General features: G+C 64.6%; 55 protein-coding genes and 1 pseudogene (1 of these 56 cut by a window edge). 17 read left to right on the top strand and 39 right to left on the bottom strand.

Annotated features, from left to right (window positions below; all coding sequences use genetic code 11):
• From ACE103_RS13600 to ltnD, 5 genes are all read right to left on the bottom strand, one after another.
• Nucleotides 1-53 carry the beginning of a methyl-accepting chemotaxis protein gene (locus ACE103_RS13600; protein ID WP_375779838.1) on the bottom strand. 1,654 nt of this gene lie to the left of the window's left edge, so only the first 53 of its 1,707 coding nucleotides appear in the window; the start codon lies at nt 51-53; the stop codon falls past the left edge of the window.
• Nucleotides 54-250: 197 nt separating this feature from the next.
• Nucleotides 251-1,942, bottom strand: a complete 1,692-nt coding sequence (locus ACE103_RS13595; protein WP_375779837.1) for a methyl-accepting chemotaxis protein — start codon at nt 1,940-1,942, stop codon at nt 251-253.
• A gap of 178 nt (nt 1,943-2,120) precedes the next feature.
• Nucleotides 2,121-3,410 carry a 3-oxo-tetronate kinase gene (gene otnK, locus ACE103_RS13590; protein ID WP_375779836.1) on the bottom strand — a complete coding sequence of 430 codons (1,290 nt, stop codon included), beginning with the start codon at nt 3,408-3,410 and terminating at the stop codon, nt 2,121-2,123.
• On the bottom strand, nt 3,407-4,189 hold the full coding sequence (otnI, locus tag ACE103_RS13585; RefSeq protein ID WP_375779835.1) for a 2-oxo-tetronate isomerase: 783 nt from the start codon (nt 4,187-4,189) through the stop codon (nt 3,407-3,409). Before otnI ends, otnK begins: the two co-directional genes overlap by 4 nt.
• A gap of 12 nt (nt 4,190-4,201) precedes the next feature.
• Nucleotides 4,202-5,113 carry an L-threonate dehydrogenase gene (gene ltnD / locus ACE103_RS13580; RefSeq protein ID WP_375779834.1) on the bottom strand — a complete coding sequence of 304 codons (912 nt, stop codon included), beginning with the start codon at nt 5,111-5,113 and terminating at the stop codon, nt 4,202-4,204.
• Nucleotides 5,114-5,309: 196 nt separating this feature from the next.
• On the opposite strand from ltnD, the gene ACE103_RS13575 reads away from it, so the two are divergent.
• Nucleotides 5,310-5,984, top strand: a complete 675-nt coding sequence (locus ACE103_RS13575; RefSeq protein ID WP_375779833.1) for an aldolase — start codon at nt 5,310-5,312, stop codon at nt 5,982-5,984.
• Between the two features lie 146 nt (nt 5,985-6,130).
• Here the strand turns inward: ACE103_RS13575 and ACE103_RS13570 are convergent, their stop codons facing one another.
• The 6 genes from ACE103_RS13570 to ACE103_RS13545 form a co-directional block, all read right to left on the bottom strand.
• Complete coding sequence (locus ACE103_RS13570; RefSeq protein WP_092125049.1) at nt 6,131-6,835, bottom strand: ABC transporter ATP-binding protein; 705 nt, start codon at nt 6,833-6,835, stop codon at nt 6,131-6,133.
• Complete coding sequence (locus ACE103_RS13565; protein ID WP_375779832.1) at nt 6,819-7,550, bottom strand: ABC transporter ATP-binding protein; 732 nt, start codon at nt 7,548-7,550, stop codon at nt 6,819-6,821. The genes ACE103_RS13570 and ACE103_RS13565 overlap by 17 nt, the downstream gene beginning before the upstream one ends.
• The gene (locus tag ACE103_RS13560; protein ID WP_375779831.1) at nt 7,547-8,533 is read right to left on the bottom strand and encodes a branched-chain amino acid ABC transporter permease; all 987 of its coding nucleotides are present in this window, start codon (nt 8,531-8,533) and stop codon (nt 7,547-7,549) included. Before ACE103_RS13560 ends, ACE103_RS13565 begins: the two co-directional genes overlap by 4 nt.
• Entirely contained in the window at nt 8,533-9,366 is an 834-nt protein-coding gene (locus ACE103_RS13555) for a branched-chain amino acid ABC transporter permease (RefSeq protein WP_249788354.1), read from the bottom strand. The genes ACE103_RS13560 and ACE103_RS13555 overlap by 1 nt, the downstream gene beginning before the upstream one ends.
• Nucleotides 9,367-9,594: 228 nt before the next feature.
• Nucleotides 9,595-10,842 (bottom strand): ABC transporter substrate-binding protein, encoded by a 1,248-nt coding sequence (locus ACE103_RS13550; protein ID WP_375779830.1) that lies wholly within the window; start codon nt 10,840-10,842, stop codon nt 9,595-9,597.
• 86 nt (nt 10,843-10,928) lie between these two features.
• Nucleotides 10,929-11,747 (bottom strand): putative hydro-lyase, encoded by an 819-nt coding sequence (locus ACE103_RS13545; RefSeq protein ID WP_375779829.1) that lies wholly within the window; start codon nt 11,745-11,747, stop codon nt 10,929-10,931.
• 120 nt (nt 11,748-11,867) lie between these two features.
• Between ACE103_RS13545 and ACE103_RS13540 the strand changes: the two genes are divergently transcribed.
• The 3 genes from ACE103_RS13540 (at nt 11,868) to ACE103_RS13530 (ending at nt 15,102) form a co-directional block, all read left to right on the top strand.
• Nucleotides 11,868-12,785 (top strand): LysR family transcriptional regulator, encoded by a 918-nt coding sequence (locus ACE103_RS13540; protein ID WP_212311182.1) that lies wholly within the window; start codon nt 11,868-11,870, stop codon nt 12,783-12,785.
• Between the two features lie 124 nt (nt 12,786-12,909).
• Complete coding sequence (locus ACE103_RS13535) at nt 12,910-14,160, top strand: Zn-dependent hydrolase (RefSeq protein ID WP_375779828.1); 1,251 nt, start codon at nt 12,910-12,912, stop codon at nt 14,158-14,160.
• 30 nt (nt 14,161-14,190) lie between these two features.
• Nucleotides 14,191-15,102, top strand: coding sequence for an NAD(P)-dependent oxidoreductase (locus ACE103_RS13530; protein ID WP_375779827.1), 912 nt, complete (start codon nt 14,191-14,193; stop codon nt 15,100-15,102).
• A 166-nt stretch (nt 15,103-15,268) separates the two neighbouring features.
• Here the strand turns inward: ACE103_RS13530 and ACE103_RS13525 are convergent, their stop codons facing one another.
• Entirely contained in the window at nt 15,269-16,345 is a 1,077-nt protein-coding gene (locus tag ACE103_RS13525; protein WP_097670499.1) for a tartrate dehydrogenase, read from the bottom strand.
• Nucleotides 16,346-16,514: 169 nt separating this feature from the next.
• On the opposite strand from ACE103_RS13525, the gene ACE103_RS13520 reads away from it, so the two are divergent.
• Nucleotides 16,515-17,291 (top strand): SDR family oxidoreductase, encoded by a 777-nt coding sequence (locus ACE103_RS13520; RefSeq protein ID WP_375779826.1) that lies wholly within the window; start codon nt 16,515-16,517, stop codon nt 17,289-17,291.
• Nucleotides 17,292-17,388: 97 nt separating this feature from the next.
• Here the strand turns inward: ACE103_RS13520 and ACE103_RS13515 are convergent, their stop codons facing one another.
• A complete protein-coding gene (locus tag ACE103_RS13515) occupies nt 17,389-18,240 on the bottom strand; it encodes an alpha/beta hydrolase (RefSeq protein ID WP_375779825.1) in 852 nt (283 codons plus the stop codon).
• 88 nt (nt 18,241-18,328) lie between these two features.
• Between ACE103_RS13515 and ACE103_RS13510 the strand changes: the two genes are divergently transcribed.
• Nucleotides 18,329-19,753 carry an amidase gene (locus tag ACE103_RS13510; protein ID WP_375779824.1) on the top strand — a complete coding sequence of 475 codons (1,425 nt, stop codon included), beginning with the start codon at nt 18,329-18,331 and terminating at the stop codon, nt 19,751-19,753.
• A 208-nt stretch (nt 19,754-19,961) separates the two neighbouring features.
• On the opposite strand, the gene ACE103_RS13505 is transcribed toward ACE103_RS13510, so the two are convergent.
• Nucleotides 19,962-20,594: a TetR/AcrR family transcriptional regulator gene (locus ACE103_RS13505; RefSeq protein WP_375779823.1), complete on the bottom strand. Its 633-nt coding sequence runs from the start codon at nt 20,592-20,594 to the stop codon at nt 19,962-19,964.
• A gap of 348 nt (nt 20,595-20,942) precedes the next feature.
• Nucleotides 20,943-21,689 carry an SDR family NAD(P)-dependent oxidoreductase gene (locus ACE103_RS13500; protein ID WP_097670495.1) on the bottom strand — a complete coding sequence of 249 codons (747 nt, stop codon included), beginning with the start codon at nt 21,687-21,689 and terminating at the stop codon, nt 20,943-20,945.
• Nucleotides 21,690-21,804: 115 nt separating this feature from the next.
• Here ACE103_RS13500 and ACE103_RS13495 point away from each other — a divergent pair, with 115 nt between their 5' ends.
• Nucleotides 21,805-22,425: a TetR/AcrR family transcriptional regulator gene (locus tag ACE103_RS13495; RefSeq protein ID WP_375779822.1), complete on the top strand. Its 621-nt coding sequence runs from the start codon at nt 21,805-21,807 to the stop codon at nt 22,423-22,425.
• A gap of 60 nt (nt 22,426-22,485) precedes the next feature.
• Here ACE103_RS13495 and ACE103_RS13490 read toward each other — a convergent pair whose 3' ends face one another.
• A complete protein-coding gene (locus ACE103_RS13490) occupies nt 22,486-23,187 on the bottom strand; it encodes a haloacid dehalogenase type II (RefSeq protein WP_375779821.1) in 702 nt (233 codons plus the stop codon).
• Nucleotides 23,188-23,466: 279 nt separating this feature from the next.
• Between ACE103_RS13490 and ACE103_RS13485 the strand changes: the two genes are divergently transcribed.
• The 5 genes from ACE103_RS13485 (at nt 23,467) to ACE103_RS13465 (ending at nt 28,305) form a co-directional block, all read left to right on the top strand.
• Nucleotides 23,467-23,673: a ferredoxin gene (locus ACE103_RS13485; RefSeq protein ID WP_375779820.1), complete on the top strand. Its 207-nt coding sequence runs from the start codon at nt 23,467-23,469 to the stop codon at nt 23,671-23,673.
• 73 nt (nt 23,674-23,746) lie between these two features.
• Nucleotides 23,747-24,973, top strand: a complete 1,227-nt coding sequence (locus tag ACE103_RS13480) for a cytochrome P450 (protein ID WP_375779819.1) — start codon at nt 23,747-23,749, stop codon at nt 24,971-24,973.
• Nucleotides 24,974-25,058: 85 nt separating this feature from the next.
• Nucleotides 25,059-26,381: an MFS transporter gene (locus ACE103_RS13475; protein WP_375779818.1), complete on the top strand. Its 1,323-nt coding sequence runs from the start codon at nt 25,059-25,061 to the stop codon at nt 26,379-26,381.
• Between the two features lie 13 nt (nt 26,382-26,394).
• Nucleotides 26,395-27,057 (top strand): sulfite oxidase-like oxidoreductase, encoded by a 663-nt coding sequence (locus ACE103_RS13470; protein WP_375779817.1) that lies wholly within the window; start codon nt 26,395-26,397, stop codon nt 27,055-27,057.
• Nucleotides 27,058-27,084: 27 nt separating this feature from the next.
• Entirely contained in the window at nt 27,085-28,305 is a 1,221-nt protein-coding gene (locus tag ACE103_RS13465; RefSeq protein ID WP_375779816.1) for an alpha/beta fold hydrolase, read from the top strand.
• 131 nt (nt 28,306-28,436) lie between these two features.
• On the opposite strand, the gene ACE103_RS13460 is transcribed toward ACE103_RS13465, so the two are convergent.
• On the bottom strand, nt 28,437-29,894 hold the full coding sequence (locus ACE103_RS13460; RefSeq protein ID WP_375779815.1) for a PLP-dependent aminotransferase family protein: 1,458 nt from the start codon (nt 29,892-29,894) through the stop codon (nt 28,437-28,439).
• An 81-nt stretch (nt 29,895-29,975) separates the two neighbouring features.
• Between ACE103_RS13460 and ACE103_RS13455 the strand changes: the two genes are divergently transcribed.
• On the top strand, nt 29,976-30,884 hold the full coding sequence (locus tag ACE103_RS13455; RefSeq protein WP_375779814.1) for a DMT family transporter: 909 nt from the start codon (nt 29,976-29,978) through the stop codon (nt 30,882-30,884).
• A 145-nt stretch (nt 30,885-31,029) separates the two neighbouring features.
• On the opposite strand, the gene ACE103_RS13450 is transcribed toward ACE103_RS13455, so the two are convergent.
• From ACE103_RS13450 to ACE103_RS13440, 3 genes are read right to left on the bottom strand one after another with little or no spacing between them, the layout of a single operon-like run.
• Nucleotides 31,030-31,662, bottom strand: a complete 633-nt coding sequence (locus ACE103_RS13450) for a glutathione S-transferase family protein (RefSeq protein WP_375779813.1) — start codon at nt 31,660-31,662, stop codon at nt 31,030-31,032.
• 16 nt (nt 31,663-31,678) lie between these two features.
• The gene (locus tag ACE103_RS13445) at nt 31,679-32,425 is read right to left on the bottom strand and encodes an SDR family NAD(P)-dependent oxidoreductase (protein WP_375779812.1); all 747 of its coding nucleotides are present in this window, start codon (nt 32,423-32,425) and stop codon (nt 31,679-31,681) included.
• Nucleotides 32,426-32,461: 36 nt separating this feature from the next.
• Nucleotides 32,462-33,208, bottom strand: a complete 747-nt coding sequence (locus ACE103_RS13440; RefSeq protein ID WP_375779811.1) for an SDR family NAD(P)-dependent oxidoreductase — start codon at nt 33,206-33,208, stop codon at nt 32,462-32,464.
• A 177-nt stretch (nt 33,209-33,385) separates the two neighbouring features.
• On the opposite strand from ACE103_RS13440, the gene ACE103_RS13435 reads away from it, so the two are divergent.
• Both ACE103_RS13435 and ACE103_RS13430 read left to right on the top strand, forming a co-directional pair.
• Nucleotides 33,386-34,291: a LysR family transcriptional regulator gene (locus ACE103_RS13435; RefSeq protein ID WP_375779810.1), complete on the top strand. Its 906-nt coding sequence runs from the start codon at nt 33,386-33,388 to the stop codon at nt 34,289-34,291.
• A gap of 218 nt (nt 34,292-34,509) precedes the next feature.
• A complete protein-coding gene (locus ACE103_RS13430) occupies nt 34,510-35,142 on the top strand; it encodes a tyrosine-type recombinase/integrase (protein ID WP_375779809.1) in 633 nt (210 codons plus the stop codon).
• 212 nt (nt 35,143-35,354) lie between these two features.
• On the opposite strand, the gene ACE103_RS13425 is transcribed toward ACE103_RS13430, so the two are convergent.
• Nucleotides 35,355-36,143 carry a hypothetical protein gene (locus ACE103_RS13425; protein WP_375779808.1) on the bottom strand — a complete coding sequence of 263 codons (789 nt, stop codon included), beginning with the start codon at nt 36,141-36,143 and terminating at the stop codon, nt 35,355-35,357.
• A gap of 307 nt (nt 36,144-36,450) precedes the next feature.
• A pseudogene (locus ACE103_RS13420) lies at nt 36,451-36,579 on the bottom strand (YeeE/YedE family protein); the annotation flags it as partial.
• 119 nt (nt 36,580-36,698) lie between these two features.
• On the opposite strand from ACE103_RS13420, the gene ACE103_RS13415 reads away from it, so the two are divergent.
• Together ACE103_RS13415 and ACE103_RS13410 are read left to right on the top strand one after the other, a co-directional pair.
• Complete coding sequence (locus tag ACE103_RS13415) at nt 36,699-37,880, top strand: helix-turn-helix domain-containing protein (RefSeq protein WP_375779807.1); 1,182 nt, start codon at nt 36,699-36,701, stop codon at nt 37,878-37,880.
• Between the two features lie 42 nt (nt 37,881-37,922).
• A complete protein-coding gene (locus ACE103_RS13410; RefSeq protein ID WP_375779806.1) occupies nt 37,923-39,881 on the top strand; it encodes a serine hydrolase in 1,959 nt (652 codons plus the stop codon).
• 177 nt (nt 39,882-40,058) lie between these two features.
• Here ACE103_RS13410 and ACE103_RS13405 read toward each other — a convergent pair whose 3' ends face one another.
• The 17 genes from ACE103_RS13405 to ACE103_RS13325 all read right to left on the bottom strand — a co-directional run bounded on the left by ACE103_RS13405 (nt 40,059) and on the right by ACE103_RS13325 (nt 55,934).
• A complete protein-coding gene (locus ACE103_RS13405) occupies nt 40,059-41,114 on the bottom strand; it encodes a YeeE/YedE family protein (RefSeq protein WP_375779805.1) in 1,056 nt (351 codons plus the stop codon).
• 107 nt (nt 41,115-41,221) lie between these two features.
• A complete protein-coding gene (locus tag ACE103_RS13400) occupies nt 41,222-42,256 on the bottom strand; it encodes a zinc-binding alcohol dehydrogenase family protein (RefSeq protein ID WP_375779804.1) in 1,035 nt (344 codons plus the stop codon).
• Between the two features lie 91 nt (nt 42,257-42,347).
• Complete coding sequence (gene iaaH / locus ACE103_RS13395) at nt 42,348-43,778, bottom strand: indoleacetamide hydrolase (protein WP_375779803.1); 1,431 nt, start codon at nt 43,776-43,778, stop codon at nt 42,348-42,350.
• 36 nt (nt 43,779-43,814) lie between these two features.
• Nucleotides 43,815-45,140, bottom strand: a complete 1,326-nt coding sequence (gene paaK / locus ACE103_RS13390) for a phenylacetate--CoA ligase PaaK (RefSeq protein WP_375779802.1) — start codon at nt 45,138-45,140, stop codon at nt 43,815-43,817.
• A gap of 19 nt (nt 45,141-45,159) precedes the next feature.
• Nucleotides 45,160-45,615, bottom strand: coding sequence for a hydroxyphenylacetyl-CoA thioesterase PaaI (gene paaI / locus ACE103_RS13385; RefSeq protein ID WP_375779801.1), 456 nt, complete (start codon nt 45,613-45,615; stop codon nt 45,160-45,162).
• Nucleotides 45,616-45,803: 188 nt separating this feature from the next.
• A complete protein-coding gene (paaE, locus tag ACE103_RS13380) occupies nt 45,804-46,880 on the bottom strand; it encodes a 1,2-phenylacetyl-CoA epoxidase subunit PaaE (protein ID WP_375779800.1) in 1,077 nt (358 codons plus the stop codon).
• A 2-nt stretch (nt 46,881-46,882) separates the two neighbouring features.
• The gene (gene paaD / locus ACE103_RS13375; protein WP_375779799.1) at nt 46,883-47,386 is read right to left on the bottom strand and encodes a 1,2-phenylacetyl-CoA epoxidase subunit PaaD; all 504 of its coding nucleotides are present in this window, start codon (nt 47,384-47,386) and stop codon (nt 46,883-46,885) included.
• Nucleotides 47,380-48,156: a 1,2-phenylacetyl-CoA epoxidase subunit PaaC gene (paaC, locus tag ACE103_RS13370; protein WP_375779798.1), complete on the bottom strand. Its 777-nt coding sequence runs from the start codon at nt 48,154-48,156 to the stop codon at nt 47,380-47,382. The genes paaD and paaC overlap by 7 nt, the downstream gene beginning before the upstream one ends.
• 144 nt (nt 48,157-48,300) lie before the next feature.
• Nucleotides 48,301-48,588, bottom strand: coding sequence for a 1,2-phenylacetyl-CoA epoxidase subunit PaaB (gene paaB, locus ACE103_RS13365; RefSeq protein ID WP_223970694.1), 288 nt, complete (start codon nt 48,586-48,588; stop codon nt 48,301-48,303).
• Nucleotides 48,589-48,601: 13 nt separating this feature from the next.
• Nucleotides 48,602-49,594 carry a 1,2-phenylacetyl-CoA epoxidase subunit PaaA gene (paaA, locus tag ACE103_RS13360; protein ID WP_375779797.1) on the bottom strand — a complete coding sequence of 331 codons (993 nt, stop codon included), beginning with the start codon at nt 49,592-49,594 and terminating at the stop codon, nt 48,602-48,604.
• Nucleotides 49,595-49,670: 76 nt separating this feature from the next.
• Nucleotides 49,671-50,540: a phenylacetic acid degradation operon negative regulatory protein PaaX gene (gene paaX / locus ACE103_RS13355; protein WP_375779796.1), complete on the bottom strand. Its 870-nt coding sequence runs from the start codon at nt 50,538-50,540 to the stop codon at nt 49,671-49,673.
• A gap of 206 nt (nt 50,541-50,746) precedes the next feature.
• Nucleotides 50,747-51,517 carry an esterase/lipase family protein gene (locus ACE103_RS13350; RefSeq protein ID WP_375779795.1) on the bottom strand — a complete coding sequence of 257 codons (771 nt, stop codon included), beginning with the start codon at nt 51,515-51,517 and terminating at the stop codon, nt 50,747-50,749.
• Between the two features lie 204 nt (nt 51,518-51,721).
• A complete protein-coding gene (locus ACE103_RS13345) occupies nt 51,722-53,005 on the bottom strand; it encodes a DUF445 domain-containing protein (RefSeq protein ID WP_375779794.1) in 1,284 nt (427 codons plus the stop codon).
• Between the two features lie 215 nt (nt 53,006-53,220).
• Nucleotides 53,221-53,697: a phasin gene (locus ACE103_RS13340; RefSeq protein ID WP_223970684.1), complete on the bottom strand. Its 477-nt coding sequence runs from the start codon at nt 53,695-53,697 to the stop codon at nt 53,221-53,223.
• A 181-nt stretch (nt 53,698-53,878) separates the two neighbouring features.
• On the bottom strand, nt 53,879-54,475 hold the full coding sequence (locus ACE103_RS13335) for a GNAT family N-acetyltransferase (RefSeq protein ID WP_375779793.1): 597 nt from the start codon (nt 54,473-54,475) through the stop codon (nt 53,879-53,881).
• On the bottom strand, nt 54,472-55,554 hold the full coding sequence (locus ACE103_RS13330; RefSeq protein ID WP_375779792.1) for a PHA/PHB synthase family protein: 1,083 nt from the start codon (nt 55,552-55,554) through the stop codon (nt 54,472-54,474). Before ACE103_RS13330 ends, ACE103_RS13335 begins: the two co-directional genes overlap by 4 nt.
• Nucleotides 55,551-55,934, bottom strand: coding sequence for a hypothetical protein (locus ACE103_RS13325; protein ID WP_223970681.1), 384 nt, complete (start codon nt 55,932-55,934; stop codon nt 55,551-55,553). The genes ACE103_RS13330 and ACE103_RS13325 overlap by 4 nt, the downstream gene beginning before the upstream one ends.
• Between the last annotated feature and the right edge of the window lie 24 nt (nt 55,935-55,958).

Here is a 55,958-nt window from a genome sequence, read left to right as displayed (position 1 = left end):
CCCACAATCGCCAGTATCTTCGTGAGAATGCGGAATCTCGCCAGGAACATCATCCGGTGCCTTGTTTGGAATGGATTTCGCGATTCTTGCGGGTGGTCGCGTCGCGCTGTGACAGGTTACCGCGCGTGGACCTACGGTTCGTTAATCATGTCTTCCGTTGAATTACTGAGCGTGAAAGCGGCATCCACGCAAAGAAAAATGCCCGGCCTGCCGACCGGGCATTGTTCGATGGTCAGAGCTTCGGCCGGCGTCAGGCCGCGCGGACGGCGTCGAGGAACTTGCCGACCTCGAGCTTGAGGCGGTTGCTATCACCCGAGAGCGACTGTGCCGCCGACAGCACCTGGCTCGAAGCCGAGCCGGTTTCGTTGGCGCCATGCTGGACGTCGGTGATGTTGGCCGAGACCTGCTGAGTGCCCTGCGCCGCCTGCTGCACGTTGCGGGAAATCTCCTGCGTCGCCGCGCCCTGCTCTTCGACCGCGGCGGCAATGGTGGAGGAGATCTCCGACAGTCGCTCGATGGTCGACGAGATCTCCTTGATCGCGCCGACCGACTCCTGGGTCGCGGTCTGGATGCCGGCGATCTGCTGACCGATCTCGCCGGTCGCCTTCGCGGTCTGCTCAGCCAGCGCCTTCACCTCGGACGCCACGACCGCGAAGCCGCGGCCGGCTTCACCGGCGCGCGCCGCCTCGATGGTGGCGTTCAGCGCCAGCAGATTGGTCTGGCCGGCAATCGTGTTGATCAGTTCGACGACGTCTCCGATGCGCGCGGCCGCCTTCGACAGCTCGCTGACGCGATCGTTGGTGGTGCGCGCCTGGCCGACGGCGTCGCCGGCCATCCGCGCCGATTCCTGCACCTGGCGGCTGATCTCGGTCACCGACGACGACAGCTCTTCGGTCGCCGACGCCACCGACTGCACGTTGGTCGAGGCCTCCTCGGATGCAGCGGCAACCGAGGTAGTCAGTTCCTGCGAACGCCTTGCGGTCGACGACAGCGTGCTGGCCGAGGCTTCGAGCTGGGTCGAGGCCGACGACACGGTCTGCACGATCTCGCCGATCATCTGTTCGAAATTACGGGTGATGGCGTCGACCCGTCGGCCACGCTCGATCTTGGCTTCGGCATCAGCGGCGGCGGCCTCATCGGCCGCCTTCTTGGCGACCAGGGCTTCCTTGAACACCTGCAACGTATCAGCCATGGCGCCGATCTCGGTCTTCTCGCCCTGATGCGGCACTTCCGCGGTCAGGTCGCCGCGGCCAAGCGCCTGCATCGGATTCACGATCGAGGCAATACCGGCGGAGACGTCGCGGATCATCAGGAAGCTGACGCCGACGCCGACGATGATGGCGGCGCCGAGGATCATGGCAAGCAACATGACGGTCGACGCGTAGCTGTTCGCTGCGTCCTGCGCGGCCTTGTCTGCGCCGGCATTGTTGAGGTCGATGTCCTTGCGCAGGATCTCATCCGCCTCGAGGCCGATCTTGTTCACCGTCTTGGCGTTCAGCTCGTGCGCGTCGTGCGGGATCTTGCCGACATCCTTGCGCGACAGGGCCATCACCTCCTCGGTACCCTTCTTGTAACGGGTCCAGGTGTCCACCCATTGATTGTAGAGCGCGCGCTCCTCGGGGGAGGTGATCAACGGTTCATAGATCGCGCGGAACTTGGTGTTGGCCTCGACCACGGTCGCGAGGGTCTTCTCCTGCGCGAGTTTGTCCTCCAGCGTCTCGGACAGCATGTGCTCGCGGATCACGTTGCGGTACGTGATAACGCCGGCGCGCAGATCCCCGAGTGCACGCACGCTCGGCAGCCAGCTGGTCGTGATGTCGACGGTGTTGGCATTGATCGACCGCAGATTCATGACCGCCAGTAGGCCCATGCCCGTTATCGCAACAAGCAGGAATGCAACCACGGCAATGATCTTGGCGCGGATCGAGAATTTGGCGAACATCGTGGGGTCTCTTGGGTGCCGGGCTCGCGAGGCCCGTTCGTGCGGAAAGAAGACTGATGGCGCGGCGGTGCGCCGCACATATCAAAGCCAGCCCCCCTCCTTAAGTAGGGTTAATTTGGTTCCCCGTTGAACTACGGAGTTACCCGTCACCGCCGTGACATGACGCGCGAGAAGCGCGTCAAGGCATCAATGCCAGCGCGTCCGAGAAGAACTCCGGCCCGCCGAAATTGCCTGATTTCAGGGCGAGCACCATCTCGCCTTTTCCAGCGCCGACCGCGCGCAGAACCGGCACGCCCGCAGCGATTTCCGCCCCGACCAGGAATCCCGGGATACAAAGGCGATCGACCACGGCGCCCGACGTTTCACCACCGGCGACCACCAGTCTGTGCACACCCGACCGCACCAGACCCTCGGCGATGTCGGCCATCGCCTGCTCGATCGCATGTCCGGCCGCATCACGGCCATGACGGGATTGCAGAGCTGCCACCTCCTCAGGAGTCGAACTGCTGGCGATCAGGACTGGACCCATGCCGAGCCGCTCTTTGGCCCAGGCGAGCGCGCGCTGCGCCTCGTCCGTGCCGGCAATCACCCGCTCGGGGTCGAGGTGCAGGACCGGCATCACTTTCTCGGCGCTGGCGATCTGACGCAGCGTCGCCTGCGAACAACTGCCGGCGAGGCAGGCGGCCGGCCCGCCGATCGCGGCGCTGGTCACGGCATTCGCAGCTGCCGATTTGGCCTTTCCAGCGGCGACCAGCGCCCGCGCCAGGCCAAGCCCGATGCCGGAGGCGCCGACCGAGAGACCGTGATCCAGCGCCACCTGGCCGATGGTTTCGAGGTCGCGATCGAACACCGCGTCGACGACAGCAGCGCCGATGCCGCTGCGCGCGAGCTCGGCGAGCTTGGCCCGAACCGCCTCGGTGCCGCGGCTCAGCGTCGCCAGATCGACCAGGCCGACCTTGGTCTTGCTCTGGCGCGCCAGCACGCGGACCAGATTGGAATCATGCATCGGGTTGAGCGGATGGTCCTTCAGCGGGCTCTCGTTCAGCGGCACCGAGCCGACGAACAGATTGCCCTGGTACACGGTACGGCCGGTTTCCGGGAAGGCCGGCGTCACCAACACGATGGCGTCTTTCGAATCGGCGCGCAGCGCGTCCATCACCGGACCGATATTGCCGGCATCGGTGGAATCGAAGGTCGAGCAGATCTTGAACAGGATATGCCCGGCGCCGCGGTCGCGCAGCCAGGCCTCCGCGGCGCGCGAACGCGTCACCGCAAGTCCGGCCTCGATCGAGCGGCTCTTCAGCGACACCACGACGGCGTCGACCTCCGGCAGCGCGAGATCGTCGGCGGGCACGCCGATGGTCTGCACCGTGCGCAGGCCGGCGCGGGTCAGCGTGTTGGCGAGGTCGGAGGCGCCGGTATAGTCGTCGGCGACGCAACCGAGAGACAGGTTTCCGGCTCGCGTCACGGCTTCACTCCGGCATAGGGCTTGAACCAGGCGAGACCGTCGGTGGTCTTGCCGCGCGGATTGTATTCGCAGCCGACGAAGCCGCCATAGCCGAGCCGGTCGAGCTCACCGAACAGGAACGGATAGTTCAGCTCCTCGCCGTCGGGCTCGTTGCGCGAGGGGATCGAGGCGATCTGGATGTGGCCGATCACAGGCATCATCTCGCGCAGCCGCATCGTGACATCGCCATGGATGATCTGGCAGTGGTAGATGTCGAATTGGAGCTTCAGGTTCGCGATATCAAGCTCGTTGATCAGGTCGCGCGCGAAGATGAAGTCGTTGAGGAAATAGCCGGGCACGTTGCGCGGATTGATCGGCTCGATCACGACGTCGAGGCCATGCGGCGCGAAGAACTCGGCGGCATAGGCGACCGATTTGCGAAACGCCGCAACCGCTTTGGCATCGCTGCGGTCGGCGATCCCGGCCATCAGATGCACGCGCTTGACGCCGGTCGCCTGCGCATAAGGCAGCGCGGTCTTCAGGCTCGCTTGCAAGTCGGCGAAGCGATCCGGCAGCGCCGCAAATCCCTTCTCGCCGGCGTTCCAGTCGCCTGGCGGCAGGTTGAACAGCGCCTGCGCCAACCCCGCAGCCTTGAGCCGCTTGCCGACCTCGTCGGCCGGATGGTCGTACGGAAACAGGAACTCGACCGCGGTGAAGCCCGCTTTCGCCGCCGCGTCGAAGCGGTCGAGGAACGGGACTTCGTTGAACATCATGGTGAGGTTGGCGGCAAAGCGGGGCATTGCAGAGTCCTCTTATTTTGCGCCGGGAAGCTTGGTACCGGTGACCTGGGCATACATCCGCGCCACCGACGCATCGTCGTCGCGGCCCATGCCGGCGGCCGATGTCATCAGGAACATCTGCAGCGCTGCGGCCGAGACCGGTACCGGGAAGCGCGCATTGCGCGCCATGTCCTGGATGATGCCGAGGTCCTTGACGAAAATCTCCACCGCGCTGCGCGGCGCATAGTCGCCATCGAGCACATGCGGCATGCGGTTCTCGAACATCCAGGAATTGCCGGCGGAGGCCGTGATCACCTCATAGACCTTCCGGATGTCGAGGCCCTGCCTGGCGGCGAAGGCGATCGCCTCCGAGGCGGCCGCGATATGCACGCCAGCCAGCAGCTGGTTGATCATCTTGAACGCGGCGCCCTGCCCTGCGGCATCGCCGAGCTCGTAGAGCTTTGCCGCCATCGCATCCAGCGCCGGCCGCGCCTTTGCGAACGCCGCCGCGCTGCCGGAGGCGAGGATCGTCAATTCACCCTGCGCCGCGCGCTGCGCGCCGCCGGAGATCGGCGCATCAAGATAATGCCGGCCGGTCGCCTCGAGCTGCTTGGCCAGCCGCCGCGCGATATCGGGGTCCATGGTCGCCGAGGAAATGAAGACCGCGTCCTTCGCCAGGGTCTCGGCGGCGCCGTCCTTGCCGAACAGGATGGCCTCGGTCTGCGCCGCATTGACGACGACGCTGACGGCGATGTCGGCATCCCTGGCCGCCTCGGCCGGTGTTTTAGCGCCCTTACCGCCGTCGCCCACGAAGCGCGCGACGGCATCGGCCGACACGTCGCAGCCGGTCACGACAAATCCGGCGCGCCTGAGCGAGGTCGCCATGCCGTACCCCATCGAGCCCAGCCCGATGACGGCGACGTGCGGTGTTGCGGAACTGGACATGCGGCGATCCTCGAACATTTTTAGTTGTTTGAGCATTTTCGAAAAACCGGCTTGGTTTTCGCTAGCGCGGCCCGCCTTTCGCTGGCGCGGCCTGCCGGGTCCGGATCATGCTCGTTGCTGCTTGCCTAACACGGCTTGGCCGTGCTGCCAAAGCATGAGACAAAGTGGAAAGCGGATTGCGGCGAGGCGAAACCGGGTGAGCGAAACAAAGCTTCGTGAGGACATCTGCCGCTTCGGCCGCTCGCTGTTCGAGCGCGGGCTGACGCCAGGCTCCTCGGGTAATATCAGCGTCCGGCTCGACGACGGCGGCTGGCTGGTGACGCCGACCAACGCCTCGCTCGGTTTCCTCGATCCGGCGAAAATGTCGCGGCTCGACGCCGATGGCCGTCTCATCTCCGGCGACGCCCCGACCAAGGAAGTGCCGCTGCACACCGCGCTCTACCAGACGCGCACCAGCGCCGGCGCGGTGGTGCATCTGCACTCGACCCATTCGGTCGCGCTTTCGATGCTGCCCGAGATCGACCCGCGCGCCGCGCTGCCGGCGATGACGGCCTATTATGTCATGAAATGCGGCCAGACCGCGCTGGTGCCCTATTATCGCCCCGGCGACCCCGCCGTTGCCGACGCGATCAGGGGGCTGGCCGGGAAATATTCATCGGTCCTGCTCGCCAATCACGGCCCCGTCGTTTCCGGCGACACGCTGGAGGCGGCGGTGTTCGCGACCGAGGAGCTTGAGGAAACCGCCAAGCTCTATCTGCTGCTGCGCGGGCTGAATCCGCGCTATCTCTCGCCCGAACAGGTGGCGGATTTGACGAAAGTGTTCGGGCTGACGCTGCCGGAGCATCTGCCACACACACCGCCGTCATCCTGAGGTGCGAGCCCTTGCGAGCCTCGAAGGATGGGCCACTCGCTCGCGGCCATCCTTCGAGGCTCGCTCCGCTCGCACCTCCAGCGACAAAGGCTTCGCCTTTGCGCGGGGATGACGGCAGTGCGTGCGGAGACGTCATAGCGGTCGGGCTACAGCCCCAGATACGCCTTGCGCACGTCGGGATTGCCGGTGATCTCGGCCGCGGTGCCCTGCATCAGCACGCGGCCGGTCTGCAGGATGTAGGCACGGTCGGCGATCTCCAGGCATTCGGCCATGCGCTGCTCGACGATCAGGACCGTCATGCCGGCGTCGCGGATGCGCTTCACGGCCTGGAAGATCTCGTCGACCAGCTTCGGCATAATGCCTTGCGACGGCTCGTCGAGCATCAGAAGCCGCGGCCGCGTCATCAGCGCGCGGCCGATCGCGAGCATCTGTTGCTCGCCGCCGGACAAGGTCTCCGCGCGCTGCTCCAGCCGCTCGCCGAGCCGCGGGAACAGATTGAACACCAGATCGAGCGGCGCATCGCGGTCGGACTGGCTGCGATAGAGATAGCTGCCGAGCCGCAGATTGTCGCGCACCGAGAGTCGCGGAAACAGCCGGCGGTTCTCCGGCACGAAGGCGATGCCGCCGGCGGTGATGACGTGCTGCGGCTGGCCGTCGATGCGCTTGCCGTCGAAGGTGACGGTGCCGGCGCGCGGACGCTCGGCGCCGGCGATCGATTTCAACAGCGTCGACTTGCCGGCGCCATTGGCGCCGGCGACGCAGACGATCTCGCCCTTGGTGACGTCGATCGACACCGAGGAGATCGCAACTAGGCCCTGATAGGCGGTGGTGACTTCACGCACCGACAGCATGACGATCCCCGAGATAGGCAGAAATGACTTCCGGATTGCGGACGACTTCCGTTGGCTTGCCCTCGACCAGCACCTTGCCGAGATTGAGCACGATGGCACGGTCGACCAGCGGCATCACGATTTCCATCACATGCTCGACCATCAGCACGGTGACGCCGGTGGCGCGGACCTTGCGCACCAGCTCGACACCGGTCTGTGCCTCGACCGGCGTCAACCCGGTGAGGACTTCGTCGAGCAGCAGCAGCTTCGGTTCGGTGGCGAGCGCACGGGCGACTTCGAGCCGGCGCTTCTCCGACGGGACGAGGTCGGCGGCAAGCTTGCCGGCGCGCGCCGCAAGGCCGCAAAACTCAAGGACCTCGTAGGCCTTCTGTCGCGCGATCCGCATCTTGGTGTTGCGGATCAGCGCGCCGACGATGACGTTGTCGATCACGGTCATGGTCTCGAAGCTCTTGACCACCTGGAAGGTGCGTCCGACACCGCGCTGGCAGCGCTCGGCGGCCGGCAGCTTGGTCACGTCCTCGCCGTCGAAGATGATCGAGCCTTGGGTGGGCGGCAGCACGCCCGCGATCAGATTGAACAGCGTCGATTTTCCGGCGCCGTTCGGGCCGATCAGGCCGACGATCTCGCCGCGGCCGACCGAGATCGAGACGTCGCTGTTGGCGACGAGGCCGCCGAAGCGCTGCCAGACGCCGCGAGTCTCCAGGAGTGCCGTCATCGCGCGGCCTCCTTGCGCCCGGAGAGCATGCTGAACACGCTGACGAGCCCCTTCGGCAGTGCCAGCGAGATCGCGACGATCAGCGCGCCATAGACGATCAGGTCGACGCCGCGGCCGGAACCGCCGACGAAGGACCGCGTCAGTTCGGTGAGCGGGATCAGGATCACGGCGCCGAGCACCGGCCCCCACAGCGTGCCGATGCCCCCGAGCACTGCGGGCAGCGCCATCAACAGCGAGAACTGGAAGCCCATCACGCTTTCGGGGTCGATATAGGAGACGAACTGAGCGTAGAAGCTGCCGCCGACGGCAACGAGGAAGGCGGAGACCGCCGCCGCGCCCATCTTGGAATTGAACACGACGACGCCGAGGCTCTCGGCAGCATCCGGATTATCCTTCACCGCGCGCCACCAATAGCCCCATTTGGAATCTTCCAGCCACCAGGTGACGAGCCAGGCGATGCAGGCCAGCGCCAGCGCGAAATAGAAGTACGGCAGCTTCGAGCGGGTGAACTGGAATTTCAGCCAGCTGTCGCCGCGCACCGGGATATCGATGCCGAGTGCGGCACCCGCCCAATCCCAGTTCTGGATCAAGAGCAGCGCGATCTCCGCGATCACGATGGTCGCGATCACGAAATAATGCCCGCGCAGGCGGAAGCAGGGATAGCCGAGCGCCATCGCGATCACCGCGGAGATCGCCCCGCCCGCCAGCATGCCGAACCACGGCAGCACACCGAACTTGGTGAACAAGAGTGCGGTGGTGTAGGCGCCGAGCCCGAAATACAGCGCGTGCCCGAGCGAGATCTGTCCGCAATAGCCGGACAGGATGTTCCAGCTCTGCGACAGCGCGGCATACATCAGGGTCAGGACCATGATGTTCTGGACGTAGACGTCCTTGACGAACAGCGGCACCAGCGCGGCGATCACCGCAAGGCAGGCCGCCACGATCAGGTCACGCCTGCGGGGTTGGGCGAAGTGGGTGTCCATCACATCGATCCGAACAGGCCACGCGGGCGGATGAAGACGACCAGGAGATAGACGGCATAGATGCCGACCGATTTCAGCGACGGCGGCAGGATCAGCGCGGTGGTCGCCTCGACCAGACCGACGATGATGCCGCCGGCAAAGGCGCCGAACACGCTGCCGAAGCCGCCGAGCGCCACGGTGACGTAGGCGATCAGCGCAAACGACGCGCCGACGTCGGGATAGATGTAGAAGAAGATCGCCATGATGGCGCCGGCAAGTCCGACCAGCGCTGCACCAAGGCCCCAGCCGAGCGCGAACACCCGGTTCTTGTCGATGCCGACCAGCGCCACCGCGCCGGCGTCCTCGCGTGTCGCCTCGAGCGCGCGGCCGAAATCGGTGCGATTGATGAAGAAGTAGAGCGCGACAAAGGCCGCGATCGACAGCATCGCGCCGATCAGCTGCGGCTCCGGCAGATAGATGCCGCCAATCGAGATCGTCTTGCCGCCGACCCAGGAGTTGGTGACGCTGCGGTAGTCCGGCGTGAAGAAGAACTGGGCAAGGCCCCGCATCACAATCGCAAGGCCGAAGGTGGAGAAGATCTGCACCATGCCGGCATTGGCCTTGGCGCGCATCGCGAAGCGGACCACCAGCAGGTAGACCACCGCGCCGAACACGAACAATGCCGCGGCGACCAAAGGCGCCGCAAGCAAGGGATCGATCGCGAAGAACGCGAACAGGAAGAAGGTCACGTACATCGCGATCATCAGGAACTCGCCGTGCGCGAAGTTCACGACGTCCATCAATCCGAAGATCAATGCGAGGCCAGCGGCGATCAGTCCATAGAGCAGCCCCATCAGGAGGCCGCTCGCCAAACTCTGGATAATGGTCTCGGCTGTCACAGTGAGTGCTCCGTGCCTTCGGGGTGACGGCGCATGCCGCGCGTCATTGCGAGCAAAGCGAAGCAATCCATCGTGCCGCAAGCAGATAGAATGGATTGCTTCGTCGCTGCGCTCCTCGCAATGACGAACGTCTTCAGTCCCGGAATAATCACCGCCGTCTGCCCCCCTCTAGCGTCCGACCGATCAGCTGTTCATCGGCCAGATCGCCTCGGAGACGGCGGCCTGTTCCGGGAAGATCGTCACGAAGTTCTTCGCGGTGTATTGCAGCAGTACCGGATCGGCGAAATTGTTCTGCCCCATCTCGTCGAACTTGACGCGCCGCCACGGCATGATGGTGACGTCGCCGGGCATGTCGGTGGCGACCAGCGCTTCGCGGATCTTCTCGCCGTCGGTCGACTTGGCACGGTTGACGGCATCGGCCATCACGATCAGGCCCATGAACTGGCGCGAGGTGTAATCGTTGAAGTCCTTGCCCGACTTGGCGCGGTACATCTCGTTGATGAGACCGACCATCGGCCGCTTCTGTGCCAGATCGAGCGAGAAGCTGCCGCGCGAGATCACGCCCTCGAGCTTGTCGCCGACCGCGTCATAGGTCGCCTTCTCCGAGAAGCCGGCGTCCTGCGCCATGATGTTCTTCGGCTTGTAGCCGAGCTCGGCCATGGTCTTGACCAAGAGGATCGAGTCGGTGGTGTAGCTCGACGGCATCAGCACGTCGGCGTTCGCCGCCTTGAGCTGCTGCACCTCGGCGGTCAGCGACGGCGAGTTGGCGCGGTACTTGATGTCGGCCACGATCTTGTAGCCACGCTCGCCGGCGAGCTTGGTCTGGGCGTTCGCCGAATCGGTGCCGAAGATGGTGTCCTCGTGGAACAGCGCCAGGGACTCGATCTTCTGGCCCTTCTTCTTCATCGCATCGAAGAAGTCGAACATCGCGGCCGAGAACATCTCGTCATGCGGCGAGGCGCGGAAATAATACTTCAGGCCGCGGCGATGCAGGCTCGGCGAGGAGTTGTCGGCCGAGATGAACGGGACGCCGTAGCGCTCGCAGGTCTGGCTGACGGTGACGGCAACCGCGCTCTGATAGGTGCCGACGACAGCGCAGACCTTCTCCTGGGTGATCAGGCGCTCGGTCTCGGCGCGGCCCTTCTGCGGATCGGCCTGATGGTCGGCGAACACCAGGCGGACCTTGGCGCCGCCGAGGCCGGACAAGCCCTCGCCCTTGGCGAGCGGCAGCGCGAAATCATAGTTCTTGTTGATGATCTCGGCCGCAGTGTTGAAGGCATGCTGCGCGTCGACGCCGATCGCGGCGCTGGAGCCGGACAGCGGATAGATCACGCCGATTGCCACTTCACTCGTTTGCGCGCGCGCGGCCATCGGACCGAGCGCAGCGGCGGCAGTGGCACCCAGCAACACGTTACGGCGAGAGATCGTCATCGAAATTCCCCTTGGTCAGCTTGTTATTATCGATGTGACGCTTGTAGCGCGCAGTAAAGCCTCAATGAATTGCACGAATTGCCTATTCAGAGCACAGCCAGCTGCTTGTTCCTGAGATCGGTCACCAGCATCAGGCCCGGCGAATGCGTGATCGCGAAAGGCAGCTTCGCACTTGCGATCACCGATTGCGGCGTCACGCCACAGGCCCAGAACACCGGGATCTCGTCATCGGCCACCGGCACCGGATCGCCATAGTCGGGCTTGGCGATGTCCTTGATGCCGATTGCATGCGGATGGCCGAGATGGACCGGTGCGCCGTGCACCGACGGGAAACGCGAGGTGATCTGCACCGCGCGGATCGCATCCGCCGGCTTGAACGGGCGCATCGACACCACCATCGGTCCCGCGAACGGCCCCGACGGCTGGCAGGCGATGTTGGTCCGGTACATTGGCACACGCAGGTTGCGTTCGATGTGACGGATCGGCAGCCCGTCCTCCAGCAGCGCCTCCTCGAACGAATAGGAGCAGCCGAGCACGAAGGTGACGAGATCGTCGCGCCAGTATTTGGTGATGTCGGTCGGCTCGTCCGCCACCTCGCCGTCGCGCCAGACCCGGTAGCGCGGCACGTCGGTGCGGATGTCGAGGTCGAGGCCGAGCGCGGGGATCCGGGGATCGCCCACATCCGACATGCCGATGATCGGGCACGGTTTCGGATTGAGCTGGCAGAAGCGATGGAAGGCGCCGGCGAGCTTCTCCGGCAGGATCGCCAGATTGCCCTGGACGAAACCGTTGGCGAGACCGGCCGTGGTGGCCGATGCCATGCCGTTGCGGCTGGCGCGCCGCGCTTCGACGCTCGCCAGCACCGGCTCCCTCTGAGATCGCTGCACTGCCGCAAAAACAGTCATGGGATTCTCCTGCCCATAATCTCGACAAGGACAAACCAACACCAAGCGTGATATAATGTCTAATCGTCCTTTCTAATCAAAATCGATAAATAGGATTTATCGATCGGGGATATGCTTCCAATGACGGACTTCCGCTCGATCGAAACCTTCCTCTGGGTCGTCAAGCTCGGCAGCTTCCGCGGCGCCGCCCAGCGGCTCAACACCACCCAGCCGGCGATCTCCCAGCGCATCGCCCAGTTGGAGCGCGAGATGGGCGTCAAGCTGTTGAACCGGGATCACCGGGTGGCCTCGCCGACGCCGAGCGGACGGCTGATGATGACCTACGCCGAAAAGCTGATCGGCCTGCGTTCGGAGATGATGGCGGAGGTCGGCGACCGCTCGGCGATGCGCGGCGCGCTGCGGCTCGGTGTCGCGGAGACCATCGTGCACACCTGGCTGCCGCGGCTGGTCAAGAGCGTCAACGAGATCTACCCGAACCTGTCGCTGGAGATCGAGGTCGACATCACGCCGAACCTGACCCCGCGACTGCTGGCGCAGGAGATCGAGCTCGCCTTCGTGCTCGGACCGGTCTCGGCATCCGGCGCGCACAATCATGTGCTGTGCGATTACCCGATCGGTTTCCTGGCGAGCCCGTCGCTCGGCCTCGGCCCCGGCCCGGTGGCGCGGCGGGATCTGGCGCGGTTTCCGATCATCACGTTTCCGCGCAAGACCCAGCCCTATGAGACCGTGCGCGCGCTGTTCAATGCCCCCGATCTGCCGCCGATCCGGCTGCATGCCTCGACCTCGCTCGCGACCGTGATCCACATGGCCAATGAAGGCCTTGGCATTGCCGTCATTCCATCGGCGATCGTCGAGAACGAGCTCGCCGACGGCCGCTTGCAATTGCTCGATACCGACCTCAAGCTGCCGCCCCTCACCTTCACCGCGAGCTGGCTCGCCTCCCCCGATGCGGTCGCCATCGAGCGTGTCGCCCATCTCGCCAGGCAGATCGCGCAGGCGAGCGTGGCGGTTGACGCGATGGAAGCGGCGCGCCATTGAACGAGTGCCGGATAATCAAATGTCATTCCGGAATGGTCCGAAGGACCAGACCCGGAATCTCGAGATTCCGGGTTCGATGCTGGCGCATCGCCCCGGAATGACCGAATAAAAATGGACTGACGACATGAGCCGAGCCGCCACCAACCTGCAGATCGATTCCGCCCGCCTCTGGGGCACCATCCACGAAACCGCGCAGTTCGGCGCAACGCCAAAGGGCGGCGTGCGGCGGCTGACCCTCGGCGCCGAAGACAAGCAGGTGCGCGACTGGTTCCGCAAGGCCTGCGAGAGCGCCGGCCTCGAGGTGCAGGTCGACGCGCTCGGCTCGATGTTCGGGTTGCGCAAAGGGCGGGATATGTCGAAGCCGCCGATCGGCGTCGGCTCGCATCTCGACACCCAGCCGACCGGCGGCAAATATGACGGCATCCTCGGCACGCTGGCCGGGCTCGAACTGGTGCGCACGCTCAACGATGCCGGGATCGAGACCGAGCTGCCGATCTGCATCTGCAACTGGACCAACGAAGAAGGCTCGCGCTTTGCGCCGGCGATGATGGCCTCGGCCGCCTATGTCGGCGATTTCACCACCGACGACATTCTGTCGCGCAAGGATGCCGAGGGCGTCACGGTGGCGCAGGCGCTGGACTCGATCGGTTATCGCGGCAATGCCCCGGTCGGGCGGCAGAAGTTCACCAGCTTCGTCGAGTTGCACATCGAGCAGGGCCCGATCCTGGAGGCCGAAGGCAAGACCATCGGCGTGGTCGATTCCGGCCAGGGCGTGCTGTGGTACGACGGCAAGATCGTGGGCTTCGAGAGCCATGCCGGCTCGACCCCGATGCCGCTGCGCCGCGATGCGCTGGCGACGCTGTCGGAGATCGTGCTGGCGATGGAAAGCATCGCAAAGAAACATGGCCCGAAGGCGGTCGGCACCATCGGCGAGGCGGTGATCGCAAGCCCCTCGCGCAACGTCATCCCCGGCGAGATCGCCTTCACGGTGGATTGCCGCAGCGCCGATGCTGCGATCATGGACGCGCTGGATCGCGATCTCCGGGCTGCGGTCACCGAGATCGCAGCAAAGCGCAAGGTCGAGGTTCAGCTTGATCTCGTCTGGCGCAAGGCGCCGACACATTTCGACCCGAAGCTGGTCGACGCCGTGGAGAACGCGGCCCAGCAGCTCGGCTATTCGCACCGCCGCATCACCTCCGGCGCCGGCCACGACGCCTGCAACCTCAACACGGTGATGCCGGCGGCGATGGTGTTCGTGCCCTGCAAGGACGGCATCAGCCATAACGAGCTGGAAGACGCCACGCAGACCGATTGCGCCGCCGGCGCCAACGTCCTGATGCATACGGTGCTGGCGCTCGCCGGCGTCGCATCCTGATCATCCCTTCTTCCTTCAATGGAGGCTTTCGTGCGCGCAGTGTTTGTCGACGCCAATGAATCGCTCGCTGTCATCACGGAGCGGCTGGAAAAGCCCGGCGATCCCAAGATGCGGATCAACCGCAACCCGGACATCAAGTCCGAGGACTATCCGGCGGTGCTCGACGGCGCCGAGATCGCGGTCGTCGATCACACCGCGCTGCCGACCGACATCGCGAAAAAGTGCGCCGGCCTGAAGCACGTCGTGTTCCTCGGCACCGGCGCGCGCAGCTATATGAATCCGGAAGAGCTCGCGGAGCTCGGCATCTCCGTGCATCTGATCAAGGGTTATGGCGACACCGCGGTTGCGGAATCCGCGATCGCGCTGATGTGGTCGTCGGCGCGGGTGATCGCGCAGATGGACCGCGAGATGCGCGCCGGCAACTGGCTGCGCGAGGACGGCATGCAGCTCACCGGCAAGACGCTCGGCCTGGTCGGCTTCGGCGGCATCGCCGCCGAGGTCGCCCGCATCGCGCTCGGCAGCGGCATGAAGGTGATCGCCTGGAACCGGTCGCCGAAGAGCCATCCGGGCGTCGAATTCACCGAGCTCGACACCGTGCTGGCAAACAGCGACGTGGTCTCGCTCCATCTGCTCTTGAACGACGAGACCCGCGGGATGATCACGCGCGAGAAGATCGCCAAGATGAAGAAGGGCGTGGTGCTGATCAACACCGCCCGCGGCGCCATCGTCGATGAGCAGGCGATGATCGATGCGCTCAACTCCGGCCACATCCGCCACGCCGGCCTCGACGTCTACAACATCGAGCCGCTGCCGAAGGATCACCCGCTGACGAAGATCCCGAACGTGACGCTGTCGGCGCATTCCGCGTTCCGCACGCCCGAAGCGAGCGAGAACCTGATCCATGCGGCATGGGAGCATTGCCGCAGGATCGTGAAGCAATAATTATCGGCGTCGTCCTGGACAAGCGAGCGTAGCGAGCGCAATCCAGGACCCATTACCGCCGGCCTGTGTCATCGCGCAGGGCGGTGGTCAGACCTATCAAGCCAACAAGCACTCGGGGTAATGGGTCCTGGCTTTCGCCAGGACGACCCGTGGTTGACAACGCAGCCTACTCCACCATCTCCGCCACGGCCTTGCCGCACGCCGTGGTGTCGGCGTTGCCGCCGAGATCACGCGTGCGCAGCGTGCGTTCGCCGAGCGTGCGCTCGATCGCGCCGACGATCGCGGCTGCCGCCTGCTTCTCGCCGAGATGCTCCAGCATCATCGCGCCCGACCAGATCATGCCGATCGGGTTGGCGATGCCCTGCCCCGCGATATCAGGCGCCGAGCCGTGCACCGGCTCGAACACTGACGGGAAATTGCCTTCCGGATTGATGTTGCCCGACGGCGCGATGCCGATCGTGCCAGTGCAGGCCGGACCGAGGTCGGAGAGAATGTCCCCGAACAGATTGGAGCCGACCACGACGTCGAACCAGTCCGGATGCAGCACGAAGTTCGCGGTGAGAATGTCGATGTGGTATTTGTCCCACTTCACGCCGGGATACTTCTTGGCCATCGCCTCCACGCGCTCGTCCCAATAGGGCATGGTGATGGAGATGCCGTTCGACTTGGTCGCCGAAGTCAGATGCTTCTTCGGCCGCGACTGCGCCAGATCGAACGCGAATTTCAGGATGCGGTCGACGCCGATGCGGGTCATCACGGTCTGCTGCGTGACGAATTCGCGGTCGGTATCCGGGAACATGCGGCCGCCGACCGAGGAATATTCGCCTTCGGTGTTCTCGCGCACCACCCAGAAGTCGATATCGCCGGGCTTGCGGTTTGCCAGCGGCGACGGCACGCCGGGCATCAACCGCACCGGGCGCAGGTTGACGTACTGGTCGAATTCACGGCGGAACTTGATCAGCGAACCCCACAGCGAAATGTGATCCGGGATCTTGGCCGGCCAGCCGACCGCGCCGAAATAGATCGCGTCATGCTTACCGATCTGGTCCTTCCAGTCGGCCGGCATCATCTCGCCGTGCTTCTCGTAATAGTCGTAGGAGGCGAAGTCGAAATGGTCGAACTTCACGTCGACGCCGTGTTTCTTCGCCGCCGCCTCGATGACGCGCAGGCCCTCCGGCATCACTTCCTTGCCGATGCCGTCACCGGGAATGACTGCAATCCGATACTGCTTTTTGCTGCTCATCGAGAACACCCTTGTGATTTGCCCGGCCGGCAATGCCGCCTATCCTGATGGTCCTGCAATGGACCAAACTTCGCGCGAGCGCAACGCTGCAGTGCAGTGTTGACCGCGGCGCGACCCTGCCCCACCAATTTCGCTGACATCCATTCCTCATACCAAAGCGAGACATCCCATGGATCTGCATCTGCGCGGCAAACGTGTCCTGATCACCGGCGCCTCCAAGGGCATTGGCGCGGCCGCCGCCGAAGCCTTTGCCGAGGAAGGTGCCAATTTGCTGCTCGCCGCCCGCAACGGCGAGCAATTGAAGGCACTGGCCGAGCGGCTGCGCTCCGCGCACCAGATCGATGCCGCGATCAGCGTCGTCGACCTGCGCAAATCCGAAGATCTTGCGCGATTGGCCAAGGAGGCCGCCGACATCGACATCCTCGTCAATAACGCCGGCGACATCCCCGGCGGCTCGATCGACAAGATCGACGAGGCGACCTGGCGGCACGCCTGGGAGCTCAAGGTGTTCGGCTATGTCAATCTGACGCGCGCGGTCTACGCCCAGATGAAGGCGCGCGGCGGCGGCGTGATCGTCAACGACATCGGCGCAGCCGGCGAGAAGTTCGACGCCAATTACATCTGCGGCAGCGCCGGCAATGCGGCGCTGATGTCGTTCACCCGCGCACTCGGCGGCAAGAGCCTCGCCGACAACATCCGCGTCGTCGGCATCAACCCCGGCCCGGTCGGCACCGACCGCCACGTCACGCTGCTCAAGACCCGCGCCAAGAGCCAGTTCGGCGACGAGAACCGCTACAAGGAGTTCCAGAAGGGCCTCCCGCTCGGCCGCCCCGCGCACGCGCGCGAGATCGGCGACCTTATGGCGTTCCTTGCGTCAGATCGCGCCGGCTATACGTCGGGCGTGATCTACACGGTCGATGGCGGGCTGACGTCGGGGTGGGGTTAGTTCCCACCACGTCATTGCGAGCGAAGCGAAGCAATCCATGCGTCGGCATATGCGGAGCGATGGATTGCTTCGTCGCTTCGCTCCTCGCAATGACGGCCTAGTCGGCCGTCCGTTCGAACAACTGCCGGATCAGCGTGGTGACGCGCCCCTGCGGCGCCAGCATCTGGTTCATGATCGAGAAATGATCGGCTCCCGCGATCTCCTCATAGGTCACCGGCAAGCCGTAACGGGCGCGATGGCCGGCGAAATCGGCGGTCTGCTTGCGCAGCAGCGGCAGTTCGGCGCTGCCGACCACGAGCGACAGCGGCTTTGCCGTGCCGCCTTCCTGCATCGTGGGCGAATTGCGCCGTGAAGAGGCTTCGTCGAGCCTCAGCTTCTCGTTGAGGTAGGAATGCCTGATCGGCTCGAGGTCATAGATGCCGGAGATCGCCATGCCGGCCCGGACATGGGCGTTCGACAACGCCATTGACGTCAGATGTCCGCCGGCCGACCAGCCCGACACGACAATGCCTTCGGCAGCGGCGCCGAGCGCGGGTAACTGCCCGGCCAGAAAATCGATGCTGGCGTGAATTTCGGCGACGATGTCATCGAGCGTCGCATCCGGCGCCAGCGTGTAGCCGATCAGGGCCACATTGATGCCGTGCGACATCGGCCCCTCGGCAAAGAGCGTGAACACCTCCTTGGCGCGGGTTTGCCAATAGCCGCCGTGGATGAACAGCAAGGTCGGCGCGCCGTCGCGGGCTTTAAGGAAATCGATCCGGTTGCGTTCACGCGGACCGTACCGGAGGTCGAGATGGTCGGGATGCTTCCGCCGCGTCGCCGCGGAGCGCTGCTCCCAGCCGGCGGCGATCTCGGCGCTGCCCTTGACGGCAACGCCATTGTTCAAGCCGAGGTCCCGCTCCTGCTGGCTCATCGCGCGCCAGTCCAGCGCGGAAAACAACGCTGCCATCCCTGCCTCTTCGGTTCTCGTCGCATTGCCACGACGGCAGGAAATGTTCTACAGCACAAGGAAACAGAAGACATAGGAGCAACGGTGCATGGCTGATCAGGGCTTGGTGAAGGAAACGGCGTGTGCCGTCGTCGAGAAACTGAAAGCCGGCGACGTCACGCCGCTCGACCTGCTCGATGTGCTGGAAAAGCGCATCGCCGAGGTCGACGGCAAGGTCAACGCGCTGCCGACGCTCTGCTTCGACCGCGGCCGCACCCATGCCAAGGCCCTGATGCAGAAGCCGGCCAGCGAGCGCGGCCTGCTTGCGGGCCTTCCCGTTCCGATCAAGGACCTCACCGCCGTCTCCGGCGTGCTCACCACGCAGGGCTCGCCGATCTTCAAGGACAATGTCCCCGCGAAGTCAGACATCCTGGTCGAGCGCCTCGAACAGAACGGCGGCGTGATCTACGCCAAATCGAACACGCCGGAATTCGGCGCCGGCGCCAACACCTTCAACGAGGTGTTCGGCCCGACCCGCAATCCCTGGGACACATCGCGCTCCGCCGCCGGCTCCTCCGGCGGCGCCGCGGCGGCGCTGGCCAGCGGCACCGCGTGGCTCGCGCACGGCTCCGACATGGGCGGCAGCTTGCGCAACCCGGCGAGCTTCTGCGGCGTCGTCGGCCTCCGGCCGTCGATCGGCCGCGTCGCACAGACGCCGAAATTCGGCGTCGACCGCACGCTCGGCCAGCAGGGACCGATGGCGCGCAATGTCGAGGACCTCGCGCTGCTGCTCGACGCGATGAGCGGCGAGCATCCTGCCGATCCGCTGTCGCTGCCGGTGCTGCCGACATCGTTCCTGTCGGCGACGCGGTCGGGCAGCAAGCCGAAGCGCATCGCCTATTCGCCCGATCTCGGCATCACGCCTGTCGATCCCGAGGTCAAGGCGGTGACCCGCAAGGCCGCGGAGCGTTTCGCGGAAGCCGGCGCGATCGTCGAGGAGGCGCATCCCGACTTCCGCGAGGCCCATGAATGCTTCCACGTGCTGCGCGCGTTCGATTTCGCGATCAGCAAGGCCGAATTGCTGCGCACCAAGCGCGACCTGCTCAAGCCCGAAGTGATCTGGAACATCGAGGAAGGGCTGAAGCTCACCGTCGAGAAGCTCGAACGCGCCGAGGCGCAGCGCGTCGCGATCACCGCGCGTGCGCTCGAGTTCTTCGAGCGATACGACCTGCTGCTGGCGCCCGCGACCATCGTGCCACCATTCCCGGTCGAGAACCGCTATGTCGACGAATGCGACGGCAAGAAGTTCGACAATTACGTCGAATGGCTCGGCATCGTCTACGCGATCACGCTGGCCTGCTGCCCGGCGCTGTCGCTGCCCTGCGGCTTCACCGCGTCTGGCCTGCCGGTCGGCCTGCAGATGATCGCCAAGCCCCGCGCCGAGGCGCAGCTTCTGGCCGGCGCGAAAGTGCTGGAGGACATTCTGGGCGTGCGCGGCACCACCCCGATCGATCCGCGCGCGCCGAGATCCTAACCCTCATGGTGGAGAGCGTGGGCAACGCCCTCCACTTCGTCATTGCGAGCCAACGGGTCGCGCGAACGCGCGCCCGATGACAGGCTCCGCGAAGCAATCCATTGTCATCGAGCGCGCAGAGCGATGGATTGCTTCGTCGCGTCGCTCCTCGCAATGACGGGGCTACCTATCTCCATGGGACGAAGGCATAGACTGCAGACGATCTGCTCTACGCTTTTTCTTCCGTCGCATGCAGCGCGGCGGTGAGCGCGAGCTTGGTCTGCTCGACGATCTCGTCCATCAGTTCCTCGCGGCTGATCTGGCCGACCTCGCCGGTGAGCAGGCCCTGCTCGGCAAGCATCACGATGCCGTGCAGCCCGGCCCAGATCTTCAGCGCCTGCCGCTCGCGCAACAGCCCGACGGCCGGCGCCTCGAACGACTCGATCAGCAGCGCCAGCGTTTCCATCGCCGCGACGTGCAGCTCGCTGCCGAGAGGCGCGCAGGCCATGGTTCTGGACGCGAACATCAAGCGGTAGATGCCGTGGCGCTCGAGCCCGAAGGCCAGCGCAGCCTGGGCAAAGCGCGACAGTTTCGAGGCGTTGCCGGGCTGCGCGATCGCCTCGCGCATGATCACGTTGAACTGCCGGAACGCTTCCGCGGTCACCGCCTCCAGCAGCGCTTCGCGGTCAGCGAAATGCCGATACGGCGCCGGTTGCGAGACGCCGAGCTGCTTGGCCAGCGCCTTGATGCTGATCGCTTCGGGGCCACCGAGCTCGACCTCGCGCAGCGCGGCCTGGATCAGCGCCTCCCGGAGGTCGCCATGGTGGTAGGTTTTGAACGACTTACGAACGATTTGTCCCATCGAGATGCTGATCACCGGTCGGCCAAGCTAAAGCGGATACGCCACAATAGCGACATCGGGCGTTCAGGTCACTTCCATCCGCGGACGAGACGTCCATTGGCAATTAACCGCGAAATCGGCAAGCGCGTCCATTAGAAAGTCTATCAAGATCACCCGGGGACTCCGACTTGCTTAACGGGTTCCCAGCCGGGGTCCAGGCGGCCGAAGGGCTCGGGATTCCGCACGCGAGACGGCCATCATGCCCGGCCGCCTGCGACGATACGGATCGTAACCGTAGGGTCGCGGGGCCAGCACGGGCACCAGGGCCGAGGAGCGCGCAGGGGCAGCGCACTCCTCGCTCCAACGTCGTCAGGCGTTGGCGCCGCCATCGACCGTGAGACCGGCGCCATTGATCGAGCCGGCTTCGGGACCGGCGACAAACGCGACCAGGGCAGCGACGTCATCGGCCTTGCCGTAGCGCTTGATCGCCATGCGCGCGCGCTGCGCCTCGGCCTGCTCGCCATCGGCCGGGTTCATGTCGGTGTTGGTGGAGCCGGGATGGACGATATTGACCGTGATGCCACGGCCGCCGAGGTCGCGGGCCAGGCCCTGGGTCCAGGCAATCAACGCCGACTTGCTCATCGAATAGAGGCTCATGCCGGCATCGGGCACCCGGCTGGCGAGGTTGCTGCCGATATTGATGATGCGGCCGCCCTCGCCCATGTGGGCGACCGCGGCCTGCGATGCGACCACCACCGCCCGCACGTTCACGGCCAGCGTAGCATCGATATCTTCCAGCGTGACCGCATCGATCGAACCGCCGCCGCGGAAGATGCCGGCATTGTTGACCAGGATATCCAGGCCGCCGAACGCCTTGGCGGCTGCGTTGACCGCACCGCGCACGGCGCTGGCGTCCGCGCTGTCCGCCTGCAGCGCCAGCGCACGGCGGCCCTGTTTCCTGATCTCAGCTCCAATGGCTTCCGCGCGATCGGCCGAGCGTTCATAGGTGATGGCGACGTCGGCGCCTTCGGCGGCAAGCCGCCTGGCGATGGCTGCACCGATGCCGCGGCTGCCGCCGGTGACGAGGGCGCGTTTTCCCTGCAGGGACTGGGTCATGTTCGGCTCATTTTGTTGGTGGCGATATATCTGTAACGATCGACACAGAATTAGGAAGCTTGCGCCGGCACGTCAAGTGAATTATTTAGTGATCGACACAGAAATGGACGAACCAATGGCTGAGCGTGGCCGCCCCCGGAATTTCGATAAGGACGCCGCTCTGGCGCGCGCGATGGAGGTATTCTGGCTGAGGGGCTATGAGGGCGCCTCGATGGCTGACCTCACCTCGGCGATGGGTATCGCCTCGCCCAGCCTGTACGCTGCCTTCGGCAGCAAGGAGGACCTGTTCCGCAAGGCGCTCGACTATTACGTGGCGAGCGAAGGTGGACTGATCTGGGGTGCGGTGGCAGAGACGCACACCGCCTATCAGGCCGTGGAAACCTTCCTGATGCAGACCGCGCGCGTCTTCACCCGCCGCTCACGCCCGCCCGGTTGCCTGGTGGTATTGTCGGCGCTGCATCCGAACGAACATTCCGAGACCGTGCGGCGCGAACTCGTGCAGCGGCGCGCGCAGGCGGTGACCGAGCTGCGCGAACGTCTGCGCCAGGGCGTCGAGCGTCGCGAGATCTCGCCCGCGGCCGACCTGGACGCGATCGCCCAATACTACATCACGGTGCAGCAGGGCATGTCGATCCAGGCGCGCGACGGCGCCACCCGCAAGCAGCTCGAGCAGATCGCAGCAGCCGCCCTCGCCGCCTGGGGCCCGCTCACCGCGCCGACGGCGCGCAAGCATTAAGGGAGCGCGTCTCCCGGGAGTGCATCGGCTCGGTCAGCGCTCATCCGGGTCTCTCGCGAGCTACATCCAGCCGGCTTCGGAAAGAAATCCCGGAACCTGATCGAGTGCGGCGGCAACCTTGTTCGGGGAGTAGTCCGGCAACGGCTGACGGCCCGTGCCGCGGTCGATCCAGATCGCCCGGAAGCCGAGATCGCGGGCCGCGGCGAGGTCGAGATGCGGGCTGGCCCAGATATGGACGAGCTGCGGCTTGTCGATTCCGATCGACGCCCAGGCATATTCGAATGTTTCGCGGGATGGCTTGTAGGCGCGGGCCTGCTGCGCAGTGATCACCCGATCGATGTGCCCGCCAAGCTGCGCGACGTTCCCGGCGATGATCGCATCGTCGGTGTTCGAGATGATCGCCAGCTTGAAACCCGCGGCCTTCAGACGGCCGAGCGTGGCGACGACTTCCGGAAAGGGCGGCATCTTGCCGATCGACGAGGTCAGGATCTCCGCATCGTTCGGATCCGAGGGCAGTGACAACTCGGTCATGGCGGCTTCGAGCGCCCTCGCCGTCACCTCCCTGAACGACAGATGCGGGCGGCTCCGCTCGAGGGCATGTTCGTGGCGATCAAACACCGCGATGAACGCACGCGGCTCGATCCGCGATCCGGAGCGGGCCAGAATTCGATTGGTCGCCGCGATCAAGCCCTCATCCCATTGGATCAACGTCCCATAGCAATCGAACGTCAGCCAGTCCGGACGCGGGCCAATGAGTGTCATCGCAAATCCCCTCCACCCTTCCGGGGAAGGTTGGCGATTCCTCACGTCATTTGGAAATTAAATTCCTCAATGACTTCGATCGAATATCCAAATGATGAGACCCAGCGGTGGGACGCGCGCAGTTTTCGCTTGACGCGCGAGCACGACGATAATGTAATATGCTATAACTTGGCGAGCCGGCTAAAGGGCCGGCCGCCCAAGCAAGCTGGACTTGCATAAACTAAGATGAGGAACCCGGCGCGCTCCACCTGTGCGCCAGAGCCGAGGGAGAGTGCTTGCATGTCCAAGCTCAAAATCCGCGTCGACCAGGACAAATGCCAGGGTCACGCCCGCTGCAAATCGCTCGCCCCCGAACTGTTCGAGCTCGACGAATTCGGCAACGCCCACGAAGTCGGCGACGGGACCGTTCCGGCCGGGCTCGAGGACAAGGCCTGGCTCGCGCAGACCAACTGCCCGGAAATCGCGATCGAAGTCACCGAGGAATAGCAGCCCGCAGGGATGGCCGCGTGCCTCCCGTTGAGCCGACCAGCATTTGATCGAACGAGAAGGAAACGAGCCGATGTCCGATTCCCCGTCCGCAAGCTTTCTGCCCGAGCATCCCCCGGTCACCGATTGGGTCCATGATTTCGACCATACCGATCCGGTCTGGACCGACGACCCGTTCCCGATCTGGGAGACGCTGCGCGCGGCCTCGCCGGTCGTGCATACCGAGCGCTTCCTCGGCTGCTACATGCCGACCACCTATCAGGCGGTGAAGGAGATCGCTTACGACACCGAGCACTTCTCCTCGCGCCGAGTCATCGTGCGCGATGTCCGCCCGGAGATCTCGGCCCGCGCGCCGCCGATCACCTCCGATCCGCCGGAGCACAAGCCCGCCAAGCAGGTGCTGCTGCCGCCGTTCACGCCGGACGCGATGAAGCGGCTGGAGCCGCGGGTGCGCGCGATCTGCAACGAGCTGATCGACGAATTCATCGCCGATGGCCATTGCGACGCCGCGGCGCGCTACACCAAGCACATCCCGGTGCGCGCCATCGCGCACATGCTCGGCATCCCCGAGAAGGACGGCGACCTCTTCATTAAATGGATCCACCAGATCCTCGAGCTCGGCATCAAGGACGAGAACGAGATGATGAGCGGCGTGCGCGAGATGACCGGCTACTTCATGGCCCATCTCGAGCAGCGCAAGCTTGAGCCGGGCGACGATCTGATCTCGCAGCTCTTGCGGGCCAAGGGCCCCGGCGGCCAGCCGCTGACCGACGAGCACGTGCTCGGCTCGCTGCGGCTGCTTTTGATCGCCGGCATCGACACCACCTGGAGCGCGCTCGGCTCCTCGCTCTGGCACCTCGCCAAAACGCCCGCCGATCGCGAGCGCCTGGTCGCGGAGCCGGCGCTGATCCCGACCGCGATTGAGGAATTCCTGCGCGCCTATTCGCCGGTGACGATGGCCCGCGAGGTGATGAAGGAAACCACGATCTCCGGCTGCCCGGTCAAGGCCGGCAACATGGTGCTGCTGTCCTTCCCCGCGGCCAACCGCGACCCCGCCATGTTCCCCGATGCGGACAAGGTGGTGATCGACCGCAAGGAGAACCGCCACGCCGCTTTCGGCCTCGGTATCCACCGCTGCGTCGGTTCCAACCTGGCGCGGATGGAGATGCAGGTGGCGATCGAGGAATGGCTGAAGCGGATTCCGGATTTCCGCCTCGACCCGGCCGGCAAGGTGACTTGGTCCGAAGGCACGGTGCGCGGCCCGCGTCAACTGCCCGTTCTGTTCGGCAAGAACGCCTAAAGGAACAGGACAGCAGTTACATCGCACCACGCAAATGCGATAGGTTGCCCCGGAATCGCGCCAGAGAATCCGGGGAGGCCTGCCAATGTCCGAACAAACCGCTCAATCCGCGAGCGACCATCTCGACATCCATGACGTCGAGCGGCGGGTCAAGGCGATCTTCATCGGCTCGGTCGGCAATCTCGTCGAATGGTACGATTTCTACGCCTACACCGCGTTCGCACTGTATTTCGCGCCGGCGTTCTTCCCGCACAGCGATCCGGTGGTGCAGCAGCTCAATGCCGCCGTGCTGTTTGCCGCGACCTTCCTGATGCGCCCGCTCGGCGGCTGGCTGTTCGGCTACATCGCCGACCGCTACGGCCGGCGGCTGTCGCTGACGCTCTCGGTGGTCTGCATGTGCTTCGGCTCGCTGATCATCGCGGTGACGCCGACCTATGCCACGATCGGCATTGCCGCACCGGCGATCCTGGCGCTCGCCCGCATCATCGAGGGCCTGAGCCTCGGCGGCGAATACGGCGCCAGCGCCACTTATCTCAGCGAGGTCGCCGACGCCAAGCATCGCGGCTTCTATTCTAGCTTCCAGTACGTCACGCTGATCGGCGGCCAGCTCACCGCGATCATCGTGCTGCTGTTGCTGCAGAAGGTGTTCCTGACGCCGGACGAGCTGAAGGCCTGGGGCTGGCGGATTCCGTTCGTGATCGGCGCTATGCTCGCGATCTTCGCGGCGGTGATGCGGCGCGGCCTGCACGAGACCGAGGCGTTCGAGGAGGCCAAGAAGCTCTCCAAGCCGACCGGCTCGATCGTCGGCCTCCTGAACTATCCCCGCGAATTGCTGCTGGTGGTTGGCCTCACCGCCGGCGGCACCGCGGCGTTCTATACCTTCACCACCTACATGCAGACCTTCGTGAAACTGTCGGTCGGCCTCACCGAGGACCAGACCACTTTCGTGATCTTCGGCTCGCTGATCTTCGCGACCTTCCTGCAGCCGATCTATGGCGCGCTGTCCGACCGGATCGGCCGCAAGCCGCTGCTGATCTTTTTCGGCGTCGTCGGCACGCTGGCGACGATCCCGATCCTGACCGCCCTGAAGGAGACCAAATCGCCCTTCATCGCCTTCCTCCTGATCTGCAGCGCCTGGATCTTCGTCGCCGGTTACACCTCGATCAATGCGATCGTGAAGGCTGAGCTGTTCCCGACCAATGTCCGTGCGCTCGGTGTCGGCCTGCCCTACGCCATCACGGTGTCGATCTTCGGCGGCACCGCGCCTGCGGTCGCGCTCTATTTCAAGAGCATCGGGCATGAGGACTGGTTCTACTATTATCTCAGCGGCATGATCTTCCTCTCGCTCCTGATCTATTCGACCATGCGCGACACCAAGCACGATTCCGCGATGCATCGCCACGAATGATGACGCCACGCCGATGATCGACGACGCCGAGCCGCCCGAGAGCAAGCTGACGCGCAGCAAGCAGCGCTGGGCGCGCGAGGGCAAATTCCTCACCGGCAGGATCACCCGGCCGGACGAGCAGCGCCTGCCGCCGGGACAGCATCTGACGGCCGACTGGCCTGTGCTCGATCTCGGATTGATGCCGAACGTGACGCGGGAGCGCTGGCGGCTCGACGTCTACGGCGCGGTCGAGCAGACGATCTACTGGACCTGGCCGCAATTCGCGGCGCAGCCGCAGACCCAATTCGTCTCCGACATCCACTGCGTCACCACCTGGTCGCGCTACGACAATCAATGGGAGGGGCTTTCGACCCGCGACCTGCTCGCCGCCTGCCGGCCGCGCGATGACGCACGCTTCGTCGCGCTGCATTCGTATGACGGTTATACGACGAACCTGGCGCTCGAGGATTTCGCTGCCGAGGACGCGCTGCTCGCCCATAGCTGGTCGGGCAAGCCGCTGGAGCAGGAGCATGGCGGCCCGGTGCGGCTGGTGGTGCCGCATCTCTATTTCTGGAAGAGCGCGAAGTGGCTGCAGCGCATCGAATTCCTGACCGAAGATGCGCCCGGCTTCTGGGAGGTGCGCGGCTATCACAATCGCGGTGATCCCTGGGCCGAACAGCGCTATTCTGGCGACTGACACCCAACACAATGATGGAGCCTGCCCGTGCCGCATGAACGCTTTCAATTCACCGGTGTGGGCGGCCATCAGCTTGCCGCAGCACTTGATACGCCTGATGGCCCGATCAAGGCCTATGCGCTGTTCGCGCACTGCTTCACCTGCGGCAAGGACGTGCTGGCGGCCAAGCGCATCGCGGTCGCGCTGGCCGCCAAGGGCATCGCCACGCTGCGGTTCGACTTCACCGGCCTCGGCTCGAGCGAGGGCGATTTCGCCAATTCGACGTTCACATCGAACGTCGCCGATCTCGTCCGCGCCGCCGACCATCTGCGCGAGACGCGCGAGGCGCCCGCGATCCTGATCGGTCACAGCCTCGGCGGCGCCGCGATCCTCGCGGCCGCAGGCCGGATTCCCGAGGCGAAGGCGGTCACGACTATCGCCGCGCCGTCCGATCCCGTCCATGTCACGCATTTCTTCAAGGACCGGATCGAGGACATCCGCGCGCAGGGTGAAGGCGAAGTGTCGCTCGCCGGCCGCCCGTTCCGCATCAAGCGCGAATTCCTCGACGACGTCGCGGAGCAGAATTTGATGGCGCAGGTCAAGCAGCTGCACAAGGCGCTGCTGGTCATCCACTCGCCGACCGACGACACCGTCGGCATCGACAACGCCACCAATATCTTCATTGCGGCCAAGCACCCCAAGAGCTTCGTCTCGCTTGCCGGTGCCGATCATCTGCTGAGCGGCAAGCAGGATGCCGCCTATGTCGCCGACGTGATCGGCGCCTGGGCCGAGCGCTACGTCGACCTCGCGCCGCAGCCTGTGGCCGACGCCGGCAGCGCGCCGCGCAACCTCGTGGTGCAGGAGACCCGCAACGGCAAGTTCCAGCAGATCGTCACTACCGGGCCGCACCGGCTGATCGCCGACGAACCGGTCAGCGTTGGCGGTAATGACACCGGCCCCGGGCCGTACGATTTCCTGCTCACGGGTCTCGGCGCCTGCACCTCGATGACGATGCGGATGTATGCCGACCGCAAGTCGCTGCCGGTCGATCGCATCACCGTAACGCTTCAGCACAACAAGATTTATGCGAAGGATTGCGAGGAGTGCGAGACGCGCGAGGGCATGCTCGACCAGATCGATCGCGTCATCAGGATCGAGGGCGACCTCGATGCTGACCAGCGCAAGCGGCTGATGGAGATCGCCGACAAGTGCCCGGTGCACAAGACGCTGACGTCGGAGGTGCGGATCGTCACCAAGGCGGCGGAGTAAGGGGCGCACTGAAAATATCGAAAACAACCCCATGCACAGTAGCCGGCGGCCAGCGGCGTTCGACAAGGCGACTTGACATGTCGGGCAACTCGGGGGTATTCTTCTATTATTCCGAAATCATGCATGCCTCTCTACCCACGCGCCGGGCGCTTGCCGGTCAGGCAGTTCGCCATGATGCGGACCGCGGCGCCGATCTCGTTCTCGCGCCAGGCGGCGAAGCCGAGCAACAGGCCGTGGTCGTGCGGCCGCTCCAGTGCGAGGCTCGACAGCGCGCGCACCTCGACCCCGGCGGCGACCAGTCGCGCCACGGCGCTCCGGTCCGGGGCGCCATCCCTGAAACGCGCGATCAGCTGCATGCCGCCCGGCGGGACCTCGGCCGTGAGCACTGGTTCGAGGTGCCGCGCCAGAGCCGTGGCTAAGTGGTCCCGGCGCGCGCGATAGATGCGCCGCATCCGCCTGACATGCGCCAGGAAGTGCCCGTCGCCCATGAAGCCGGCCAGCGCCTCCTGGACGTGCACGGAGGCCATCAGCCCGAGGTGGCGCTGCGCGATCTCCATCGTCCGCGCCAGTTGTGGCGGCACCACCAGATAACCGATGCGGATATCGGCGGTCGTCGCCTTGGCGAAGGTGCCGAGATAGAGCACGCGTCCCTCGCGATCGAGCCCTTGCAGGGCCGGCATCGGGCGGCTGTCATAATGAAACTCGCCGTCGTAATCGTCCTCGACGATCCAGGTCTTGCCGGGCTCGGCCGCCGCCAGCAGCTCGGTGCGGCGTGCCACCGGCATCAGCCGCCCGGTCGGATGCTGATGCGAGGGCGTCGTGAAGATGAGCTTCGGCGCGCGCGCCTCGCGCGTCCGTATCATGCCCCATTGATCGAGCCTGACGCCGACGACGTCGGCACCCGCCGCGCGAAACGCCGCCGCGGCGCCGGGATAGCCGGGATCTTCGGTCCACACCGCATCACCGGTAACAATAGTGGTCGCGGCGATCAGCGTCAGCGCCGCCTGCGCCGTCGGCAGGATCAGGATCTGATCGGCCTCGGCGCGCACGCCGCGGCTGATTTCGAGATAGTCGCGCAAGGCCTCGCGCAGGCTGGGCCGGTTGATCACGGTCTGGTCGTTGAAGCGACGGCGCAGCGCGCTGCGCCGCAGGCAGCGCGCCCAGATCTCGTGTGGAAACTCGCGCGCATCCGCGAGCCCAGGACGCAGCGGCCGGAAATCGGCCTGGTAGGACAGCGGCCAATCCATGCCCGAGAGCTGCAAGGCCCAGGGCGACAGTAGCGGCTTGCGGGCGGCATCGCCCCGCGGGGCCGGCACCGCCCTGGCGAAGCGCGCCTCAATATCGTCTGACACCACCGGCCGCCGCCGCGCGGCGACGCGCAGATATCCCTCGGCCGCGAGCTGCTCGTAGGCGTGCGTGACGGTGTTGCGCGACACGTCGAGCTCGGCCGCAAGGGTGCGGCTCGATGGCAGCACGGCCCCGCTCCTGATCCGGCCGCTTGCCATCAGTCCGCGCAGCTGCTGCGTCAGCTGCGCGGTCAGCCCGGCATCATCGGCACGCTTCAGCGCGAGCAATTCAGCGAGAATCAATCTGGCTCCTTTGATCTGTCAAATCTGGCTCTTTCGAGAGAGCCAGCGCGATCCTATTCAGAAGCGGTATCGCCTGCAAGGATGCCGCCCGTGAACCAATCACTCTCCCCTGCCAAGGCCACCGCCCTGTTCATCGTCGTGGTGCTGGCCTGGGGCATCAACTGGTCGGTGACGAAATCGCTGGTCGTGTCGGTGCCGCCGCTCTGGACCGCATCGATCCGTAGCTGGGTCGCGCTGGTCGCCCTGCTGGTGATCCTGCGGGCCAGCGGCAATTTGATCATTCCGCGGATCGCTGATGTTCCTGTCGTGCTCAGCGTCGCGCTGCTGCACATGACGTTCTTCTCGACCTTGGTCGCGGCCGGCCTGCGCTATCTGCCGGCCAGCAAGGGCATCGTGCTCGGCTACACCACCCCGCTGTGGGTCGCGCTGGCCGCTGGCGCGGCGCGGACCGAACAGCTCGGAACGCTGAAGCTGGTCGGTGTCGCGCTGGGGCTCGCCGGCCTCTGCGTGATCCTCAACCCGGCGTCGCTGGACTGGAGCAACCTGCACGTCATCGCCGGCGCCGGCATGATCATCCTCGCCGCGATCTGCTGGGCCGCCAACATCATCTACATCCGCTCGCATCGCTGGATCGCGACGCCGCTGCAGCTGCTGCTGTGGCAAGTGCTGGTCGCGACGCTGGTGTTGACGATGACGGCGCTGGTCACCGAGGGCGTTCCCGCGGTGACATGGTCGCCGCACCTCGTGCTGCTGTTCCTCTATTCCGGCTTCATCGGCACCGCGCTGGCCTATTGGGCGATGTCCATGGTCAACAAGAGCCTGCCGGCGCTGACGACCTCGCTCGGCACGACGGGGACGCCGATCGTCGGCATCGTGACCGCGGCATTGCTGCTCGGCGAGCCGATCGATCTGTCGCTCGCGATCGCCGCGGCGCTGATCGTCGGCGGCATCGCGTTGAGCGCGCTCGCGGACGCGCCGGCGCGGGCGTAGTTAGGGCCTGTACTCATAGATTCGTCACGTCCGCTTCGATCTCGGAAGCTGACGTCGAAACCGACATCGCTGCATGTCGGCCTTGGGCCAAATGCGGACCCAGTCATGAGGACCTGCGTATCGGTGTCGGATACCGTTCTTGCCTCTACGAGCTCATACTTGGACGCAATATCACAGAATCGTACCAACGCCTTGATGCGGCACTCTCCGCCGGAATCGATAGATTCAAGGCCTTTGTCGCGAAGTCGATGGCGACAACCGCCGTGATATCGGCGACGCTGAACTGGTCTCCAGCAAGGAATTGCACTTCCACTAAGCGGCTCTCAAGATCGCGGTAGAAGTCGGCGATGCGACGCCGGCCGCGCTCGACCAACTCCGGAATTTGGTCGTAGCCATGGGGCCCCGCGATTGCGCGCCCTTTGAGGGCGGCGAGCCCGTTGCGCACGGTTTCCATCACCGCGGCGAAGCCCTCTATCTCCATCCGGCGCTCCCACATGAAGATGGTCGCTTTCTCCTTAGGAGAACTACCGAGCAGCGGCGGGTTCGGATACGCTTCTTCGAGATAGCGAACGATCGCCGGCACTTCCGCAATGGCCGTCCCGTCGTCAAGAACGAGGGTGGGCACGACGCGTCGCGGGTTGATTGCCGCGTAGGCGTCCGAGAACTGTTCGCGTGCGCCGAGGTCAACCGGCACGAGGGGCATCGTTATGCCCTTCTCCGCAAGGTAGATTCTGACGCGGCGCGAGTTGGGCGAGCTGGAAGACTGGTAGAGCCTCATGACCTATCTCCCGAAGTCAAAGCTTTGAGCCACCGCCGACCTGGATGGTGTCGCCGGTCACCCAGCGGGCGGAATTGGAAGCGAGAAAGGTCACGGTGTCGGCGACGTCGTCGGCGTGACCGATGCGCTGCAGGGCTTGCATCTTGAGCGCGTAGTCGCGGCCCTCATCCGTCTTGGTGAATTGCGACATGTCGGTGTCGATGATGCCCGGTGCCACGGCATTGACGCGGATGCCACGCGGTCCGAGCAGCGAGGCGAAATGCCTTACCATCGTGTCGATCGCGCCCTTGGTGGCGGAATACGCCGACAACTGTCCGACAGCGGCCCGCGCCGCCAGTGACGACGTCATCACGATGCTGGAGCCGTCCCCCATGAGCGGGAGCAACTGCTGCACCAGGAAGAACGGTGCGCGGACGTTGACCGCGAACATGCGATCGAAATCCTCGACGGTCTGCGCTTCGATGGTGGCGGGCACCGCAACTCCTGCGTTGGCGACCAGAATGTCGAGTTGGCCGACGACGAGCCTATGCACCTCGGCGGCGAGCCGCTGCGCGCCGTCGGACGCGGATAGATCGACGCCGACGGCATCGGCCTGCCCACCGGCTTCGCGGATTTCCGCGACCAGCGAGTGCGCATCCTCAGCGGAATTACTGTAGTGAACGATGACGCGGGCGCCGGCGAGAGCGAGCGCGCGGGCCGTGGCGCGGCCGATACCTCGGGAGGCACCGGTGACGAGGGCGGTTCGGCTGACGAGATCGGTCATGGTTGTTCTCCTGGTTGGATTGCTATCGGGGTACATTTACGCGGCGGTCTTGCCGCCGTTGACGCTGATGATCTGGCCGGTGATGAACGACGCCTTGCGCGAAGCCGCGAACAGGATGGCGTCCGCGAGTTCCTCGGGGCGACCCGCGCGCTTCAGCGGAATTCCCGCGACCATCCCGGCCTTGCGATCGGCGGAGCCGGTGAACCTGTCGAGCATCGCAGTCTCTATCGGACCGGGTGCGATGGCGTTGATGCGAATGCCGAAGGCGGCCGCCTCCAGAGCGGCGGATTTGGTCAAGCCTTCGACAGCGTGTTTGCTGGCGACGTAGAGCGAAGCATTCGGCGCGCCGCGGCTGCCCATGGTCGACGAGATGTTCACGATGCTGCCGAAGCCCTGCGGCTGCATGACCCGTAGCTCGTGCTTCATCGACAGCAGGACACCGAGCACATTGGTGTCGAACGTCGCCGCGTAGCTTTCTGCGGTTTGCTCGGTCACCGGGCCGGGCGTGCCTTCCGTGCCGGCGTTGTTGACCGCCACGTCGAGCCGGCCGAACCGCTTCGTCGCCTGCTCGACCAGTGCCGAAACGTCGCTCTCGCGCCGGACATCGGCGCGGACGAATTCGGCTTCGACGCCGTGCGAGCGGAGTTCGCCGGTCAGCGCACGGCCTGCATCGTCGTGGCGACCGGATACCACCAGGCTGGCGCCCTCGCGGGCGAAGGCGAGCGCCGTGGCGCGGCCGATGCCGGTAAGGGCACCTGTAATCAGGACAACGGGATTGCTCATGTCACTCTCCAGCTGGTATGGCCGATATGCTTGACCGGCCTAGTTAGCCAATCCGTTCGCAACGGGGGCCTCGGAGACGTTTGCGTCGGTACGACTTGATTGACAGAAGATTTAGTTGGGGATGGCGTCTTTGAGAAAGACTTCGTAGAGTTCGAGATATACTTTTGAGGCATAGATATGGAGCTACGACACCTCCGTTATTTCGTCGCGGTGGCCGAGGAGGGTAGCTTCTCGGTTGCGGCCGAAAAGCGTCTGCACACCGCGCAGCCATCACTGAGCCGTCAGATCCACGATCTCGAGCTGGAGCTCGGCGTGCAGCTGTTCGTGCGCGGACCGCGCGGCATCGAACTGACTCCATCCGGGCGTGTGTTCCTTGACCATGCCCGAGTGGCTCTGCTGCAGGTCGAGGCCGCCGCGGAAGCCGCTCGCCGCGCTGCTCAACCGGAGAAATCGGCCATCACGATCGGATTTCTCACCGGCTACGAAATGGATTGGCTTCCGGCCGTGATGAACATCCTGCGCGGCAAGCTGCAAAGCACCGAAATCACGATCCGTAGCGAAGACTCGCCCGACCTCGCCGCCGGACTGGTGCGCGGCACGATCGACCTGGCGTTCCTGCGTCCGGAGAAGCACGCCGCGGGCTTGCAATTCAAGTTGCTAAGACAGGATCCGGTGCTGGCCTTTATGCCTAGCGACCATCCGCTCGCCGCGCGCAGCGCGATCCGGCCCCAGGATCTGGCGAATGAAGTGTATGTCGGCGTGTCCCCGGTGCGGGCGCTGGTCTTGCGAACCGCGATCGAGGGGTTCTTCAAGCGCCACGGACTGACGATCAAGCCTGCGCATCAGGCAGAAAATCTGGCAATGGCGGTCTCACTGATTGCCTCGACCGGCGGCATCAGCCTGCTTCCGCTCTATGCGCAAAATCTGCTGCCGAAAACCATCATTAGCCGTCCGATACAGGGAGCACCGATGGTCGATCTGGTGATCGGTTACAACGAGGCTAACGGTTCACCGATGCTGAAGTTTCTGCTCTCAAAGCTGGATGAGATCAAGTTTCAGGTCTCGAGTCGCAATGGCAGATGATCTGCCGGATCCAGCCTTGGTAACCTAGGTCAAATCATCAGGATACGTCGGCGATCGGCAGAGATGAATGCTTGGCTCAGGAGTCCGCTTCGGGTCAAGATCGGTCCTGCCATCGCTCGAATTGGACGCAAGTACGTCTCCAATCGTCTCGAAGCGGACGCGGGATTGGAAGGGCTCCGGGCTGAACATGGCCGGCCTCACCAGCTGAGGAGGTCAACATGACTGATATCGCAAGCACCATCCCGGCCGTCTCGAAACACGTTCCTTGGAACAAGGGGAGGATCGTCGGCGCAAAGCCGCCGCTCCGTCCGAAGCACGTCTGGTCAATCCGAACCAAGCTCGAGGTCGAAGGCCGAATGAGGGATCTGGCACTGTTCAACGTCGCCATCGACAGCAAGCTGCGCGGCTGTGACGTCGTAGCTTTGAAAGTCGATGACCTTGCGCCGGGCGGATATGCGGCCAACCGTGCCAGCGTCCGACAAAAGAAGACCGGCCGGCCAGTCAAATTTGAACTGACGGAATCGGCCCGGCAGGCAATCGACGATTATCTGCGGGCTACTGGTAAAAAGTTAGGAGAACACCTATTCACTGGCCAGCGGCGGAGTGGACATATGACGACCCGCCAATATGCCCGTCTCCTATCTCACTGGCTCGCGGACATCGGATTGGACCCGCACCTGTTCGGCACGCATTCCCTTCGCCGAACCAAGGCGACCCTGATCTATAGACGGACGGGCAACTTGAGAGCTGTCCAACTCTTGCTCGGTCATACCAAGATTGAAAGCACCGTCCGATATCTCGGCATTGAGGTCGATGACGCCTTGGCCATAGCGGAACGGGTTGACGTCTGAAGTGCCCGGGCAGAGCGGACATACTCTGCCCGACCTGCCTCCGACGCTTCGGGCCAACAGGTGACATGAGATGGCGCAGGCCGCAACTGGGGGCAAAACCGCGCAACTGGTAGATAGCGGGCCGGAACATTTTCGGCCACGCTGGAAATGGTCCTAGCGCGCCGGAAAAGGATGTGAATCAGCGCCAAGTAACACTTCAGACCCTCATTCGCTCAGCGCTTTGTTACGGGCTCCGATATGATCTGCAGCAACGGATCCGGCGTGACCGCGATCTGTCCGACAAACGGCCGATCATGCGCAGCGATAAGCAAGACCGAGGCGGCCGTGCCGGTCGCAAACAACCCCAGCGCTATCAACGATGAAAGCCGATCATCGCAGTGAACCAGCGCGATTGCCAACAGGGCGCAGATAGCCTGCAAGTAAAGGCAGGACCATTTCACAGCGTTGACCTCCGCCCGGCTCACGATGATCCGTTGTCTGCGCGCATCAAGAGCAGCCTCGATTGCGTTTGTGATCTCACGTTGCGCCGCTTGCTGCCCGGAGTTGATGGCGGGAGATGAGAGAACGAGTTGCAGCGCCTCCTGAATGGGGAGCGGAGTCACATTGAGCGATGCGTTTCGGTGCGCCATCATGGGCCATTCCATGGTCGCAGTTTCATGAGCGTAAGCTCGGATGAGATCGTGCAATTTGGCTTCCTGCTCGGCTGGAAGACTCGCTGCGACGACGAGCGCGGTTCTCAACGCGCTCGCCTCATGGGTCACTGCTGCGCTGGCGCGGTCATTGTCGCTCCAGACCTGCGCAGCTGTGAACGCGACAAACAGGCCGAAAATTACACCGAGCGGGGACAGCATGCCCGGAGAAACGGCCTTGAACGATTTGGCGTATCCGCGCCTCGCCAGCGCCGCAACGCCGACATGGATGGCGAATGTAAGCACATAGGTAAAGCCGAAAACGAGGAGTGACATCCACGAAATGGGCAGTTCATGGAACCAGTCGCTCATCGTTCCCCCCGTTTCGCGGCCCAGCTTCGGGCACGAGCGCCGAGATGCGTCGCGCCGATTGGAATGGCGTTTATTGGTTAAGCGTACGGATCGTTTGGATAGCCAGCATAAACGAGGCAGGCGTCAGCGATTTCTAGAAACGTTCGAAGATGCGATCGACGATTTCTAGGGCCTATACCATAAATCTCGGCGTCCGGTTACCCCCTGACGCTGCACGAGGTCCACCTTGGGTCATAAGCCGCCGATAGCTACCGAACTGGGCAACTTCCGCTTCATGCCTGGAAGCCGACGGTTATTTGTACACGCGCTAGGCCGTCGCGAGCGGCCGGACCCGGAGCGCGCCGCGCAGGCCGGCGCCGGTGCCGAGCATGATGCCGGCGATCGCGATGAAGGACGACAGCGACAGCGTCGACAGGCCGGTCAGCCCCTGCCCGACCAGGGCTCTTTCAGTTCGTAGCCGCTTTGAGATTATCTGACGACTCGACATCAGTTGCGCCCAGGGCGTATGAGCGAGCCTGCGCGGCTCAACAATGGCACTTGGGAGTATTTCCGAGAGTGGGCACCAGCGGTTTGATGTCGATTGACCTCGGGTTACGAGGCGCCGTCATAGCATTGTGCCTGCTGATCGCAGCTATGGCGCTACGCGATCGCCGCGATAGCACGGCCGCACTGCTGGGCGCCGCGCTCGCAATCGGCGCCGCGGCTTCGATGGTCTGCTCGGCGCCCACGTTCCCGCGGCCATTTGCGTGGTGGGGCCTGTTGCTACTGGCGTTGTCCAGCGCGAACAGTGTCGTGTTCTGGCTATGGGCGCGTGCTGCCTTCGATGACGATTTCGTACCACGGCCTTGGCATGGCGTCTTGTGGGCGGCCGTCGCCGCCGCTCAGTGGCTGGACGCCAGCGGAGTCACAAGATCGGCAGCGCTCGAGGTTGCGATCGAACGCACGCTGTCGTTTGCCTCTCTCGGCCTGGCCCTGTTGGCGGTGGCGCAGACGCTTGTCACTTGGCCGGCGGACCTTGTGCAAGGCCGGCGTGGGCTCCGGCTGGTCGTCCTGATCGGCGCGTCGGCCCAAACCGTTCTCAACTCTTACTTGAGCTTCCTGGAGCAGCCCTCGCATCCCACTTTTTCCATGACTAGCGTCGCCAACGCCTTCGTTCTGTTCGCGTTAGCTGGTTTGAGCACATGGAATCTGCTGGAGGCGGGGACGCGGAAAGGTTCGATCCTGCTGCCCGCCGCAAACGCCCCCTCCAGCGCGCCAACCAAGGCGTCTGACGCAACGATTGAACCGGCTCTCCTGCGCCGGTTGGAACAGCTCATGACCGTCGAGCGCATCTACCGGCGTGAGGGGTTGACCATCAAATTGCTATCCGTCGAGCTTGGCGTGCCGGAGTACCGGCTGCGGCAACTCATCAACGAGGGCCTCGGTTATCGCAATTTCAATGCGTTCCTCAATCATTACCGGATCGAGGAAGCCAAGGCAGCGCTGGTCGACCCTGAACAGGTAGAAGTCCCGGTGCTGACAATTGCCATGGACACAGGTTTCCAGTCGATCGGGCCGTTCAACCGCGCCTTCAAGGCGGCGACCAGTTTGACCCCAACCGAATTCCGCCGTCTCGCAATGGCGGGAAATGCAGCCCCGGTAAAGCGATCGATTGAAGATCGGCCAGTCGAGTTGAGGAATCGGCCAGCCGTTTTGCAGGAATCGGCGAGAAGCAATCGAAAACATTCGACAGACTGATGGCGATCCTTCCTCGCAGTAGCTGCGCCAACGGGGATCCCCATGCGGAATCAGCGGTTTGTCGTTCTATTGGCCGCGCTGGCGGCGCTTACACTCGGTCCGGCAGTGGCGGCGCTTGCCGACGATTTCCAGACCGCCGGTGACCCGGACAGTCTCGGTTTTTCGGCGCGGCGGCTGGCGCGCATGACCTCCTGGTTCGAAGCGCAGAGCGAAAAAGGCGATCCTTCCGGTTTTGTCGTGGGGATCGCTCGGGGCGGCAAGCTCGCCTATTTGCAAGCTACCGGCTTCGAGGACCAGGACAAGAAAACGCCGATGCGGCCGGATTCGATCTTTCGCATCGGATCGATGTCCAAGCAAATCACCAGCGTCGCCACCATGATGCTGGTCGACGAAGGCAAGCTCGACCTTGATGCTCCCGTGGCCCAGTATCTGCCGGAGCTCAGGGATATGCAGGTCGTCAAAAAGGATCCGGTCACCGGGGATCCGATCCTCTCGGATGTTGCGCGGAATATTTTTGAACCGGCGAAGCGTGCGATGACGATCCGGGACCTGCTGCGCAATACGTCCGGCCTCGTTTATGCTTCGCCGGACTACGCCGATCCCGGATTTGAGAATGCCGCGATTCACGTACTGTACGGCGCCAGGGCGCCGTTCCGGCGCGACAAGCCTATCGCGGACTTCGTCGCGAGCCTCGGCGCCCTGCCGCTTCTGCACCAGCCGGGCGAAGTCTGGGAATATGCCATCGGCTACGACGTGCTCGGCCGCGTCATTGAAGTCGTGTCGGGACAGCCCTTCGATCAGTTTCTGCAAAGCCGCCTCTTCGCGCCGCTGCATATGGTCGATAGCGGCTTCTCGGTACCGCAGGACAAGCTTGCCCGTCTCGTCGCCGTGCCGGGGCCGCAGCCCCAACCCCCTTTCGCGAATAGCGACGTCGGCAAGCCGCAGACGTTCTTCTCGGGCGGCGGAGGCATCGTCTCCACGGTTCCTGATTTTCTGCGCTTCTGCCAGATGCTGCTCAACGGCGGCGAGCTTGACGGCGTGCGTATCTTGAAGCCCGAAACGGTCCGGCTGATGACGACGAATTCGCTGCCGCCCAAAATGCACATTGCGGGGCATGAAGTCGGTCCGGCCTTCGGTACGGGCTGGGGGCTCGGTTTCGCAGTCCGCACCAGCCCCGATTTCAGCTACATTCCGGGCGCAGTCGGAAGCTTCAACTGGCAGGGAAGCTGGGGCACGTTCTTCTCGATCGATCCGGCACAGAAGCTGATCCTGATCATGATGATGCAGCGGAGCGAGCACAGTGAGAACGGCTTCTATTTCGACGCCATCCGTCGCCTACCCTATGCGGCGCTGAATGTGCCTGAAGCGCCGGCGCCGGTTGCCTCCGGGCAAGGAAATGCCGGCGCGCTCGCCGAATATGTCGGACGTTACGTTTTCGGCGGGTCTGCAAGTTCGCTGGACAGACAGACCTCGATCGCCGACGGCAACGGCTGGACCGGTCTTGAGTCCGTTATCGCGGGCACCGATGGCCTCAGGGTGATCAAATTGGCCGATACCGGCCCTGCCGCGAAAGCAGGCGTCATGGCGGGAGATCTCATCACAGCGATCGACGACAAGTCGATCAAGGGCCTGACCTTGGAGGCGGCCTTTCGTCGGATTTCAGGTCCGGTCAACGCCGCGATCAAGTTCAAGATCATCCGCGCGACGCAGAGCGGTCCGCTCGTTGTTGCCTTTGCCCGGGAGGCGGTTCCTGCGCAGAGTGTTGCGCTTCAAGTCAGTGTCGTAGACGGCAAGCTCGTCGTCGAAGCGACAGGCGGTTGGTCAATCCTCGATTTCGACAAGGGCCGGCCGACGCCCGTGGCGGTTCGCTCGAAGGATGAATTCCACGTCGAGAGCGGCGATCGTACGCTGATCGCCTTCACGCGCGACGCCGCCGGCAAAGTCAACGGTGCGGTTCTCAATCCGGGACCATGGGAGCAACGTGGCGCGCTCGCCCAATAGGGCACACTGACAGCTGATGAAATGGAGGAAGCTTGCGCGGCCCGAACATTAAGGTGTCCGACGATCGCCCAATGGGGGGCGGTCTCGACTTCCGCTTGGGGTCATAAGCCGCCGATAACTGCCGAACTGGGGAACTTCCGCTTTATGACTGGAAGCCGACGGTTATGAGTACACGCCTTAGGCCGTCGCGAGCGGCCTGACCCGCAAGGCGCCGCGCAGGCCGGCGCCGGTGCCGAGCATGATGCCGGCGATCGCGATGAAGGACGACAGCGACAGCGTCGACAAGCCAGTGAGCCCCTGCCCGACCGAGCAGCCGAACGCCATGACGCCGCCCGCACCCATCAGCGCGGCACCGCTTGCCGAGCGCAGCATGTGCTGCGGCGAGCGATAGCCTTCGAGCTGGAAGCGCCCGGTGGCGACAGCCGTGACCAGGCTGCCGGCGAACACACCGAACACGGTGACGATGCCGAAATTGAGCGTCGAGCCGGTCGACAGCATCACATATTGCAACGCGTCGGCGATCGGCGCGATGAAGGTGAGCGAGGTCACCGGCACCGGATTGAAATCATCGGCGCCGAGATAGCCGGTCGCGTACCAGCCGCCCGCCACCAGCAGGCCGACGATCAGGCCGGCCGCGATCTGGCCCGGCGACTTGCGGAACGGCGCATGGGCAAAGGCGAAGATGATCAGGACCGCCGCGAGCACCGAGGCGGCGACCATCCGCGCCGGCACCGCGCCGAAGCCGATGCTAGCCAGCAGCGCCGGCACCGAATTGGCTGATACTGTGGCCTGCGAGGCCTGCACCATCGCGATCCGCATGGGCGCGATCAGGCCCTTCAGCGTCATCTCGGCAAAGATGCCGAGCACGATCACGACCACAAAGGAGCGCAGATTGCCGCGCCCGAGCAGCACCAGAGCGCGCGAGCCGCAGCCGTTCGACAGCACCATGCCGTAGCCGAACAACAGCCCGCCGAGGAACATCACCGGCGCCGAGAAGGACGGTTGCAGATAGATCGACTTGCCGAGATCGACGAGGCCGGCCGCCGCCAGCAGCTGCGAGGCCGCGATCGCAACCCCCATCGCCAGCGCATAGGTGCGCACCAGCCGGCCGTCTCCGTCCGCCCACCAGCCGCGCAGGCCGCTCATCATGCAGAAGCCGCTGACGAGCCCGACCGAGCCATAGATCAGGCCGATGATCAGGGCGGCGAGGATGACGATCGTGGCGGTGTCCATGGAGGTCCCTCAGAGTTCGTCATTGCGAGCGAAGCGAAGCAATCCATCTCACCACACAAGGAGAGAATGGATTGCTTCGTCGCTTTGCTCCTCGCAATGACGGTGGATTACGGTCGCAAAATCACGCGGTCGCGCGACGAGCCTGCCACGGCAACAAACGCCGCCCTGGCTTGTTGCAGCGGATAGATCGCGCTCTGCCTGATCGGAAACGGCTTCAGATGCCCGCTGGCAAAGCCGGGCGCGAGCTCGCGCAACACTTCGCTGGTCGCAACCGACGACAGCGCCAGCGTGTCGATGCCGACATAGGTGTGCTGGCCGCGATAGAATTCGAGGATATTGAACTGCACGATGCGATCGACCGCGGCGATCAGGATCTGCCGGCCGCGCAGCGCGAGCGACTTGTGCGCGGCCTGAAAATACGGATCGCCGACCGTGTTGTAGACGATGTCGGCGCCCTTGCCGCCGGTCAGCTCGCGCACCCGCGTCGCGACGTCGGTGGTGGAGGCATCGATCACTTCGACCGGCGAATTGCTGTGGCCCTCATAAGGCTCGCTCTTGCGCACCACGCCGATCACGCGCGCACCGTGCCAGCCAGCGATCTGCACCGCGGCTTGCCCGACCTTGCCGTTGACGCCCATCACCAGCACGGTCTCGCCTGCCTTCGGCAGGCCGGCGCGGCGCAGGCCTTCCATCGCGGTGACGAACGGCACACCGATTCCGGCGGCCTCGTCCCAGGAGATGCCGGCGGGCTTTTCCACCACGGCATCGGCCTCGACCACCAGATGGGTGGCATGGGTGCCGTCGCGGCGGATGCCGAGGTCGCCGGATGAGCCGAGCACCTCGCGCCCAACCAAGGCAGATGGACCGTCGATCACGACGCCGGCGTAATCGCGGCCCGAGGTGCGCGGGAAGACGGCATAGGGCATCAGCCCGGTCGCGGCCTTCACGTCGGACGGATTGACCGCGGCGGCCTTCACCTCGATCAGGACGTCGTTATGCCCGCACGAAAGTGCATGGGTCTCGACAACAGGCGCGACCGCCGCTGCATTCTCCGCCTTCGTCAGCAGGCGGACGCAACGGGCATCGACGGAATGACGATTTGCTGGCGGGGCCGGCGGCATGGGCAGTCCAGTCTCGGTCATGAAGCGCGCCGCAAGGCGCGCGGATCGTGGCCGCCGGGCGGCCTCACGCCATGACTAATCGACTGACCGGTCAATTCAAGGGGCTTGTTACTCAGAGCTTCGGCGGTGGCGCCGTCCCCAGGATCGCCTCGATCGACAGGCCGAGCCCGAGCAACCTGGCATCGCTGCCGACCGAACCGTCGAGTTCGAGCCCGACCGGCAGGCCATCCGGCGTCATGCCGGCATAGAGCGACAGCCCGGGAAGGCCGGCATTGCTGCCGGGGTCGGTGTTGCGGATCATGGTGCCGAAGGTCGGCACCGGCTCGCCGCCATTGACCGACATCTCGCCGGACCCGGTCTTCTCATCGATGACAGGCGCAGGCGCAATCGTGGTCGGAAACAGGATGGCGTCCAGTTTGTTGTCCCTGAGATAGGCGGCATAGATCGCCTGCAGCGCCGGCCGCTGCACCTTGATCGCATCCTCATAGGCGGCACCGAAGGCGTCCGCGGTGATGGCACCGAACGCGCCGACGACGTCGAGACTGGCGACGCCGGCCGCGATGTCGGACAGCGTGATCCCCTCGATCCCGGAGGCGGCGAGCCAGGCCGGGATATCGGCGATCGGTTCATGCAGCGCGACCACGAACGACACCTTGTCGTTCTGCTCGAACAGCTCAGGCATATCGACGTCGACCAGCACCAAGCCGGCCGCCGTGAGCCGTGTGCAGGCCGCGCGGGCAACGGCCTCGACATCGCGATCGAGGCCGCTCCAGAAACAAGCGGGAATGCCGAGGCGTACGCCGCGTACCGGAATGGCTGTGGCCTGTAGCGTGCCGGCGATGACGGCATCGAGCAGCGCGGCATCGGCGACGGTGCGTCCCATCGGGCCGACGGTGTCGCGGGTATGGCTGATCGGAATCACCTGGTTGTCGTCGTGATAGCGCCGCTCGGCGCCGCCATTGCCGACCGAAGGCCGCAAGCCCACGGTCCCGGTCAGCGCGGCAGGCACGCGGGTCGAGCCGCCGGTGTCCGAGCCGAGGCCGCAGGTGGCGATCCGTGCCGCGATCGCCGCCGACGTTCCGCCGGACGAGCCGCCCGGGATCCGGTTCGTGTCGTATGGATTCCGCACTGGTCCCGCGAACGGCGCGAGATTGGTGCTGGTGATGCCGAAGGCGAGTTCGTGCAGATTGGTCTTGCCGATGACGACAGCACCCGCGTCGAGCAGCTTTTGCAGCGACGGCGCATTGCGCGCAGGCCGTGCGTGCTGCAGCGCCGGCGTGCCGCCGGATGTCGGCAGGTCCGACGTGTTGATGTTGTCCTTCACGACGATGGGAAGCCCGGCCAGCGCGCCGGTCCGCTTCCCGGCATCGACCTCGCGCGCCGCCGCCAGCGCGCCGTCGCGATTCAGCACGATGAAGGCGTTGAGGTGCTTGAGCCGCTCGGCGCGATCGAGCGCCGCCTCGACGACGCTGACCGCCGTTACCTTCCGGTCGCGGATGTCAGCCACGATCTGTGTAGCGGTCGGTTCGCTGCTATCGGCCATGGAAACCCCGCACCCTCTTGCATTGCGGGCGAGAGGCTATTCTTTCGGCCGCTTGTCGTAAACACGTTTCGCCTTGCCGAGCGAACGCTCCAACGTCTCGGGGGCGACGACGCGGACGCGGGTGGAGATGCCGATCGTGTTCTTGATGAAGGCCGAGACCTTCTCGGCGTGCGCGGTCAACCCCTCGCCGTCCCAGCTCTCGGGCCGGGCTTCGGCGAGCACCGTCATCTCGTCCATGCGGCCCTCGCGGGTGAGTTCTATAACAAAGTGGCCGCCGCACCAGTCGGTCGCCAGCAGCGCTTCCTCGATCTGGGTCGGGAATACGTTGACGCCGCGCAGGATGATCATGTCGTCGGAGCGGCCGGTCACCTTCTCCATCCGCCGCATGGCGGGCCGCGCCGTGCCGGGCAACAGCCGCGTCAGGTCGCGGGTGCGGTAGCGGATGATCGGAAAGCCTTCCTTGGTCAGCGAGGTGAACACCAGCTCGCCCTTCTCGCCGTCGGGCAGCACCTTGCCGGTCAGGGGATCGATCACCTCGGGATAGAAGTGATCCTCCCAGATGTGCAGCCCGTCCTTGGTCTCCACGCATTCCTGCGCGACGCCGGGGCCGATCACTTCCGAGAGGCCGTAGATGTCTGTCGCATCCATATCGAAGGCCTGCTCGATCTCGACGCGCATCGCGTTGGTCCAGGGCTCGGCGCCGAAGATCCCGAACTTCAGCGACGATTTGCGCGGGTCGAGGCCCTGCCGCTTGAACTCGTCGAGGATCGCCAGCATGTAGCTCGGCGTCACCGTGATGACGTCGGGCCGGAAGTCGTTGATGAGCTGCACCTGTCGCTCGGTCATGCCGCCGGAGATCGGGATCACGGTGCAGCCGAGCCGCTCGGCGCCGTAATGCGCGCCGAGGCCGCCGGTGAACAGGCCATAGCCATAGGCATTGTGCATCAGCATGCCGGTGCGGCCGCCGGCGGCGCGGATCGAGCGCGCCATCACATCCGCCCAGGTGTCGATGTCGGCCCTGGTGTAGCCGACCACGATCGGCTTGCCGGTCGTGCCCGAGGAAGCATGGACGCGCACCAGCTGCTCGCGCGGTACCGCGAACATGTTGAAGGGATAGTTGTCGCGCAGATCGGTCTTCACCGTGAACGGAAATTTTCCGAGATCGGAAAGCTGCTTGAAATCTGTGGGGTGCACGCCCGCCGCGTCGAAGCTCTTCTTGTAATGCGCGACGTTGTCATAGGCGTGCTTGAGCGACCAGGCGAGCCGCCTGGTCTGCAGCGCCATGATCTCGTCGCGCGAAGCGCGTTCGGCCGCATCGAGTTCGGCGCGATAGCCGCTATCCTTGAGTCTTGCCGTTGCCATCGACGTTTCCCCTGAAGCCTTATGCCTTGATGTCGGTGTCCGGCAGCCAGGTGCCGGGTATCACGCGCGAATGTCCGCGGAATTCGGCGATCACGCTGTCGCCGGCGGTGACGCGTACGTCATAAATTCCCGAACGGCCGCTGCGCGAGATCTCGCGCGCGGTCGCGACCAGACGGTCGCCGAGCTTGCCGGGCCGGATGAATGTGACGTTGCCCTGCGCCGCCACTGCGCGATCGTTGCGGCTGTTGCAGGCAAAGGCGAAGGCTGAATCGGCCAGCGTGAAGATGTAGCCGCCATGACAGATGCGCTGGCCGTTGACCATGTGCGGCTGCACCGTCATCGCCATCGTAGCCTGCCCCGGCTTGATCTCGACCAGCTCCATGCCGAGACCCTTGCTGGCGTCGTCTTCCTTCCACATCGCGTCCGCACAGGCGCGGGCGATGTCCTCGGGCGATAGCGTGGCCTTCACGTTCACATCGAACTCCCTGTGCGCGGGCCCGTTTGCAGCGGGCCTCTTGGTGTCAGTGTTGGGTGCGACGCGCGAGGCGTCAACGCCGCTTTCGTCATTCCGGGATGCGCCGTAAGGCGCAGGCCCGGAATCCATACTCACGATCGTGGTTATGGATTCCGGGCTCATCGCTGCGCGATGCCCCGGAATGACGATCAAACATGATCATAATCGACCACGACTTTGCCGGAGCACGGCTTGGCCTGGCAGGTGAGGATGAACCCCGCCTTCAGCTCCCACGGCTCCAGCGAATAGTTCAGATCCATCGGCGCCTCGCCTTCGACCAGCTTGGCGCGGCAGGTCGAGCACATGCCGCCCTTGCAGGCGAACGGCAGATCCATGCCGGCGCGCAGCGCGGCGTCGAGGATCGACTCGCCGTCGGCCACCGGGACCTCGCGGCGCTTGCCGTCGATGATCAGTCCGGCGATCGCCTTCGGCGGCGCGCCGGCCGGAACGACGACTTTGGCCCGTGGCTTGCCGCCGAATTCGGACACGAAGCGTTCGACATGGATGCGCTCGTCGGCGATGCCGATCTCGCGGCAGGTCGCCTCGATCGTTTCGCTCATGGCGGCCGGGCCGCAGACGAAGACGTGATCGACGGTCGCAGCCGGCACCAGCGAACGCAGCAGCACCCGCACCTTCTCGCCGTCGAGCCGGCCGTGCAGGATCGGGATGTCCTGCTCCTCGCCCGAGATGACGTGGAACACCGACAGCCGCTGCATGAAGCGGTCCTTCAGCTCCTCCAGCGCCTCGCGGAACATGACGCCTTCGGTCGAGCGGTTGCCGTAGAACAGGAAGAAGCGGCTCTCCGGCTCGCGTGCCAGCACGCCCTTGACGATCGAGAGGATCGGCGTGATGCCGCTGCCGGCGGCGAAGCCGACATAGGTTCGCGCCTCGGCGGGCGCATGCGCAACGCCGAAGCGGCCGGTCGGCGTCATGACGTCGAGCTCGTCACCGGTCTTCAGCTCGTCGGCGGCCCAGTTCGAGAACGCGCCCCCGTCGACCTTCTTCACCGCGATGCGCAGCTCGCCATCGTCAGGGCCGGAGCAGATCGAGTAGGAACGGCGGACTTCCTCGCCGTCCATCGTGGTGCGCAAGGTCAGATACTGGCCCGGCGTGAAGCGGTAGTCGCCTTGCAGATCGTCGGGGACCGCAAAGGTCATCGAGATCGCGTCCGACGCCTCGCGGCGCAGATCGCTGACGGACAGACGGTGGAATCGTGGTGTCGACATGGTCAATGACACTTGAAGTAGTCGAAGGGTTCACGGCAGCTCTTGCAACGCCACAGCGCCTTGCAGGAGGTCGAGCCGAATTCGGACAGCAGTTCAGTATCGCCCGATCCGCATTGCGGGCACGCGACCTTTTGCACGCCGAACAGCGCGCGGCGCGAGGAGCCCGGCAGCGGCGGCGCGATGCCATATTCCCTGAGCTTGCGGCGGCCGTCCTCGCTCATCCAGTCAGTGGTCCAGGCCGGCGACAGCACGGTGCGGACCTTCGGCCCATGAATGCCTTCGCGCTCCAGCGCGAGCTCGATCTCGAGCGCGATCATGTTCATCGCCGGACAGCCGGAATAGGTCGGCGTGATCGCAACCTCGACATGGCCATCGTGGACAGCGACATCGCGCAGCACGCCGAGATCGGCGATGGTTAGAACAGGGATTTCTGGATCGACCACCTGCGCAGCCGCGCTCCAGGCGCGCCGGCGCAGATCGGCATCGCTGAGCGCAACCGTCACCATGTTGCCCCCGGAAAGGTCCGCTGCAGCGACTGCAGTTCGCTGAGGAGATGACCGAGATGCTCGCTATGGCTGCCAGTGCGACCGCCCTGCTGCATCCAATCGCTCTTCGGCAACGCCAGCGTCGCCTCGTTGACGATGCCGGTGACGGTCTTCAGCCAACGCGGCTTCAGCGTCGCCGGATCGATTGCGATGCCGGCATCAATCAGGCTGCGCTCGCCGTCGTCGACCGTAAACATCTCGCCGGTATAGGCCCAGAGATCGTCGATCGCATCCTGCGCGCGGCGATGGCTTTCCTCGGTGCCGTCGCCGAGGCGGACGATCCATTCCGACGAATGCCTGACATGATAGGCGCTCTCCTTCTCCGACTTCGCCGCGATTGCGGCCAGCGTCGGATCGGAGGATGCCATCATCGCGCGCCAATAGAGATCGGCGAACGCCGCGTAGAAGAACTGCCGCACTATGGTGCGGGCGAAATCGCCGTTCGGCTGCTCGACCAGCAGCAGATTGCGGTACTGCCTGACGTCACGCAGATAGGCGAACTTGTCTTCGTCGTTGTTCTTGCCCTCGACCTTGGCCGCGTAGCTGTAGAGCTCGCGGGCCTGGCCGAGCAGGTCGAGACCCATATTGGCGAGCGCCATGTCCTCTTCCATCGCGGGCGCATGGCCGCACCATTCGGACAGCCGATGGCCGAGGATCAGCGCATCGTCGGCACGGCGCAGCGCATAGAGCACCAGCGGCGTTTCGGAAACTTCGATGTTGGCGGTTGCCATGTTCTCTATTCCACCTGCATCCACTTGCTCGACGTCATCCTGAGGAGCCTGCGCAGCAGGCGTCTCGAAGGATGGCCACAATTACGATCGGGGCGTCATGGTTCGAGACGGCGCTGCGCGCCTCCTCACCATGACGGGTGAAATTCACATATGTCCGACTTCGTCGGGGACGTCGTAGAAGGTCGGGTGGCGGTAGATCTTGGTTTCCGCCGGCTCGAACATCATGCCCTTCTCGGCCGGATCGGACGCGGTGATCGCATTCGAGGGCACCACCCAGATCGACAGCCCCTCGCCGCGGCGGGTGTAGATGTCGCGCGCTGCCTGTAGCGCAAGCGTCGCGTCGGTCGCATGCAGCGAACCGACATGCTTGTGCGCAAGCCCATTGCGGCTGCGGATGAAGACTTCCCAGAGCGGAACGTTCGGCGTGGCCATCTCTAGCGCTCCCTTATTCTGCGGCTTGCGCGAGCTGGCGGCTCTTGCGCTTCTCGGCATAGGCCATCGCGGCCTCGCGCACCCAGGCGCCTTCCTCATGCGCCTTGCGGCGCGCGGCGAGGCGATCGCGGTTGCAGGGGCCGTTGCCGGCCAGCACCTGCTTGAACTCGTCCCAGTCGATCGGGCTGTGCACCCAATTGCCGCTCTCGTTCTGCTTCATGCCGGGATCGGGAATTGTGAGCCCGAGGAACTCGGCCTGCGGCACGGTGGCGTCGATGAATTTCTGGCGCAGCTCGTCGTTGGAGAAGCGCTTGATCTTCCACTTGGTCGATGTGTCGCTGTGCTGGCTGACCTGGTCCGGCGGGCCGAACATCATCAGCACCGGCCACCACCAGCGATCGAGCGCGTTCTGCGCCATCGCCTTCTGCTCCGCGGTGCCGCGGCACAGCGTCACCATGATCTCGAAACCCTGACGCTGATGGAACGACTCTTCCTTGCAGACGCGGATCATCGCGCGTGCATAGGGACCGTAGGAGCAGCGGCACAGCGGGATCTGGTTCATGATCGCCGCGCCGTCGACCAGCCAGCCGATCGTGCCGATGTCGGCCCAGGTCAGGGTCGGGTAATTGAAGATCGAGGAATATTTCGCCTTGCCCGAGAGCATGCCGTCGACGAGCTCTTCGCGCGAGGTGCCGAGCGTCTCGGCGGCGGCGTAGAGATAGAGACCGTGGCCGCATTCGTCCTGCACCTTGGCGAGCAGCGCTGCCTTGCGGCGCAGCGACGGCGCGCGGGTGATCCAGTTGCCCTCCGGCAGCATGCCGACGATTTCGGAATGGGCGTGCTGGGAAATCTGCCGGGTCAGCGTCTTGCGGTAGGCCGCCGGCATCCAGTCGTTCGGCTCGATGCGCTCGTCGGCATCGATGCGGGCCTGGAACTGATTGGCACGGGCGACGTCCTCGACGCCGCGATCGTCGCCATCGGATGAATTGAGCGCCTGCGTATACATGGCCGACCTCCCAGTGTGTTGTTAGGCAGGAATATATAACACAAATTTCATAAGGCAAGAAGTTTTTGTAATATGTTCAGACGCCCTCGAAACGCCGCGCCACGGCCCCGTTGGGCTTCGGCAGCGGCCCGTCCTCATTGGTTGCATGGTCGTCAAGCCATTGTTCCGACGGCGGAAGCAGCCCGCGATAGATCTCGCCGCAGAGTTTCCGCGCTGCCCTGCCCGGCCAATCCTTCGGCAGCAATTGATACGGCAGCAACGGATCGCGCAGCACGACCCGGCGGTAGTGATGGATCAACAGAATGCGCGCGGTGAAGGCGTCTGCGTCGGTCAGCTTATCGCCTCTGACGATCCAGCCGTGCAGCGGCTCGACCGTCTTCATGAACTTCAGATAGGCGTCCGCGGTGCGGTCGAGCGGCCAGCTCTCGCTGAGCAGCCTGCGCCCGCTGTCATCTTCCGCCGACACTTCGAGACGGATCGCGCGCGACGCTTCATCGGGGATCGGTGCGCCCGACGGCGCGACCCACACGCCGGGCAACGGGCTGCCGAAGCCGGCATTCTTCAACGCCTCGCGCGCGGCGTCGCGGTCCTCGGCATTGCCGATCAACAGCAGTTCGAAGCGGCCGGTCCAGTCCGACGGCGGCGGATCGTAGATGTGCCGTGTCGCGGTGTCGAATGTCTGCCGCCCCTTCGCATTCAAGCGATAGAAACTGTTGCGGCCGACCTTGCTGCGCTCGAGCCAGCCGTCGGCGGCGAGCCGCGACATCGCGGTGCGCACCACATTGCCGTCGATGTCGAGCGACTTGAAGAATTCGAGCAGCGTGCCGAGCCATACCGAGCCGCCGCGCGGCACGATGGAATCGCCGAATACGGTGATGATGATCGAGCCGGTGCGTGACGGCTCGCGCTTCAGCTGATCGACGATACGGGCAAGCGGCTGTGGCATGCCCAACGCATAGCGCGTTTTGTCGATTCACGACAATGCGAGTGCTTGAGCCCCCTCGCCCCGCTCTTGCGGGGAGAGGGTTGGGGTGAGGGGCTGCGTCAGCAAGAACGGTGAGAGACGGCTCGTGGAGACTCCCCCTCACCCGGATCGCATCTGCGATGCGCTCCGGCCTCTCCCCGCAAGCGGGGCGAGGCTAAGAAGAGCAATCAGCGGTTGGGATCCGGATAGACCAGGCTGCGCCAGCCGCTGCGATCGAACGGCGCCCACTCGCCGTCCTTCTGCGCGAGGCGATCGGCGACCGCGTAGACCACGGCCGGATGATGGCCCATGCCGCAATGGCTGCTCTCGACCTCGATGCTGTCGGTCATCGACGAGGCCTGCTCGCGGCAACCCTGCCAGGCGCAGACGCCGTCGGTACGGCTGAAGATCGCGGTGGTCGGCACCGGCGGCGCGCTGGCGAGCGAGCCGCCGAAACGGGAATCCTCTTCGTCGGCGCGGCGCCCGCTGGCCATCTCGTAGACGCGCCAGGCGTTGGTCGACTTCGGGCCCGCGGCAAACGGGCTGCCGAGGGTGATCACCTGGCGCACGCGCTCAGGCATCATCTTGGCGAGCTGGCGCGCGTAGAGGCCGCCGAGGCTCCAGCCGATCACCGAGACCTTGCGGCCGCTGGTCTCATTCATCTCCTGCAGCAGATCGACCATCCCGTCCTGCACGCCGGCGCGCAGCCCGAGGTTGCGGCCCTGACGCCAGCCGCTGACGGCGTAGCCCTTGCTCTTGAGGAAGTCGCGCAGCGGGCGCGTCGACATGTCGGAGGCGATCAGCCCGGGCAGCACCAGCACCGGATGCCCATCGCCGCGCGGCGCGAGGCTCAGCAGCGGCAATGCACCAAGAAAGGCACCGAGCTCGTGAATGGCGCGGCCTTCCAGGAACATCAGTGTCCTGGACGGCGGGCGTAGCGTCTGCGCAGCAACGGACATTTCAACTCCTCTTCGGCACGGCCCCTGACGTCTCGGCGGCCGGCAATGGAATCAACGGAAATGGGTCAACAGGATTGACGCAAACCCGGCGGAATCGTTCCGCAACGCAACAATCAACCTTGAAAAGCTAAGGAACCGATCACTTTGGTGCAAGCGGCCCAGGTCACACTTGCCACAACTTAAGTGACCTCCGTGCCCAATCGGTCACAGCAGCCGCAGCACATATTCCAGCGTGTAAAGTGCCAAACCAGCAAGCCCGCCGATCAGCGAGCCGTTGAAGCGGATGTATTGCAGGTCCTTGCCGACATTGACCTCGATCAACGAGATCAACTGCTCCATGTCCCAGCTCTTCATCTGGTCGGCGATGAAGGTCGAGACACCGCTCTTCTGTTCGGCAACGACCGAGCGCAGGATCGCGACCAGGCCCTGGTTGATTTCAGCGCGCAGCTCGGCATCGCCGTCGAGCGCGTCGCCGGCCTCGACGAACATCCGCGCCAGCTGATGCTGCAGCACCTGCGACTCGCCCGAGGCGCTGCGCTCAATGAAATCCTTGACGTTGGCCCAGATCGTGCGCCCGAGATTGGCGAGTTCCGGCCGCGCCATCAGATCGCGCTTGAGACCGTCGATGCGATCGGCGAATGCCTTGTCGCTACCGAGCCGGTCGACGAAGGACAGCAGCATGCGGTCGAACTCGCCGCGGAACGGATGCTGCGGATCGTTGCGCACCTCTTCGAAGAATTTCGTGGCCGAGGCGATGATCCGGTTCACCACGAACTTGTCGGCGCGATAGAGCCTCAAGAGCGTCGGCATCTCCGCGCGGACCTTGTCGCGGATCACGGCCATGGTCTCCTGTTGCGTCAGCGTCTGGTGCAGCACGCGCAGCAGGTCGTCGAGCAGGCCGCCATGCTTGCCCTCCTGCACGAAGCCGCGCAGCGCGCCGGCCGCAAGCGGCGCAAGGTCGATCGAGAGCACCTGGGTCGTGACGCGGCGGCTGATGAATTGCATCAGGCCCGAGCTCTCGGTCGCCGCAAACGCTTCGGGCAGCATCCGCAGCACGAAGCGGGCGAGATCCTCCGAACGTTTGCGGTCGCGCAGCCAATCGGCGATGAAGCTGCCGAAATCGATCTCGCGCAGCTTGGCCTCGACCGGGCCGGATTCCAGAAAGTTGTTCTCGATGAATTCGCCGAGCTTCTCGGCGATGCGTTCCTGGTTGCTCTGGATGATCGCAGTGTGCGGGATCGGCAGCCCCAGCGGCCGCTTGAACAGGGCGACGACGGCATACCAGTCGGCGAGCCCGCCGATGGTCGCGGCCTCGGCAAATGCCGCGATGAAGCCGAAGGCGGGATGCACCCGCAGCAGCGCCTTTGATGCGACGAAGATGACGAGGGTTGCCGCCAGCACGCCGGTCGCCAGCCATTTCACGCGCCGCAGTTCGGCGGCGCGTTCGGCATCGACGGGCGTTGCGATGAGGGCGGCGGGAAGGGTCATGACGGCTTTCGAAGGTCGATTGGATCAACCATAGCGCGATGCCCCCACCGCCGTCATTCCGGGGCGTGCGAAGCACGAACCCGGAATCTCGAGATTCCGGATCGCCGCTGCGCGTCGTCCGGAATGACGGTGGATACCACGAACTATGCCGGGCAAAAAAGAAGGCCCGCAAAATGGCGGGCCTTCGAAAAGGGCAGCGGTCAGTGCAAGCGCGATCAGGCGGTCTTGCTGTAGACCTTCGAGAAGTTGTCCTGCGCGGTCTTCGCACCGTCGGTGACGAGCTTGCCGAGATACTCGGTGGTCGCCTTCGCCCGCGAGACGAACAGTTCGCCACGCGCACGGACCATGTCCGACTGGATCTGGGCAGCTTCGCTCAGCGACTTGGCGGAAGCGAGCTTGTCGATGCCCGCGAAGAACGCCTCGGCGTCCTGGTAGAGCGCCTGCTGGATGTTGCGGCTGATCTTGGCGGCTTCGGTCACCGAACCGGCAACGGCGGTCTCGATCACGTTGGTCACCTTCTCGGAGCCGGCATACGCGTCGGCGGCGCGGGTCTTGGCGGCCTCGGCCTGCTTCTTCACGAACTCACGGGCGGCTTCCGGAACTTCCATGTTCTGGAGCTTGGTGAACGCCTCGGTGACGGGCGCGAAGGCTTCCTTGACGCTGTTCAGCACGGAATTGGTTTCGGTGGTCATTGGGGTCTCTCCATCCTCAGGTTTGAGCTATGGGCTCACCCCGTCCGGTTTGGCCCGGGGCAAGGCTGTTGTGTCACAATCCATGGTGCGCCGCAACATCAATGTTGCAGCGCGATATCACGAGCGTGTGAACAGGATGAATATCCGGCAGATTGCCTAACGAACCGGCGGATACCGGTTTCTAATTACCGCCAACCGCCTCGGAGACGCCGTAGGCCTCCATCTGCGCCCGGACTTGCGCCACATTATGCCCGAGCACGACGATATCGTGGGCCTTGCCCTCGACGTCGCGGACATGGTCGCGCAGCAGGGCCTCCGCCTTGAAGCCGAGGCTTTCGAACAGCGCGATCGCCGCCCGCTGATCGACTGTCATCTGCACCGAGAACTTCTCCAGCCCGGCGCCAAGGGCAATAGCGAACGTCTCCTGCGACAGCGCCCGGCCGACCCCCTGCCCGCGCACGTCGAGCGACACCACCATCCGGATCTCGCCGACATGCGGCGACCAGGAATGTGGATCGCGCACCAGGGTGCCGCAGCCGACCACCTTGCCGTCCTTGATCGCAAGCAGGCTCGTGATGTCGCCGCGCTCGATCTCGTTGATCCAGGCCGACAACACCTTCGGCTGGCTGATGTTGCGCGGCAGGAACAGCAGATCATGCGTCGGCAGTTTCTGCGCGAAGGCTAGCACCGCGGCCTCGTCGGCCCGCTTCATCAGGCGAAACTCGATGTCGCCGGCCTCGGTCTTGACGTGGCGCGGATAGGAACGTTGTTCGGTCATGTCGATCTCTTGCTCAACCAGGTGTCCAGTTTCGGCCACAGCCGCTTGATTGCATTGGCGCCGGCGACCAGCGAGACGTGACCGCCTTTCAGCATCACCTCCTCCTTGTCCTCGGAGCCGATCTTGGTGATCAGGTGCTTTGCCGCGTCATACGGCACGATGTGGTCGTGCTCGGCGACCGCGTGCAGGATCGGCACCTTGATGTCGGCGAGGTTCGCCGCGCGGCCGCCGACCGTCATGGTGTCGTTGTAGAGCTTGTTGTCCCACATCAGGTCCTTGGTGATGGCGCGGAAGTATTCGCCGGCCAGCGGCAGCGTGTCGGTCGCCCAGCGGTCGAACATCCGGTACGACTTGACGAACTCGTCGTTCCAGATGTTGTCCCAGAGCTGGATCTGGCCGACGACGCGCGCGGCCGGCCGCAGCATGTCGAACGATTGCAGGATCAGTTCGGGCGGCATGTTGCCGGTGCTGTCGATCAGGCGGTCGACGTCGAAATAGCGGCGATCGGCGAAATTCGAGAACAGCTTCATCTCGCGGAAATCGATCGGCGTGGTGAAGCAGATCAAATTCTTCATCGGCCCGTCGCTGAAGATCGAGCCATAGAGCAGCGACAGTACGCCGCCGAAGCAATAGCCGATCACCGAGACGTCCTTCTCGCCGGAATCCTGCTGCACCCGGCGGACCGATTCCGGGATGAAATCGAGGACGTAATCCTCCATCCGCAGCGATTTTTCCTCCGGCTTCGGCGCGGTCCAGTCCAGCATGTAGACGTCGAAGCCGCGCTTCAGCAGGAACTCGATCAAGCTCTGCCCCGGCACCAGGTCGAGGATGTAGCCGCGATTGGTGGTCGCCATCACGATCAGGACCGGCACGCGATAGACTTCGTCGGACTGCGTCCGGTAGTGATAGAGGTTCATGGTGCCGCGCGAATACAGAACGTCCTTCGGCGTCGAGCCGAGCTCGGGGCCGGAGCTCGAGAAATACTCGACGCCCTTGATGCTGCGCTGGATCGCGCGCTGCACCTCGGACTGGACCCGCTCGGAAATCGAGGCGAAATCTAACCCGGTGGGAGCATTCATTTGCTGTCTCCCTCCGATGGCGGGCGCCTGGTGCGCGGCGGCCGCGGCGTTGCGCCATGGCCATCATCCGGTGCCAGCGAATTGTGATGCACCTGCTGCAGCAGCGTCTTGATCTCGTTGAGCTGGGTCTCCATCGACTGCAAACGCTCGGCCATGCCGACGAGCTGGGCCCGGCTCGGCAGGTTCATCGCCAGCAGATATTTCTCCATCAGCTCGCCGAGCTGCTTCTGCGCACCCGCCGCAGCGCTGCCGGCCTGATTCATCACCTTCGAGAATTCAGGCGAGGTCATCAACTGACTGCCGAAGGAGTTGAACCCCTTCTCCATCTCGCCAATCATCGTCTGCCAGATCACGGCAGGGTCGTTGCCCTTGTCGGCCATGCGGCGCTCCTCCACACCAATTCC

It is taken from the genome of Bradyrhizobium sp. ma5, from assembly GCF_042258955.1.
Classification (GTDB): Bacteria; Pseudomonadota; Alphaproteobacteria; order Rhizobiales; family Xanthobacteraceae; genus Bradyrhizobium.
Note: the sequence above shows the minus strand (reverse complement) of the source record. Positions and strands in the feature narration are given on the sequence as shown.

Bases quoted from the DNA above. Each gene is read 5' to 3' on its own strand.
- ACE103_RS13595 (WP_375779837.1), bottom strand. From the start codon at position 1,942: ATGTTCGCCAAATTCTCGATCCGCGCCAAGATCATTGCCGTGGTTGCA.
- otnI (WP_375779835.1), bottom strand. From the start codon at position 4,189: ATGCCCCGCTTTGCCGCCAACCTCACCATGATGTTCAACGAAGTCCCG.
- ltnD (WP_375779834.1), bottom strand. From the start codon at position 5,113: ATGTCCAGTTCCGCAACACCGCACGTCGCCGTCATCGGGCTGGGCTCG.
- ACE103_RS13570 (WP_092125049.1), bottom strand. From the start codon at position 6,835: ATGCTGTCGGTGCGTGAAGTCACCACCGCCTATCAGGGCCTAGTTGCG.
- ACE103_RS13565 (WP_375779832.1), bottom strand. From the start codon at position 7,550: ATGACGGCACTCCTGGAGACTCGCGGCGTCTGGCAGCGCTTCGGCGGC.
- ACE103_RS13560 (WP_375779831.1), bottom strand. From the start codon at position 8,533: ATGGACACCCACTTCGCCCAACCCCGCAGGCGTGACCTGATCGTGGCG.
- ACE103_RS13555 (WP_249788354.1), bottom strand. From the start codon at position 9,366: ATGGGGCTGCTCTATGGACTGATCGCCGCTGGCCTCGCATTGATCTTC.
- ACE103_RS13550 (WP_375779830.1), bottom strand. From the start codon at position 10,842: ATGACGATCTCTCGCCGTAACGTGTTGCTGGGTGCCACTGCCGCCGCT.
- ACE103_RS13545 (WP_375779829.1), bottom strand. From the start codon at position 11,747: ATGACTGTTTTTGCGGCAGTGCAGCGATCTCAGAGGGAGCCGGTGCTG.
- ACE103_RS13540 (WP_212311182.1), top strand. From the start codon at position 11,868: ATGACGGACTTCCGCTCGATCGAAACCTTCCTCTGGGTCGTCAAGCTC.
- ACE103_RS13535 (WP_375779828.1), top strand. From the start codon at position 12,910: ATGAGCCGAGCCGCCACCAACCTGCAGATCGATTCCGCCCGCCTCTGG.
- ACE103_RS13525 (WP_097670499.1), bottom strand. From the start codon at position 16,345: ATGAGCAGCAAAAAGCAGTATCGGATTGCAGTCATTCCCGGTGACGGC.
- ACE103_RS13520 (WP_375779826.1), top strand. From the start codon at position 16,515: ATGGATCTGCATCTGCGCGGCAAACGTGTCCTGATCACCGGCGCCTCC.
- ACE103_RS13515 (WP_375779825.1), bottom strand. From the start codon at position 18,240: ATGGCAGCGTTGTTTTCCGCGCTGGACTGGCGCGCGATGAGCCAGCAG.
- ACE103_RS13510 (WP_375779824.1), top strand. From the start codon at position 18,329: ATGGCTGATCAGGGCTTGGTGAAGGAAACGGCGTGTGCCGTCGTCGAG.
- ACE103_RS13505 (WP_375779823.1), bottom strand. From the start codon at position 20,594: ATGGGACAAATCGTTCGTAAGTCGTTCAAAACCTACCACCATGGCGAC.
- ACE103_RS13500 (WP_097670495.1), bottom strand. From the start codon at position 21,689: ATGACCCAGTCCCTGCAGGGAAAACGCGCCCTCGTCACCGGCGGCAGC.
- ACE103_RS13495 (WP_375779822.1), top strand. From the start codon at position 21,805: ATGGCTGAGCGTGGCCGCCCCCGGAATTTCGATAAGGACGCCGCTCTG.
- ACE103_RS13490 (WP_375779821.1), bottom strand. From the start codon at position 23,187: ATGACACTCATTGGCCCGCGTCCGGACTGGCTGACGTTCGATTGCTAT.
- ACE103_RS13485 (WP_375779820.1), top strand. From the start codon at position 23,467: ATGTCCAAGCTCAAAATCCGCGTCGACCAGGACAAATGCCAGGGTCAC.
- ACE103_RS13480 (WP_375779819.1), top strand. From the start codon at position 23,747: ATGTCCGATTCCCCGTCCGCAAGCTTTCTGCCCGAGCATCCCCCGGTC.
- ACE103_RS13475 (WP_375779818.1), top strand. From the start codon at position 25,059: ATGTCCGAACAAACCGCTCAATCCGCGAGCGACCATCTCGACATCCAT.
- ACE103_RS13470 (WP_375779817.1), top strand. From the start codon at position 26,395: ATGATCGACGACGCCGAGCCGCCCGAGAGCAAGCTGACGCGCAGCAAG.
- ACE103_RS13455 (WP_375779814.1), top strand. From the start codon at position 29,976: ATGCCGCCCGTGAACCAATCACTCTCCCCTGCCAAGGCCACCGCCCTG.
- ACE103_RS13450 (WP_375779813.1), bottom strand. From the start codon at position 31,662: ATGAGGCTCTACCAGTCTTCCAGCTCGCCCAACTCGCGCCGCGTCAGA.
- ACE103_RS13445 (WP_375779812.1), bottom strand. From the start codon at position 32,425: ATGACCGATCTCGTCAGCCGAACCGCCCTCGTCACCGGTGCCTCCCGA.
- ACE103_RS13440 (WP_375779811.1), bottom strand. From the start codon at position 33,208: ATGAGCAATCCCGTTGTCCTGATTACAGGTGCCCTTACCGGCATCGGC.
- ACE103_RS13435 (WP_375779810.1), top strand. From the start codon at position 33,386: ATGGAGCTACGACACCTCCGTTATTTCGTCGCGGTGGCCGAGGAGGGT.
- ACE103_RS13430 (WP_375779809.1), top strand. From the start codon at position 34,510: ATGACTGATATCGCAAGCACCATCCCGGCCGTCTCGAAACACGTTCCT.
- ACE103_RS13425 (WP_375779808.1), bottom strand. From the start codon at position 36,143: ATGAGCGACTGGTTCCATGAACTGCCCATTTCGTGGATGTCACTCCTC.
- ACE103_RS13410 (WP_375779806.1), top strand. From the start codon at position 37,923: ATGCGGAATCAGCGGTTTGTCGTTCTATTGGCCGCGCTGGCGGCGCTT.
- ACE103_RS13405 (WP_375779805.1), bottom strand. From the start codon at position 41,114: ATGGACACCGCCACGATCGTCATCCTCGCCGCCCTGATCATCGGCCTG.
- ACE103_RS13400 (WP_375779804.1), bottom strand. From the start codon at position 42,256: ATGACCGAGACTGGACTGCCCATGCCGCCGGCCCCGCCAGCAAATCGT.
- iaaH (WP_375779803.1), bottom strand. From the start codon at position 43,778: ATGGCCGATAGCAGCGAACCGACCGCTACACAGATCGTGGCTGACATC.
- paaK (WP_375779802.1), bottom strand. From the start codon at position 45,140: ATGGCAACGGCAAGACTCAAGGATAGCGGCTATCGCGCCGAACTCGAT.
- paaE (WP_375779800.1), bottom strand. From the start codon at position 46,880: ATGTCGACACCACGATTCCACCGTCTGTCCGTCAGCGATCTGCGCCGC.
- paaD (WP_375779799.1), bottom strand. From the start codon at position 47,386: ATGGTGACGGTTGCGCTCAGCGATGCCGATCTGCGCCGGCGCGCCTGG.
- paaC (WP_375779798.1), bottom strand. From the start codon at position 48,156: ATGGCAACCGCCAACATCGAAGTTTCCGAAACGCCGCTGGTGCTCTAT.
- paaB (WP_223970694.1), bottom strand. From the start codon at position 48,588: ATGGCCACGCCGAACGTTCCGCTCTGGGAAGTCTTCATCCGCAGCCGC.
- paaA (WP_375779797.1), bottom strand. From the start codon at position 49,594: ATGTATACGCAGGCGCTCAATTCATCCGATGGCGACGATCGCGGCGTC.
- paaX (WP_375779796.1), bottom strand. From the start codon at position 50,540: ATGCCACAGCCGCTTGCCCGTATCGTCGATCAGCTGAAGCGCGAGCCG.
- ACE103_RS13350 (WP_375779795.1), bottom strand. From the start codon at position 51,517: ATGTCCGTTGCTGCGCAGACGCTACGCCCGCCGTCCAGGACACTGATG.
- ACE103_RS13345 (WP_375779794.1), bottom strand. From the start codon at position 53,005: ATGACCCTTCCCGCCGCCCTCATCGCAACGCCCGTCGATGCCGAACGC.
- ACE103_RS13340 (WP_223970684.1), bottom strand. From the start codon at position 53,697: ATGACCACCGAAACCAATTCCGTGCTGAACAGCGTCAAGGAAGCCTTC.
- ACE103_RS13335 (WP_375779793.1), bottom strand. From the start codon at position 54,475: ATGACCGAACAACGTTCCTATCCGCGCCACGTCAAGACCGAGGCCGGC.
- ACE103_RS13330 (WP_375779792.1), bottom strand. From the start codon at position 55,554: ATGAATGCTCCCACCGGGTTAGATTTCGCCTCGATTTCCGAGCGGGTC.
- ACE103_RS13325 (WP_223970681.1), bottom strand. From the start codon at position 55,934: ATGGCCGACAAGGGCAACGACCCTGCCGTGATCTGGCAGACGATGATT.